Raw genomic sequence first — 55,896 nt, 5'->3', positions numbered from 1 at the left:
CTAATAGCGTCTAGTGATGATAGCGAAGAGGTCACACCCGTTCCCATGCCGAACACGGAAGTTAAGCTCTTCAGCGCCGATGGTAGTTGGGGGTCTCCCCCTGTGAGAGTAGGACGTCGCTAGGCACTAAAAAAAAGAACCGTTCCCCTGTGGAGCGGTTCTTTTTATGCATTAATACTTAAACAAAATCCTTTGGTTCCAAGCGTGTGAGGATTTCGAGAATGATAAGGTCGAGGACGGGAGGGAACAAATGAGCGAAGCCGACGCAGAGATTCGAAGCGGATCGGAAGCCAGAGCCCAGCGCCGATGGTAATTGGAAATTCTTCTGTGAGAGTACGCTTGGCCAGTAAAGAACCGTTCCTTGTGGGGAATGTTTTTCTTTTCTTCTGTACTAGTTCTTTTATTCTTTATTAAACCAACAACCTTGGGCTGATTCATTTCCATTTGGATTAACGATTAACCACTAAAAGTTCGAACACATAGGTTCATTGGAGCGGAAGGCGGGGACTCCTGCGGGATGCAGCGTGACAGGTGAGACCCCGCAGAGCTGAAAGCTCGAGGAGGCTCACCGCACGCCCCGCGGAAAGCCTCCGCCTGCAGCGGAAATGAACCGGCCCCCTCTTTTGTGCAATTTTTCACTGCTCTTCAGTAAATACACTAGCCTAAAAGGCTTACACCCCTGTATTTTCAGCTATGTAAAAATTATGCCATTAAAGATTTGTCAGGAAGATAAAATACTAGGCACATTATTATGGTCCGCGAATATTATATATAGGATTAGATTCATATTTTCGTGTCCATACTTGATGATATAACACATCGAGAAGTGGAGGAGTGGAGTGGAATGAGAGTGTGCAAAGCTTGCCGCAGGCGTTATAAAAGAGGAATTCAATTACAAAACAAATTAATTTGTTCCTGGTGTGAACAGTCCTTAATTACAATGAAAACAGACGATCGGGCATATGATCGCTGGATTTATATTTTAAGAAGAGATTCTGCGGATTAATATACAAAGTTAAAAGAGAAATAACCAAGTAGATTGTGTGCTTGGTTATTTTTTATGCCATGCGCACATTTCTTAATAGCAGGCGAGATGGTACAATCAAGTGTAAGTAAAGATAGGTGACTGATGATGAATCAAAAACGCATGCCTTTAGTAGAGGCTTTAACTAAATTTGCTGAAAGTGACCCCGTGTCCTTTCATGTACCTGGCCATAAACATGGAGCTCTTGATGGTTCGGGTCTTCTCCAGAATCTGGGCCGATATGATGCAACGGAACTGACCTCTTTGGACGATCTTCATTCGCCTGAAGGTCCGATAAAAGAATCGATGGAGCTGCTAAAAAGCCATTATCAATCAAGATCCAGCTATTTTTTGGTAAATGGGACGACAGTTGGGAACATTACTATGCTGCTTGGAACTTGTGATCCGGGTGATATCGTTTTAATAGCAAGCAACAGTCATAAATCAATTATAAATGCCTGCGCATTAAGCCGGGTTCGTCCTGTTTTTTTACAGCCGGAAATTCATCCGGCCACACATACTCCTGCTGGAATTTCCTCTGATGTACTTGAAAAAGCTGTTAAGCAATACTCGAATGTAAAAGCTTTGGTGATCACGTATCCGACATACTATGGTCATACGTATCCCATTGATGCACTTATTGAAACAGCCCATAAGAAAGGCATACTCGTGCTGGTCGATGAAGCCCACGGGGCACACTTAACACTTGGTCGTCCTTTTCCTCCATCTGCTCTTCGCCTGGGGGCTGACATGGTCGTTCAATCAGCACATAAAACGCTGCCGGCTATGACAATGGGCTCTTATTTGCACATTGGTTCAGACAGGGTTGACCAAAGGAAAGTAGAAAGCATTCTGAGCATGCTGCAATCAAGCAGTCCGTCGTATCCAATTATGGCTTCACTGGATAGTGCAAGAGCTTATTTGGCTGCTTTTTCACAAGAGGATATAAACAGCTTTATAAGCAAACGCAACAGCTTTGTAAATAAATTAAGAAAGCTCCCAACAGTAACGGTTATCGAGCCAGAGGACCCGTTAAAATTGGTTCTGAGAGTTAATGGGTATACTGGGTATGAACTGCAGAAATTACTGGAGCGGTACAGTATCTATATCGAATTGGCTGATTTGCTTCAAGTACTGATGATCCTCCCGCTTTTACAAGAGAATGTGTCCTATGACGATTCTTTTAGTCGGATGATCATGGCGATGGATCAAATTACGGATCAGACTCCTGTTGCCGGAGATATATTCCCAGATTATATTACTCTTCAGGAACAAGAATCGATTACAGAGCTTGACCTTGAGCTCAACAGAGCAGAAAATGCCCCATCGCACTGGATAAATATCAAAAAAGCAGCTGGTAGAATTGCTGCTGAATCCATTGTGCCTTATCCCCCTGGTATACCATTTGTCATTGCTGGTGAAAGATTATCTGAGAATAAAATAAATCAGCTGGCTGCATGGAAAGGAAAAGGGATACGGATCCAAGGAGAAAATCGAATCGACTCTGGCGAAATAAAGGTCGTACAAGTTATGGAGGAAAGCAATGATTAAAGGAAAGTTCATTACAGTTGAAGGGCCTGAAGGTGCCGGGAAAACAACTGTAATCAAAAATATTGAAATGGATTTATTAAGGCTGGGGTATGATGTATTGCTTACGCGCGAACCCGGTGGGATTGATATTGCCGAAAAAATACGTCATATTATTTTAAACCCGTCCCATACTACAATGGACAGCCGAACCGAAGCACTATTGTATGCTGCAGCACGCCGCCAGCATTTAATTGAAAAGGTACTCCCTGCTTTAGAAGATAACAAGGTGGTTATTTGTGACCGGTTTATCGACAGTTCACTTGCCTATCAGGGATACGCAAGAGGTCTGGGGATTGATGAGGTATGGAGTATTAACCAGTTTGCTATTGGCGACATGATGCCTGATTGTACCCTGTTCTTCGATATTAATCCTGCAGCAGGTCTTATGCGAATCGCTCAAAATGAAGGTCGGGAAGTAAACCGGCTTGATCTTGAGGGAAACTCTTTTCATGAAAGGGTTTATGAGGGGTACCAGCAGTTAATACAACGTTTTCCTGAACGAATAAAAGTAATTGATGCAAGCAGGTCAATACAAGATGTAGAAAAACAAGTTCTTGCTGTGATCACGGGAATTATAAACGACGCATAGGCTGTTATAAGTAATTTAGAATGATTTACTAAAGCTTTACCATTCTTGTTATAATAGAAATAAGAAAAAGAAACCAATTAGTAAAGAGAGAGGGTGGATTTAATGAAACTTGTTGTCGCTGTAGTACAAGATCAAGATAGCAGCCGGCTGTCCACTGCACTTATGAAAAACAATTTCCGTGCCACAAAGCTTGCAAGCACAGGCGGATTTTTAAAATCCGGAAATACCACATTTATGATTGGTACTGAAGATACGCGTGTTGATAAAGCACTTCAGGTTATAAACGAAAGCTGCCGATCTCGTGAACAGATGGTAGCGCCTGTTTCTCCAATGGGGGGAAATGCAGATTCTTACATTCCTTATCCAGTAGAAGTCGAGGTTGGCGGAGCGACAGTCTTCGTATTACCGATTGAGCAATTCCATCAATTTTAATGCCGGAGTGAGTGGCAGTTATGAAAATTAACCATGATCTTCGTATGAACGTTGATCTGCAGGCCAAGGGCCAGCAACCATTAGTAAATGACCAGAACCTGTTCGGTGATCTGGTAAGCCGTCAGGGTCAAAAATTGCAAAGTGAGCAGCTTGCCCGGCTGATGGATGAGATCGCACTAGCAGGCAGCCGGGTAGACCGTTCACGTAATCTTAGAGATCTAACTAAGTTTAAATCTCTTGTCAGAAGATTTATTAAAGAATCGGCAGACTATGGCATGAATTTAAAACAGTCTAAATCGTGGAATCAGTATGGAGAAGGAAAAACGCTGCAAACTGTTGAAACGATTGATCAAAAACTGATGGAATTAACAAATGCACTTATGGATAATGAAAATAAGTCAATCCAAATTTTAAAAAAAATTGGTGAAATTAAAGGTTTGCTAATTAATTTATATATGTAGAAGAGGGATTGTAATGCCTGCAACCTGGGATGAGTTAAAGCAATGGCAGCCGCTCGCTGCCCAAACATTGGTAAACAGCATGGTGAAAAACCGTGTCGCGCATGCCTATTTATTTGAGGGGGCCCGCGGCACAGGTAAAAAAGAAATGGCTTTGTTTTTGGCTCAAGGGCTTTTTTGCCGAAAGCCCGTCGAAGGAATTCGCTGCGGTGAATGTGACCAGTGTCAGCGTATTGCGAATGGGAATCATCCCGACGTTCATCTGGTGGAGCCGGATGGGCTGTCAATAAAAAAAGACCAGGTAAAATCTTTACAGGAAGAGTTCAGCAAATCAGGGGTTGAATCCAAAAGAAAAGCTTATATTATTAATTTTGCTGATAAAATGACGGTTCAGGCTGCAAACTCATTATTAAAATTTTTAGAGGAGCCGCATCCCTCGACAACCGCCATTTTGATTACAGAACAAATGCATCAAATGCTGCCAACGATCTTATCAAGATGTCAGCATGTGGCATTTCAATCACTCGCGCCTATTCTTTTCAAAGAACGGTTAATAAAAGAAGGGGTCCATCCTACGATGGCAGCTCTTTTATCCAAACTTACGAACGAGCAGGAAGAAGCAATTCGATTAAGTTCGGATGAGTGGTTTGTACAAGCGCGAAAAATCATGTTAAAATTGTATGAAGTGCAAAAGGATCATCCCTTTGAAGCAATGACGCGTCTTCAAAGCGATTTTCTGACGCATTTTAAAGAAAAAGAACAAATAGAACAATCATTAGACTTGTTTCTTCATATATATAAAGATCTCCTTTACATCCAGACGGACAAGCTCAACCATCTTTCTTATCCTGATCAGCTTGAAGACTTTCAAAAAGATGCGCTTCACACATCGACAGCACAGTTGTCGGAACAATTGAACACGATTTTAGAAGCCAAAAGAAAGTTGCACCAAAATATGAACACACAGCTGCTAATGGAGCAGCTGATGCTTAAATTGCAGGGGGGATCTGCACTTGTATGATGTAGTTGGCGTTCGCTTTAAAAAAGCGGGCAAAATATATTATTTCGATCCTAACCAGCTTCAGCTAATGAAGGACGATTATGTCATAGTTGAAACTGTGCGTGGAGTGGAATACGGGAAAGTTGTTGTAGACGTCAAAAAGGTTGATGAAAATGACGTTGTCCTGCCATTGAAGAAGGTCGTACGGGTAGCTGATCAAAAAGACCGTTTATCTGTACAGGAAAATAAAGAAGAAGCAATACATGCCTACGAAGTTTGCTCAAGCAAAATTAGTGAGCATGATTTAGATATGAAGCTTGTCGATGTGGAGTATACATTCGATCGTAATAAAGTAATTTTTTATTTTACAGCTGACGGACGAGTTGACTTCCGAAACCTTGTAAAAGATTTAGCCTCTGTATTCAGAACCCGTATTGAATTGAGACAGATTGGTGTTCGGGATGAAGCCAAAATGTTAGGCGGAATCGGTCCATGCGGACGCATGCTGTGCTGCTCAACTTTTTTAGGAGATTTTGAACCGGTGTCAATCAAAATGGCCAAAGACCAGAATCTTTCCTTAAACCCCGCTAAAATCTCCGGATTATGCGGCCGCCTGATGTGCTGCTTAAAGTATGAAAATGATGAATACGAAGCAGCAAAAGAGGAAATGCCTGATCTTGGGCAGTTTGTCCAAACACCTGAAGGCAAAGGGAAAGTGATCGGCTTGAACATGCTTGAACGCGTTCTCCAAATTGAGATGAAGGGGCAGGACCGGACCTTAGAATATACGCTGGAAGAAATTATGAATAACGATATCGCATCAATTCAAGCCACAGAGTAATGAGGTGGAGTTCGTGGATAAGAAGGAGTTCTTTGATTCTGTCACCAATATGGAGCAGCAAATAGGTCATTTATATCAGCAGCTGGGTGAGTTAAAGCAGCATCTTGCTGAGATGATGGAAGAAAACCATTCCCTGCAGATTGAAAACGATCATTTGCGACGGCGTTTGGAGCAACTGGAAAGCTCCAGAAGCAAACGCAGTTCTAAAAACGGCGGGAATAAAAAAGATCTTGTGGAACAGGTCTCGGATATTGGAGAAGGATACGACAATCTGGCCAGACTGTATCAGGAAGGCTTCCATATTTGTAATATTCATTTTGGAAGCCCTCGCAAAGACGAAGATTGCTTATTCTGTCTGTCATTTTTAAATAAAAAATAAACATTTAGTAATTGGGGGCTGGCGTATTGTTACCATGTCAATTTCTTATGTACAAACGTGCATCAGGAAATTCTGGGAACAGGCGTTGGGCTCTTTTTTATGGAGTAAGATGGAGGTGTACATATGCAGTTAATAGGAGACGAACGTTTGGATTATTTATTGGCAGAGGATTTGTCTATTATCCAAAGTCCTTCTGTTTTTGCTTTTTCTCTGGATGCAGTGCTGCTTGCCCGTTTTGTGTATGTACCTATACAAAAGGGAAGCTTGATTGATTTATGTTCAGGAAATGGAGTCATTCCATTATTATTGAGCACACGGACAAAGGGAAAGATAACAGGAGTTGAGATTCAGCAAAGGCTGTATGATATGGCTGTCCGCAGCATCGAACATAATGGACTGAGCCACCAGCTGGGTATGCTCCACGAAGATCTGAAGGTGGCAGCCCCTATACTGGGTTATGCAAAGCACGATGTTGTTACATGTAATCCTCCGTATTTTTTAACTCCTTCTGACGAAGAAAAAAATATAAATGAACACTTTGCCATTGCCCGGCATGAAATCATGTGTACACTCGAGGATACGGTCAAAGCTAGCAGTGATTTGCTAAAGCAGGGAGGAAAAGCTGCTTTTGTACACCGTCCCGGCCGTCTTCTAGATTTAATTACGTTAATGAGAAAGTACCGGATAGAACCAAAGCGCATTCAGTTTGTCTATCCGAAAATGGGCAAGGAAGCAAACACTATATTAATAGAAGGAATTAAGCATGGAAAAGCAGATGTGAAAATTCTGCCGCCCCTTTATGTCTATGAAGAAAATGGCGAATATACAAAAGAGTTAAAGGAGATCTTATATGGAGACCGCGCATAAACACTATTTTTATGTACTGCTTTGTGCAGACGGATCCTATTACGCAGGATATACCATTGATCTTTCAAGGCGTTTGCTCCAGCATAATGAAGGAAAAGCCTCAAAATATACACGCACCCGGCTGCCGGCATCACTTCTCCATTCAGAGCTGTTTGAAACAAAACGGGCCGCTATGCAGGCTGAATATGCGTTTAAGCAATTTTCCAGAACAAAAAAAGAAAACTATCTTCTTGAAAAGGGGAGCCTCCATGATTCAAACACAGCAAAGCTTTAAAGATGTACAGGAAGGACGGTTGTACTTAGTGCCGACCCCAATTGGTAATTTAGAGGATATGACATTCAGGGCGATTCGTCTTTTAAAAGATGCTGATATAATCGCTGCCGAGGATACTCGCAATACAAAGAAGCTATGTAATTATTTTGAAATAACAACCCATGTGGTCAGCTACCATGAACATAATAAGGAAACGAGCGGAAAAAAACTAATTGATAGGCTTCTTAGCGGGGAACAAGTGGCATTGGTAAGTGATGCGGGAATGCCCTGCATTTCTGACCCGGGATATGAATTAGTGCAAGAAGCCCTGAAGGAAAGTATAAATGTTGTTCCTTTACCTGGCGCAAACGCTGCTCTCACTTCACTTATCGCCTCAGGCCTGGTGCCGCAGCCATTTTATTACTATGGTTTTTTATCTCGAGGAAAAAAAGAAAAAAGAGAAGAGCTTGCTTTTTTATCAACGATGCCAGCCACATTTATTTTGTACGAATCCCCTCACCGTTTAAAAGAGACACTAAAAGAAATGGTGACTGCCCTTGGAGCAAACAGACGTATTGTTATATCGAGAGAACTAACAAAGAAGTTTGAAGAATTTGTTCGCGGCACAGTAGAAGAGGGATTAGAATGGGCAGAGGCGACAGAACTCCGTGGAGAATTCTGTCTAATAATAGAGGGTGCAGCAAAAGAGGTTTGGCAAAAAGATGCCAGCGAGAACAGCTGGTGGGAGACATTAACAGTTGTCGAGCATGTAAATCATTATATTAATCAACGGGAGTTTTCATCGAAGGAAGCGATCAAAGAAGCAGCAAAAGACCGCGGTGTAGCAAAGCGGGATATTTATCAATCCTATCATGTGGAATAGCCTTCGCTGAAGATAAAAAGAAGCCTGTTTGAGTATTAACTCAAACAGGCTTATATTGTTGGTATGAATAATAGCAGATTCTTATGCGTCTTGAAGATTGTTTTGAATTTCTTTAATAAGTAATTCTGCACCTTCACGGCTAAGAACTAGTTTTCCACCAGCAAGTTTAAGGTTATCATCAGATACCTCACCAGTGATTTGACAAGTCATGCTAGGTTTATATTTTTTTAGGATGATTTTTTCATCATCTACATAGATTTCCAAAGCGTCTTTCTCTGCAATTCCCAATGTACGGCGAAGCTCGATTGGAATTACCACACGACCTAATTCATCTACCTTACGAACGATTCCTGTTGATTTCATATTAAATATCCCCTCTCAAGTGGTTTATTATAATCTTCCCTTTTTCGTCAATATTCGACAAATTTCTCTCTGTGCTAACATCATACCAACGTTTCCCATATACGTCAATAAATAAATTAAAGTAGTTCTTATAAATATTTCAGTATTGAAAATCCTTGTCATTGCAAGCTTTAAATTCGATTAACAATTATTTACTTCTACATAATTCACTATATCATGAAATATATGTAAGTGTAAATGAAATAGTTTTAATTCAAACTATTGTCCTGTTCGACAAATTACTCATTTATCTTCACTGAGTTCGACAAATTGGTACATCGTGGATATTACTACAATCCATACACGTATATACAGGTTTGGAAAAGTAGTTATATAGTATGGATTTGTAAAAAATATAGAGCTGGGCTTAATTTGTACTATAGTTATATTTCTGCACATTCGGTTTTCTCCTCCCCAAAAGGCAAAAAGCGCCTTTCAGTGCAGTGCGTCTTACGTCTGTCGGAGCTTAACGCCCGCTTCCGCTTTTCTATTGTCCAGCTGCAGGCGCTAGCCCCTCGAGGTCATAAGCCACGCTGACCAAGTGGACATAGGGCGTCCACTGGGACAGCGCGTCTTATGCTTGTCGGGGCTGGACGAGCGCCTTCCGCTTTCAATTTGTCCAGCTGCAGCGGGCAGGGGCTCGAGGTCACAAGCCAAAAACAGACGGAAGGCAAAGGGCGCCTTCTGTCCGCTTTCGTCTTGTGCTTGTCGCCCCTCAACGCCCGCTTCCGCTTTCAATTTGTCCAGCTGCAGCGGGCAGCTCCTCGGATCGTAAGTCACACTGCCCAAAAGGCAAAAAGCGCCTTTCTGTGCAGTGCGCCTTACGTCTGTCGGAGCTCAACGCCCGCTTCCGCTTTCATTTATCCAGCTCCAGGCGCTAGCCCCTCGAGGTCATAAGCCACGCTGACCAAGTGGACATAGGGCGTCCACTGGGACAGCGCGTCTTATGCTTGTCGGGGCTGGACGAGCGCCTTCCGCTTTCATTGGTTGCATTAGTGTTGTTTTTCGGGTATATTTTTTAGCATATGAATGCGTGTCAGAAGTGGTTTTCTGACTGTAAATGCGAAGTGATGTGAGGAGGATTTTCGGTGAGTCAGTCTAAAAAAACGTTTTATATTACGACTCCAATTTATTACCCGAGTGGCAAGTTACATATTGGCCATGCCTATACAACAGTGGCAGGCGATGCGATGGCCCGGTACAAACGTTTGCGTGGATTTGATGTCATGTATCTGACTGGAACGGACGAGCATGGCCAGAAAATCCAGGAGAAAGCAAATGAAAAAGGGGTTTCTCCACAGCAATATGTAGATGAAATTGTAGAGGGAATTCAAGATCTTTGGAAGACAATGGAGATCTCATATGATGATTTTATTCGCACAACCGAAAAGCGTCATAAGGACGTTGTCGAAAAAATCTTTAAAAAGTTAGTAGACCAAGGTGATATTTATTTAGGGGAATATGAAGGCTGGTATTCAATCCCTGATGAAACTTTTTATACAGAGACACAACTCGAAGACAAAGAGCTGGATGCTGATGGAAATGTCTTAGGCGGCAAGAGTCCCGACAGCGGCCATCCTGTTCAAAAAGTGCGTGAAGAATCCTATTTCTTCCGTATGAGTAAATACGCAGACCGGTTAATGAAATATTACGAGCAAAATCCTGAATTCATTCAGCCAGAGTCACGAAAAAATGAAATGATTAACAATTTTATTAAACCCGGTCTTGAAGATCTGGCGGTATCGCGCACTACCTTTGACTGGGGCGTGAAAGTGCCTGGAGATCCGAAGCATGTAGTCTATGTATGGATTGATGCTTTATCTAACTATATTACTGCGTTAGGATATGGCTCGGAAAATGAAGAGCGCTTTAAGCAGTTTTGGCCGGCAAATGTACATTTAATGAGTAAAGAAATTGTTCGCTTCCATACAATTTATTGGCCGATTATGTTGATGGCCCTTGACCTTCCTTTGCCAAAGAAGGTATTTGCACACGGCTGGCTGCTAATGAAGGATGGAAAAATGTCGAAATCCAAAGGGAATGTGGTAGACCCTGTAACGTTAATTGACCGTTACGGACTGGATGCCCTTCGCTATTATCTGCTTCGTGAAGTTCCGTTTGGTTCAGATGGCATCTTTACACCTGAAGGATTTGTAGAACGCATTAATTTTGATCTCGCAAATGATTTGGGCAACTTGCTAAATCGGACAGTAGCTATGATTAACAAATATTTTGATGGTGAAATTCCTGTGTACAAAGAATCAAACGGCCAGTTCGACCGACAGCTGCTCGCTTTAAACGAGTCGACAGTGGAGAACTACCAGGATTCAATGGAAAAAATGGAGTTCTCAGTTGCCCTGTCTACAATCTGGCAGCTGATTAGCCGCACAAATAAATACATTGATGAAACTCAGCCCTGGATACTGGCTAAGGACGAAAGCAAAAAAGATGAGCTTGGAAATGTTATGAACCATCTTGCAGAAACGCTTCGCCGGATTGCTGTTTTGCTCCAGCCTTTCCTGACTCAGACTCCAGCGTTTATTTTACAACAGCTGCAGCTGCATGATGAGAAATACTTGTCGTGGGAAAGCTTAGATCAATTTGGAGCCATTCCAGCTGGTGTTAAGGTAGTCGCCAAGGGGGAACCAATCTTTCCACGACTGGAAGTTGAGGATGAGGTTGCTTATATTCAAGGAAAAATGACCGGTCCAGCTCAATCAGAAGAGCCAAAGGAAGAAATAATTGAATTAGAAGAAGAAATCGCAATAGATGATTTCATGAAGGTAGATTTGCGTGTTGCCACTGTAACAGACGCAGAGCCGGTTAAAAAAACAGATAAACTGTTAAAACTGCAATTAGATTTAGGGTTTGAAAAGCGCCAGGTTGTCTCTGGAATCGCAAAATTTTATCAGCCTAAAGATCTTATTGGGAAAAAAGTGATCTGCGTAACAAACTTGAAACCGGTGAAATTAAGAGGGGAACTTTCTCAAGGAATGATTTTGGCGGGAGAAAAAGATGGTGTCCTAGCACTGGCACAAGTAGCTGAATCACTGCAAAACGGAGCCAGAGTAAAATAAAACTTAATGTAAAAACGAAGGAACTTGGCATTACGTCAAGTTCCTTCATTTCATTTTTAGAGGTGCGAATTTAATGTTACATCTTTGTAATAATTTCGTAATCTGAATAGAATGTATGATTTTACACCTATAAAACAACACTATTTTTACGTAAAAGTGGTACTGTCGACTTATGAAAGCTTCATTTTAATTTATTTATAGCAGAATAACATTTTTAAGCGAATATTTATTTTATAAGCTGTTATAAAGGCGTTTAAACCGTTTGATTACTATATTAAATCTATTTTTACTCAAAGTTGAAACGTAAATATTTTGTCATATGATTAACATTGTGAATCATTCACATTAATATTGTGACTGATTTGTTATGAGATTGTTACATAACTGTGATGTAAGTCATGAAGTTTTCTACTAAACTAAATTTGCTGCTAAAGGAGCGACTATTTATGTTATTTGACACACATGTACATTTGAATGCCGATCAGTTTGAGGATGATGTTGTTGAAGTGATCAACCGGGCAAAAGAAAATGGTATCGAGTGGATGACTGTTGTTGGTTTTGATCGGCCGACAATTAAGAAGGCGATGGAGCTGGCAGAGACCTATGAATTTATCTACGCTTCGGTCGGCTGGCACCCGGTAGATGCCATTGATATGACAGATGAGGATTTGTCCTGGATTGAAGAGCTTGCAAGCCACCCTAAGGTAGTAGCAATTGGCGAGACGGGGCTGGATTATTACTGGGATAAATCACCGAAAGCGGTGCAGAAAGAAGTATTCAAAAAGCAGATTCAATTAGCTAAACGGGTTGACCTGCCAATTGTGATACATAATCGTGATGCTACCCAGGATGTTGTTGATATTTTACGGGAAGAGAATGCTTCAGATGTCGGCGGCATTATGCATTGTTACGGAGGCAGCGTTGAGATAGCTAAAGAGTGCATCGACATGAACTTTATGATTTCTTTGGGCGGACCTGTAACATTTAAAAATGCGAAAAAACCGAAGGAAGTAGCAGCAGAAATCCCTTTGGAACATTTGCTGATTGAAACAGATGCTCCTTTCCTGGCGCCACATCCGTATCGCGGGAAACGAAATGAGCCGTCTTATGTTAAATTGGTCGCGGAACAGATTGCTGAATTAAAAGGAATTACTGTTGAAGAAGTAGGAAATCAAACGACAAAAAATGCTAAAAAGATATTTAAAATATAAAAAGCAGTGAAACGAAGACAGGATTGGTTTTTCTTCTGCGTATTGTGATCGTTTGTGCGACATAATGCCTAAAAATTCACCATTTCACTTTTATGCCTTGTCGAATAAAAACTCTTTTCACGTTATATCTAGCTGTGCATAATGGGACATAGTTCACTGCACAGTGAAAAAACGAAGATTAAGAGAGTGACAGGGCATTAAAAAGTCTTTGGATCACTCGGGTAAAGGGGGAGTTTTTCATGCAATCGAATAACATGAAAAACCTGTTTCCAAAGTCAAACAAAAAAAATTGGGTCTACAGTTTGGTGAGCATTGCGGTATTTGTTCTAGTCATCAGTTTTTTATTCCAGGAAGGAATGAAAAAAACTGTTGCCCTGTCTTTGAATGGTGAAGAGCAATTGGTACGCACAAACGCCTCTACCGTAGAAGATATTTTTGCAGAATTAGAGATTGATCTGCAGGATCAGGACTATTTATATCCAGAAGGAAATTCCGATGTCTATCATGATATGAAAATCCGATGGAAACCGGCAAAACAGGTATCATTTAACGCTGGCGGTGAAACCCGTCAATTATTTACTACAGCAGATAATGTTGGAGAGTTTTTACGTAAAGAAAAAATCGATGTTGGGGAGCTTGATGAGCTTTCGCATGATTTGGATGCAGAAATAAAAGAATCGATGAAAATTACGCTTGAAGAGGCTTTTGCCTGGACGTTTGTTGACGGCACTAAAAAACATAAGGAGTGGTCCACTTCGATCACTGTCGCTGACTTTTTAAAGCAGCAGGATATTAAGCTGAATAAAGACGATCGCATTACTCCATCTGAGGATACTGTATTAACAGAAGGAGCTAAGGTAAAGATTGTCCGAGTTGAAAAAGTCACCGATGTGCTGGAAGAGCCACAGGACTTCGCGATTGAAACAAAAAAAGATGAGGATCTTGCGTCGGGAACAGAAGAAGTTGTTCAAAAGGGCAAAAAAGGCCTTGTGGAAAAAACGTACGAAGTCGTGAAGGAAAATGGAAAAGAAAAGTCACGTAAGCTTAAAAAAGAAAAAGTGGTTAGAGAAAGTGTAAATCAAATTGTTTCAGTTGGAACGAAAGTATTAGTTGCAGATGTTTCACGCGGAGCACAGCCAGATAAAAAGGCAGAAGCTGCTCCATCAAGCAACACTGTCAAAGCAACAAAAACGTCTGCAAAACCTGCTCAAACAACTGCTGCTAAAACCGCTGCTGCAAGTAAGGCTGATGCATCATCGAGTGAAGGGAAAGAGATGTATGTATCCTCCACTGCTTATACAGCTTCCTGCAATGGCTGTTCAGGAATAACTGCTACAGGAATAAATTTAAAGGCCAATCCTGATTTAAAAGTAATTGCCGTGGATCCGTCTGTTATTCCGCTTGGCACTAAAGTGCATGTAGAAGGATATGGATATGCTGTTGCCGGCGATACAGGGGGAGCAATAAAAGGGAATAAAATAGATGTCTTTGTTTCTTCTCAGGAAGAAGCTCTCCAATGGGGAAACAGACAAGTGAAAATCAAAATTCTTCAGTAAATGAACCGATACTATAATTTATATTCTCTGAAACAGGGTGAGCAATCTCCCTGTTTTTTGTGTGTTTTTCAGCGATTTGTTTTATACTAAGAAGATATCCATAAAAATAATGATGAAATGATCACTTTTAATAATAGAAGAAACATGAATAGGCTGGAGGAAAGAATGAAGATTAAAGAAATTATTGTTGTAGAAGGAAGAGATGACACGACTGCAGTGAAACGGGCAGTGGATGCTGATACGATCGAAACAAATGGTTCCGCTGTGCCTGACAGCGTTCTGGAAAGCATCCAGCACGCCCAGCTAAAACGCGGGGTTATTATTTTAACAGATCCTGATTATCCCGGGCAGAGAATACGGCAGATTGTGCAGGATTACGTGCCTGGCTGTAAGCATGCTTTCATAGACCGGCAAGATGCTTTGCGCAAAAAAGGCCGCGGGCTTGGAGTGGAGCATGCCTCGCCCGGCATCATCAGAGAAGCCTTAAAACACGCCCATACGATGGCTGAAGCCCCCCTTGAGCAAATATCAAAGCAGGATCTGATTGAAGCGGGGCTGGTAGGCGGACCAAAAGCAAAAAGCAGACGGGAAGCATTAGGTATCCGGTTAAATATTGGATATGCTAATGGAAAGCAGCTATATAACCGCTTGCTGATGTTTCAAATCTCACAAGATGAGTTCATCCGTGAAATGTCACGTATACTACAGGAGGAACAAGATGTCTAAAGATATTGCAACACCAATACGTACAAAAGAAATAATGAAGAAATACGGTTTCTCCTTTAAAAAAAGCCTGGGACAAAACTTTTTGATTGACCCTAATATCCTTGAAAATATTGTTGAACATGCAGGTTTAACAAAAGACCATGGGGCCATTGAGGTTGGACCGGGCATCGGCGCTTTGACCGAACATCTTGCCCGCGCATCCAAAAAAGTGGTTTCCTTTGAAATTGACCAGCGATTATTGCCAATTCTTGAGGATACCCTGTCTCCCTACGACAATGTAAAGATTCTTCATTCAGATATTTTAAAGGCGGATGTTGAAGCTGTCATGAAAGAGGAATTTGAGGGGACAGACGATGTAATGGTGGTGGCGAATCTTCCTTATTACGTAACAACCCCTATTATATTGAAACTTTTAACCGAAAACCTGCCAATTAAAGGGTTGGTTGTTATGCTGCAAAAAGAAGTGGCTGAACGAATTGCCGCCCGGCCAGGGTCGAAAAGCTACGGTTCTCTTTCCATCGCCATACAGTACTATACAGAAGCTTCTACTGTGATGATTGTACCTAAAACTGTTTTTATGCCTCAGCCAAATGTGGATTCTGCCGTCATAAAATTAGTAAAGCGTGAGAAGCCTGCAGTAGAGGTAATAGATGAAAACTTCTTCTTTACTGTTACACGTTCATCATTTGCACAGAGGAGAAAAACGATTCTCAACAATTTAACAAGTCAATTACCAGAGGGGAAAGCGAAAAAGGAACAAATTTTGTCAGCACTGGAATCAGCAGGTATTGAGCCGGCCAGACGCGGAGAAAGCTTGTCGATTCCGGAATTTGGAGCTCTTTCAGATGCTTTGTATCCTCATTTTAAAAATTAACCAAAATTCCCCCTTTTTCACACGAAAGGTTTAAGCGAAATAAACTTACTTTTCCTGAATGCCATGCTGCATTCAGGTTTTTTGTGATTTTCTAACACCATGGACTAGGCTTGAGCATACAGTAAAGAGAGGTCAGATGACAGGAGGCCATGGGATGGAGTGGGTTGACCAATTAGTTGGACGAAAATCATACGGCTGTGATGTGTTATTTCGTGTGGTGAATGTGGTGGAAAAAGATGGAGAAGAAATTGCTATTTTATTTGGATCAGATATCCGTTTAGTGGCAGATGCACCAGTTAAAGACCTTATGCTTATGTCTGACAAAGAAATAGAACGAATTGAAGAAGAATGGAGAAACCAGGAGGAGGAATCTTTTCATTCCTTTTCAAACGATGCTCAAAAGGATCAGCGTAAAAATAATTCTTCCTCTGGTTTGTCTTTTCATTTACCTGGGCGGGTTCTCCATATGGATGGAGACCCAAATTATTTAAAAAAATGCATTGATGCGTATACTTCATTGAGTGTGCCGGTTGTAGGGATCCATTGTCAGGAGTCTGAAATGCCAGAAAAAATTTCGTCATTAATCGATCGATTTCAACCCCACATCCTGGTTTTAACAGGGCATGATGCCTACCTCCCTTCACGCGGGAAAAAAAATGATGTGAAGTCATACCGCAACTCTGCCTCATTTGTTAAAGCAGTGCAGGAAGCGCGAAAAAAAATGCCGAGTTTAGATCAGCTGGTCATTTTTGCGGGCGCCTGCCAATCGCATTTTGAATCTCTTATCCATGCTGGAGCAAACTTTGCAAGTTCACCTATGCGGGTAAACATTCATGCGCTGGATCCTGTCTATACAGTGGGGAAAGTAAGTTACACATCTTTTAAAGAATCAGTTTTGGTAGAAGATATTCTGCGTCATACATTAGCTGATGAAAATGGAATTGGCGGGGTCGAGACCAAGGGGGTACTGCGTACTGGTACCCCGTACAAAGCTGAAATGTATGCCGAATAATTTATAATAGTGAGTGCATATGCGAAAAACTGCGCATTTTGCAAAATAAAAAACATTGACATAGTTAATGAAATATTGATAAAATGATTATTTTGTTTGACCTCGCAGCACTAATGTGTTACACTAATAGCAGTGAGGTGGAAGCGGAATGCCAAAAACTTTAGCCGACATTAAAAAGGCACTTGATTTAAATCTTGGAAAACGTCTAATGTTAAAAGCCAATGGTGGAAGACGCAAGACAATCGAGCGTTCAGGAGTTCTCACTGAAACGTATCCTTCCATTTTTATCGTGGAATTGGATCAAGATGAGCACGCTTTTGAGCGGGTATCGTATAGCTACACCGATGTATTAACTGAATCAGTGGAACTAACCTTCATGGATGAAGGTTCGGAAGCCATTACCGTAAGCTAGCAGTGGACTGTTGTTTACTGCTTTTTTATTTTTGCCGCGCAGCGAATATGCTGGGCGGTTTTGTACATAGTAAAGATGGCGGTACCGACGGAGGGGGACAACTGACATGAGTAGAAGAAGAAGCATGATGTCTGATCAACTCAAAGAAGAAATCGCCAGAGAGCTCGGTTTTTATGACACGGTTCAGCAAGAAGGCTGGGGCGGAATTAAATCACGAGACGCCGGTAATATGGTGAAACGAGCCATCGAAATGGCTGAGACTCAGTTAGCGAAAAGACAGTGACTGCGGTAATACTGGCGTAGAAGCCTACCGTTAACTTCTGCCAGGGGTGTGTGTAGATTCATCAAATGTAAATAGTGGTACCAGCCAATCAACCAACAGAGGTTTTCTCTGTTGGTTTTCTTTATGTCAGAGCTACGCCCGCTTTCACTTTTTGTGATCCAGTTGCAGCAGGCAGCTCCTCGGATCGTAAGCCGCTCCCCCATGCAGGCAAAAAGCGCCTGCTTGGTGGATCGTCTTACGTCTGTCGGAGCTAAACGCCTGCTTTCACTTTTCGTCATTTATGCTACAATAGCTTCATTAGAATTGTTTGATGATTGAGGTGAGTAGGTTGAAGATGATGGTGAAGGCGCCTGCGAAGATTAATTTGTCTTTGGATGTGCTTAGTAAGAGGCCTGATGGTTTTCATGAGGTTGAAATGGTAATGACTACAGTTGATTTAGCTGATCGAATTGAGCTTGAGCTTGTGGATAGTGGATCCATCCATATTCTGTCTCTTGATCGGTTTGTTCCGGGAGATCATCGCAACTTGGCGTATAAAGCGGCAGATCTTTTGAAGCGCCGCTATAAGGTCAAGCAGGGTGTAGCAATTACGATTCAAAAACAAATTCCAGTGGCAGCAGGGTTAGCTGGCGGAAGCAGCGATGCGGCTGCTACCTTACGCGGGCTGAACAAGCTCTGGAATCTGAATATACCGGTTGATGAACTTGCTGAACTTGGCGCAGAAATTGGCTCGGATGTATCATTTTGCATTTATGGCGGAACGGCCCTTGCTACGGGAAGAGGAGAGGTCATTCAGGAGCTCCCGGCTCCGCCAAACTGCTGGGTGATTCTGGCAAAGCCATCAATCGGCGTTTCAACAGCAGATGTTTATCGAAGTTTGAAAGTCGACCGGATTACCCATCCAAATACAGAAGCTATGGTCGAAGCGATTCGTTCCCAGGACTATAAAGGGATGTGTAATCATTTAGGAAATGCGCTTGAAACAGTAACATTGAGGATGCATCCTGAGGTGGCGCATATAAAACAACAGATGGAACGGTTTGGTGCGGATGCTGTTCTGATGAGCGGAAGCGGCCCGACTGTGTTTGGACTTGTCGAGTATGAATCAAAAGTGCAGCGGGTCTATAATGGCCTTCGCGGCTTCTGTGATCAGGTATTCGCTGTACGTATGCTCGGAGACCGGAATGCCCTTGATTAAATCCGTATATTAATGATATAGTAACTTTACATTATTCGGGTTTTGGGAGGTATAAAACGGCAATGAAGGTCAAACGCAGTGAACGGCTTATCGATATGACTCATTATTTAATGGAACATCCCAGAGAATTGGTGTCACTAACTTTTTTTGCTGAACGATTTCAATCAGCTAAATCATCAATAAGTGAAGATTTAGTTATTGTAAAGGAAACGTTTGAAGCTCGGGGAGTTGGAACGCTTCAAACTGTTCCTGGCGCTGCTGGCGGTGTGAAATATATCCCTGGGATTAAACGCCAGCAGGCTGAGGAGCTAATTGAATCGTTGCGTACTCATGTTTCTCACTCGGATCGCTTACTGCCAGGCGGATATCTATATATGACAGATATTCTGGGGGATATTCATCTAATGAATCATGTCGGCAAACTTTTTGCAGCGGCATTTGCAGACCAGGATATTGATGTCATTATGACCGTAGCCACCAAAGGTATTGGCATTGCCCATGCAGTGGCGAGATATTTAGGTGTCCCGGTAGTCGTTGTCCGCCGTGATAGTAAAGTGACAGAAGGCTCTACAGTAAGCATTAATTACGTTTCCGGTTCATCCAAGAGGATTCAAACCATGCTGTTATCCAAACGCAGTTTAGCACAAGGCTCGAGGGTGCTTATTGTGGATGACTTTATGCGGGCTGGCGGAACGGCTGCAGGAATGAAGAACCTGTTGGAGGAATTTTCAGCTACAGTAGCTGGTGTAGGAATTTTTATTGAATCAGAGTATGGAGAAGAACGTTTAATTGAGAATTACACTTCCCTCCTAAACCTGACCGGAGTAGATGAAAAGGGTAAGATGATCCGCGTAAAAACAGGAAATTATTTTGATCAGGTTCAAACGTTTTTAGGTGATCCAAAGTAAATTGTGTAGGAGGAATTTGAAATGAAATTTGTTCAAACAAGTCAGGCTCCAGCTGCAATCGGCCCATACTCTCAAGGGGTTGTAGTTAATAATTTATTTTACAGCTCAGGTCAAATTCCTTTGACTTCAGAAGGTGTGTTAGTAGAAGGTCCAATTCAGGATCAGACCCATCAGGTATTTAAAAATCTACAGGCAGTTCTTGAAGAAGCGGGTGCCTCCCTTACTTCTGTTGTTAAGGTGACGGTATTCTTAAGCGATTTAGCTAATTTTGACGAGGTTAATGAAATATACGGCAGTTACTTTGGCGACCATCGTCCTGCACGTTCATGTGTTGAGGTATCAAAATTACCTAAAAATGTCGGCATTGAAATTGAAGTAATCGCACTGGTTAAATAATTATTTAAAGAAAAATCCTTTTCCAAGGGTTTTTCTTTTTTTTATGTTCTGTTTGCTCTGTTGTTTAATAAAGCCCCTTTTTTATCCAAATGTAATAGGTATTCGTGATATTATTTATCTGAATAATAAAATAATTTCTACTATTTTCTTTTTTAAGTAGGAAAATACCATCTGGACGCCGAATTGGTAAGTGAAGCAATTTTTAGTGTGAAAGGTGGTGGAACTAGATGGAAGTTACTGATGTGAGACTGCGTCGCGTAAGCACCGATGGCCGAATGAGAGCGATCGCTTCCATAACCTTGGACAATGAATTTGTTGTCCATGACATTCGTGTAATTGATGGCAATAATGGATTGTTTGTCGCGATGCCAAGCAAGCGGACGCCAGATGGAGAATTTCGTGATATTGCCCACCCAATAAATTCCAGTACCAGGGAAATGATTCAGGCAATCGTGCTTGAGGAATATGAGCGGGTTGGAGAGGCACAAGAAGTAGGACAGCTGGAGGAAGCCGGCGCTTGATTGATCAATAAAAATAAACGGGAAACCTGGCAAAATAAATGCTGGGTTTTTTTCTGTTCCAATGAGTCGTTAATGGAAGGAGATGCCTCTGCAAAGCCTCCTCTATCAACATACTGCCCCTCCAATAAAAAAGCAAAAACATGACAATTGAATGACAGATTGTTCTGAAATCACGAGATTCCTTGAAATGAAAGGATTTTTAATATATATTCGAAGTGGAAAAATGTTGACTGGAGGACAGACAATGTCGAATCGATACGCCATAATTTTAGCAGCGGGTCAAGGAACACGCATGAAGTCTAAGTTATATAAAGTATTACATCCTGTATGTGGTAAGCCGATGGTAGAACATGTACTGGAACAAGTTAAACATGTAAACATGAGTGAGGTTGTAACCGTTGTTGGTCATGGTGCTGAACTCGTTCAAGCGCAGCTTGGCGAACGTTCAGAGTTTGTTTTGCAGGCAGAGCAATTGGGAACTGCACATGCTGTCATGCAGGCAAAAGATCGTTTACAAAATAAAGATGGAATCACATTAGTCGTTTGCGGAGACACGCCGTTGATTACTGCTGAAACCATGTCTTCTCTTATTCAGCATCATGAGGAGCAACAGGCGAAGGCGACAATTTTAACAGCTCACCAGGAAAACCCGGCTGGATATGGCCGAATCATTCGTGACGAAGCAGGGCTAGTAAAGCGCATTGTTGAGCACAAGGATGCTAATGATGAAGAGCTGGCTGTTCAGGAAGTTAACACAGGAACATATTGTTTTGATAATCGTGCGCTTTTTGAAGCGCTTGATAAAGTAAATAATGATAATGTACAAGGTGAGTACTATTTGCCTGACGTTATTGAAATCCTCCAATCGGAAGGTGAAACAATCGGTGCTTTCCAAACGCCGCTTGGAAGTGAAACACTTGGTGTCAACGACCGGGTCGCTTTATCGCAGGCTGAAAGATTAATGAAAGCACGAATCAATGAACAGCATATGCGCAATGGAGTATCATTGATCGATCCGGAAAATACCTATATCAGCAGTGAAGCTGTTATTGGCCGGGATACTGTCATCTATCCGGGCACTGTTATTTTAGGCAAAACAACGATTGGTGAAGATTGCATCATTGGACCAAATAGTGAAGTTAAAGACAGTAAAATTGTTGATCGCACAACGGTTAAACAATCGGTTGTCCATGACAGCGATGTAGGTTCTGATGTTAATATTGGACCATTTGCTCATATTCGTCCTCAATCTGCTATTGCAGATGAAGTGAAAATTGGAAATTTTGTAGAAATCAAAAAAGCCAATTTTGGAAAAGGAAGCAAGGCTTCTCATTTGAGCTATATCGGGGATGCTGAAGTAGGAGCGAATGTAAATATTGGGTGTGGTTCTATCACAGTTAATTATGATGGCAAAAATAAGCACCTGACGACAATTGAGGATAATGTTTTTATTGGCTGTAATTCTAACCTTGTGGCTCCTGTAACTGTCGGAAAAGGCGCTTATGTAGCTGCGGGTTCAACAATTACAAAAAATGTACCAGGCGAGGCTTTGTCAATTGCAAGAGCACGCCAGGAGAATAAAGAAGGCTACGCAAGTAAGCTTAATAAATAAAAACCAATTGGAGGCCATCATGTCAAGAGAATATGCCAATTCGAAATTGAAAATCTTTTCCCTCAACTCAAATCACGAGTTAGCCAAGGATATAGCAGCTGCAGTAGGAACAAAGTTAGGTAAATGCTCAGTAACAAGCTTTAGCGACGGAGAAATCCAGATAAATATTGAAGAAAGTATTCGTGGTTGTGACGTTTTTGTTGTTCAATCAACTTCAACTCCGGTAAACGAAAATCTTATGGAGCTTTTAATCATGGTTGATGCATTAAAACGTGCTTCGGCAAAAACCATTAATATTGTGATGCCTTACTACGGATACGCACGTCAAGATCGCAAAGCCCGTGCGCGTGAGCCGATCACAGCGAAGCTTATAGCTAACCTTCTGGAAACAGCGGGTGCAACACGTGTCATCACATTAGATTTGCATGCACCTCAAATTCAAGGGTTTTTTGATATCCTGATTGACCATCTTCGCGGAGTTCCGATTATTGCAGAATACTTTATCCAAAAGAACTTCAATCCTGAAGAAATTGTCATTGTTTCTCCAGACCATGGTGGCGTTACACGTACCCGTAAATTGGCTGAACGCTTAAAAGCACCTATTGCGATAATTGATAAACGTCGTCCAAAACCAAACGTTGCAGAAATAATGAATATTGTTGGAAGTGTAGAAGGTAAAACGGCTATTCTAATTGATGACATCATCGATACAGCCGGAACCATCACTCTTGCTGCCAATGCACTGATGGAAAGTGGAGCCAGAGAAGTGTATGCGAGCTGCACTCATCCGGTGCTTTCAGGTCCTGCGATGGAACGGATTAATAATTCTCCGATAAAAGAGCTTGTAGTGACAAACTCCATCGCCTTGAGTGAAGAGAAAAAGGGCGGTAAAATAGTTGAATTGTCAGTGGCAAGTCTTTTAGCTGAAGCCATCATCCGAGTGTATGAACAGCAATCTGTAAGTATGTTATTTGATTAATAAATCTAATGTCTCATTTCCTGGTATTGCATCCATTGCAGGGGTTATGCCTCATTGGGTGCTTAAGCAGGATAAGGTAAAACATAAGACGTTCTTCCCAAAACGAAAAAACCGACTTCTTTCATGAAGTCGGTTTTTTGAATTTAATGGCAGTTTATAGTCGGATTATATAACATAAATCACCACAATTAATCGGTTATTGTCGAATTTCTTATAAAAGTCTTTGGTTCTTTATAAGGTTTTAGGTTTAAGGCTTAAGTTGCAGGGGTAAATTGTATTTATAACATATAAAATTCTAAATTAACTTTGGAAGGTGATTAATTATGAGTTCAGTTCTTAAAGCAACAAAACGTGATGGATTTAAAAAATCAGATCTAACCGAATTACGTACTGCGGGTAAACTTCCTGCCGTTGTATACGGATATAAAGTTGAAAACACTTCAATTTCTGTAGATGAAATTGATCTAGTCAAAACAATCCGCGAAGTAGGCCGTAACGGCATTATCGAATTGGAAATTGAAGGTAAGAAGCAAAATGTAGTCCTCAGTGATTATCAGTCAGACTTCTTGAAAGATGAAATTATTCATGCTGACTTCCTTGCAGTTAACATGTCTTCAGAGCTTGATGTGGATGTAACAGTAAATCTTACGGGTGAAGCGGCTGGCACTAAAGAAGGCGGAGTTGTTCAAACAACCCTTCACGAATTGTCTATTACGGCAAAACCAAAAGATATTCCTGAATCCATTGAAGTAGATATAAGCAATCTTGAAATTGGAGATGCTATTTCAGTCGGTGACATTCGTGACTCGTATAAAGTAACAATTAACCACGAAGACGACGAAGCGATTGCATCTGTTTTAGCTCCTCGTGTAGAAGAAGAGCCTGAAGAGTCTGATGAAGAAACGGAATCAGAAGAGCAGGCTGATGAACAACAAGAAGGCCAGGCAGTCGAATAATAGGTATTTTGGGCGTAACCTTTTTGGAGGTTACGCCCAAAATGGTTTATGATGTAGTAGAGGGGTTCTGTGCCCCTGATTGAAATAATGAGGAGTAATAGAAATGAAACTGATTGTTGGTTTAGGAAATCCAGGAAAAACTTATGAAAAAACAAAACATAATATTGGCTTCGAAGTAATTGATGAACTTGCCTCCCGCTGGAATGCCCCTCTTCTGCAGAGTAAATTTAAAGGCGCCTTTAGTACAGTACATCGTAATGGTGAAAAAGTAATTTTATTAAAACCTCTAACATACATGAATCTTTCCGGGGAAAGTATACGTCCTCTAATGGACTACTACGATATTTCGATCGAAGACCTGGTAGTTATTTATGACGATTTGGATCTTCCGTTGGGCGCTTTGCGTTTACGCCAGAAAGGAAGTGCTGGAGGCCATAATGGAATCAAAAGCACGATTGCTCATACAGGCACGAAAAACTTCAACCGAATTCGCATTGGCATCAGCCGGCCGCCCCAAGGCATGAAGGTGCCGGATTATGTATTAAGCCGTTTTTCCGCTGAGGAATGGACCGATATGCAGGATGTAGTGAAAAAAAGCGCAGATGCCTGTGAAAAATGGCTTGAAAAACCATTTATCGAGGTGATGAATGAATTTAATGGCAGTTGAATGAATAACTCCTTCTTATGTGGCTTATACTAAGTTATCAAGTTGCATGAAGGGAGCTGTTCACAAATGGCTATTCATTATCAGTGCCGTCATTGTGGGAACTCAGTAGGTAAGATTGATACTCATTCTGTCAATACAGAGAGGCTGGGCATCCACTTGCTATCCAACGAAGAACGACAAAACATGGTATCCTATACAAAGGACGGGCATGTAGAAATTCAAACGATTTGTGAGGATTGTCAGGAATCACTTGAACGAAATCCGGATTATCATGAATTAGATCAATTCATACAGTAAGAGGCTTTGGGTGCGCACATCCAAGGCATTTTTACGTATATAGAAACTAAAAACGCTTTTATGGCAGACAAGCTGATAACCAGCTTCAGGCGCTAGCTGCTCGAGTCATAAGTCACGTGGGCAAAGTGAACAAAGAACGTCCGCTTAGCCCCCGCGCCTTATGCTAGTCGCAGCTGGACGAGCGCCTTATGCTTTTAATGTTATCCAGCTTCAGGCGGCAGCTCCTCGGATCGTAAGCCGCTCCACCATTCAGGCAAAAATCGCCTGCTTGGTGGATCGTCTTACGTCTGTCGGAGCTAAACACCGCCTTACGCTTTTAATGTTATCCAGCTCCAGGCGCTAGCTGCTCGAGTCATAAGTCACGTGGGCAAAGTGAACAAAGAACGTCCACTTAGCCCCCGCGCCTTATGCTAGTCGCAGCTGGACGAGCGGCTTATGCTTTAAATGTTATCCAGCTCCAGGCGCTAGCTGCTCGAGTCATAAGTCACGGGGGCAAAGTGAACAAAGAACGTCCACTTAGCCCCCGCGCCTTATGCTAGTCGCAGCTGGACGAGCGGCTTATGCTTTAAATGTTATCCAGCTTCAGGCGGCAGCTCCTCGGATCGTAAGCCGCTCCACCATTCAGGCAAAAAGCGCCTGCTTGGTGGATCGTCTTACGTCTGTCGGAGCTAAACACCGCCTTACGCTTTAAATGTTATCCAGCTCCAGCGGCTAGCTCCTCGAGTCATAAGCCGCTCCTCCCAATAGGCAAAAAGCGCCTATCAGGAGGATCGTCTTATGCTTGTCGGAGCTGAACGAGCCGCTTACGCTTTTAAGAATAGGAGGAGAGGCTTTGAATTCTTTATTGGATGGTTTGTTGAATGACTCGCAGATTGAGTCGGTGATAGAAGATTTACAGATAGGTGCTAATGAACAGCTGATCTCTGGTTTGTCGGGATCGGCTCGAAGTTCGTTTATGGCCGGTGTTTATAAAAAATTAAATCGCCCTATGATGGTGGTTACACATAATTTGCTGCAGGCGCAAAGGCTTTTTGATGATTTGCTGCAATTTGTAAGCGAAGAGGATTTGTTTTTATATCCAGCCAATGAATTGATTGCGGCTGAAATGAGTATTTCCAGTCCTGAGCTGTTATCTCAGCGCCTTGATACAATGAATCATCTGGCTACGAATGGCAAAGGCCTGTATATTGTCCCAATGGCCGGGCTGCGAAAAATTGTACCGCCAAAAAACAAGTGGAAGGTTAGTCAGTTTAAGCTGAAGCTTGGGGATGATTTAGATATTCAGGGGACTCTATCATCCTTGCTGAAAATGGGTTATCACCGGGCAGAAATGGTCAGCAGTCCTGGTGAGTTTAGTGTGCGCGGAGGAATTATGGATATCTATCCGCTGACCTCACTCCACCCTGTCCGAATTGAGTTATTTGACACAGAAGTGGATTCAATTCGTACCTTCTCAGCAGAGGATCAGCGGTCAATTGATGCACTTGAACAGGTGTTAATTGGACCTGCCAGTGAAGTGATTATGGAAAACGAAGATCTTCAGCGTGTAGCTGCAGAGCTTTCCAAACGGCTGAAAAGCAGCTTGAAAAAAGTAAAAAAGGCATCCATTAAAGAAGCCATGGCTGAGCAGGCCGAATATGAAATAAGCCTGTTGAAAAATGGACAAAAGCCTGATCAACTATTTAAATATCAATCTTTAGCCTATGAGGAAGAAACAAGCTTAGTAGAGTATCTGCCGGATAATGGACTTTTGCTTTTTGATGAAATGAGCCGCATTCATGAAATGGATGAAACCCTGGAAAAAGAAGAGATGGACTGGTATGTATCTCTTTTGGAGGAAGGAAAGATTATTCATGATGTACCGGTTTCCCACGGTTTACATCAGATTCTTTCGTTAGGAAAGCAGCAAAAAGTTTATTTTTCTTTGTTCACAAGACAAATCCCCCACACTAATCCAAAGAAGGTTCATACATTTTCTTGTAAACCAATGCAAAGCTTTCATGGACAGATGCATGTGTTAAAAGCAGAGCTTGACCGCTGGAAGAACAGCAAATATACGGTGGTGCTGCTTGCACCGGACGGACAGCGTCTGCAGAAGTTTGAGCGTGTATTGGCTGATTATGATATCGACGTGGCAATTGTGCAGGACGGGCAGCCGTTAATCCCTAACGCGGTTCAGATCGTCAATGGAGGTTTGCAGTCAGGCTTTGAGCTTCCGATGCATAAGCTTGCTGTCATGACCGAAGAAGAATTATTCCGTCAGAAGACCCGCAAGAAAAAACGCCATCAGAAACTATCAAACGCTGAAAGAATTAAAAGTTACTCAGAATTAAAAGTGGGTGACTACGTCGTTCATGTCAATCATGGAATAGGAAAGTACCTGGGCATCGAAACACTTGAAATTAACGGCCTTCATAAGGATTATTTAAATGTAAGATACCAGGGAAATGATCAGCTTTATGTGCCTGTCGATCAAATCGAGCTTGTTCAAAAATATGTAGGTTCAGAAGGCAAAGAGCCAAAGCTGTACAAGCTTGGCGGAACAGACTGGAAACGGGTTAAGAGCAAGGTGCAATCTTCTGTTGCTGATATTGCAGACGATTTAATCAAACTTTATGCAGACAGGGAAGCAGCAAAAGGGTTTGCATTTACGGAAGATACCAATGAGCAGCAGGAATTCGAAGCTTCCTTTCCTTATCAGGAAACAGATGATCAACTGCGCTCAATTGAAGAAATTAAAAAGGATATGGAACGTGACAGGCCGATGGACCGTTTATTATGCGGAGATGTAGGATATGGAAAAACGGAAGTGGCGATCCGGGCTGCATTCAAGGCGATTATGGATGGCAAGCAAGTAGCGATCCTGGTGCCTACAACCATTTTGGCTCAGCAGCATTATGAAACAATGATGGAACGAATGCAGGATTTCCCCATTAATATCGGGCTGCTTAGCCGGTTTAGAACAAGAAAGCAGCAGCAGGAAACGATGAAGGGGCTGGCAGCGGGTACGATTGATGTAGTAGTCGGAACTCACCGCCTGCTGTCCAAGGATATAAAATACCGTGATATTGGCTTGTTAATAATTGATGAAGAGCAGCGCTTCGGTGTAACCCATAAAGAGAAAATCAAGCAGTTGAAAACAAATATTGATGTTCTGACGCTTACCGCTACGCCGATCCCGAGAACTTTGCATATGTCGATGCTTGGTGTGCGGGATTTGTCTGTCATTGAAACACCGCCGGAAAACCGCTTTCCTGTTCAGACCTATGTGATGGAATACAACGGGGCGCTCATTCGTGAAGCAATCGAGCGGGAACTTGCAAGGGATGGACAAGTATACTTTCTTTATAACCGGGTAGAAGATATAACCAAAAAAGCTGATGAAATTGCCACCCTTGTGCCTGACGCCAGAGTCGCTGTGGCTCACGGCCAAATGACAGAAACCGAACTGGAATCTGTTATTCTCCAGTTTTTAGAAGGGGAATATGATGTCCTGGTAACCACAACGATTATTGAAACGGGTGTCGATATACCAAATGTTAATACCCTTATTGTATTTGATGCTGATCGCATGGGTCTATCACAGCTTTATCAGCTAAGGGGCCGTGTAGGACGTTCAAACCGGGTCGCCTACTCGTATTTTACCTACCGTAAGGACAAGGTATTGACGGAAATCGCAGAAAAGCGTTTGCAATCGATAAAAGAATTTACTGAACTGGGATCCGGCTTTAAGATCGCGATGCGGGATCTGACAATCCGCGGAGCAGGTAATTTGCTTGGTTCGCAACAGCATGGCTTTATTGATTCTGTTGGATTTGATCTGTACTCTCAAATGCTGAAGGAAGCCATTGAAGAACGGAAAGACCAGCTTCCAGCTTCAGCACAGCAGAAGCAAACGTCAAAATCGGTTGTCGAAATTGATCTGGATGTTAAACAGGATGCTTATATTCCTGAAAGCTATATTCCGGATGGTCACCAGAAAATTGAGATGTATAAGAAATTCCGAGGGATAACAGCAGTGGATGAAGTGACAGAACTGAAAGATGAGATGATCGACCGCTTTGGGGATTATCCAAAAGAAGTTCACACTTTATTTCAAATTGCTGAAATTAAAGCATACGGAAATCTGGTGGGCTTAGAGGCAATTCATCAGTCGAAGGATTCCATAAAATTAGAAGTAAGCGAAGACGGCACGAAACGCATAGATGGAGCAAAAGCATTTGAAATCAGTAATCGCCACGGACGGGATGTCGGTCTTGGAATGGACAATAATAAACTGAAAATCAGTATTCAAATTCGCAATAAAAAGCCGGATCAGTGGTTTGATATTGTGCATGACGTAATTTGCCGCCTGCCTGAAGCTCTTAAAGAAACAGCATAGTCTGCTGTAAACAATTTTCTGCAATGGGCTCTCTGTTTAAGCATGAAAAAAGAAATTTAATTTTCATGTTTAAAATCCTGGTACAAATAGGAACACTAAATACAGCTGCTAGAATTTTTTCCCTTAAAAACAAAGAAAAGTTAACTTTTTTAACTTATTTTAGACTTTTTTTGGAGAAATTGTGTGGAATCGGTATAATTTTTCTCGTTTATTCAATACTAACCACAAGTAGCACGCTGTGTGAAAGACAGGAAAATCCGTCATAGGAAAGAGAGGCCAGCAGAATGAAAGCAACCGGTATAGTACGACGTATTGATGATTTAGGTCGAGTTGTCATTCCAAAAGAAATAAGAAGAACCTTACGAATTAGAGAAGGAGATCCTCTGGAGATCTTTGTTGATCGGGAAGGCGAAGTCATTTTAAAGAAATATTCTCCTATTAATGAACTGGGGAGCTTTGCCAAGGAATATGCAGAAGCGATTCATGACAGTCTTGGACATCCAGTACTAATTTGTGACCGTGACAATGTTGTTGCCATTTCCGGTGTTTCTAAAAAGGAATACTTGAACCGCAGAATCGGCACTGGGATTGAAGAAATCATGGCAGCACGCAAAAGCGTATTATCTGAAAAACAAACGAAGTTATCTGTCATTGAACATCAGGATGAAGAGCAGGCTGCTTATGCGATTGCTCCTATCGTAGCATCAGGAGATCCAATCGGTGCTGTCATCATCTTCTCAAAGGATTCGACACTCGGTGAACTTGAGAAAAAATCCTGTGAAACTGCTGCCAGCTTCCTTGGCCGCCAAATGGAGCATTAAACCGGAACGGATCTGAATCGGCAAAATCCAGCCCTGCAAAACGATGGTTTTGATTGTAAAAAGGGGGGGTTACATGCTTACGGTGCCATCCGATATTGTTAAACAAACTCCAACAAAGAACACAGCTTGAGGGGAACATTTTCTGTCAGTATGACGCAGAAAATGTCTTCTGTGCTGTGTTTTTTTGATGTGCCAATTTGAAATAGGAGGCTAAGTCGACTCAATAAGACATCAAGTCGTCATTTTGGTATAATATAGCCTATACTCATGTATGGTTAGAATGAAAGGCGAGTGGCATTGGACATGGATCGATCCTCAAAAGAGATGATGAAAGGTGCCGCCATTTTAACACTGGCCGCCATTTTCTCAAAAATTCTTAGCGCTATGTACCGTGTCCCTTTTCAAAACATTGTCGGTGATACTGGTTTTTATATATACCAGCAGGTTTATCCTTTATATGGCATACTGCTGGCGCTTTGTACATATGCCTTTCCCGTCATGGTTTCCAAAATAGTGGCGGAAAGAAAGCAAGTTGAGTCAAAAGAAGAAATAGAGCGAATTCTTCAGATTTCAAGCATTTATTTAACAATCGTTGGACTGGTCTGGTTTTTATTCCTGAAGCTTGGTGCTGGCGCTGTGGCAGACTGGATGGGAGATCCTTTACTTGCTCCATTGATTGAATTAATGGCGTATCCATTTTTATTGCTTCCGGTCCTATCCGTATCAAAAGGCTGGTTTCAGGCGAATTACAATATGATCCCTTCAGCCTTTTCGCAAAGTGCCGAGCAGGTCGTGCGGGTGTTGGTTATTATCATCGCATCCATTGTGCTTATGTCGATGGAGGCTTCCCTTTATGATGTAGGAAAAGGCGCAGTTATGGGTTCACTGGCTGGATCCATAACAGGGGTCATCATTCTTTTATTATTTCTTCGGAAACAGGGATTATCGTTCCGTATGCTTCGGTCTTTTTCCTTTAAAAAAGGGGACTGGACTATCCTTCGCCAGTTAACTGTGACGGGCACGGCAATGGGGATGGGCAGTATGATGCTCGTTTTATACCAGCTGATGGATTCATTAAATGTGTACTCATTGCTTGTAACCGGCGGAACCAATGGAGATGCCGCCAAAATTCTTAAAGGAATATACGACCGCGGACAGCCATTAGTCCAAATGGGCGTCGTGGTAGCGACATCATTATCATTGGCTGTCGTTCCCATTATTGCTTCTGCATTTGAAGATAAAAAAAGTGACATTGTGAAACAGCAGGCAAGGCTGGCAGTGAAAGCAGGCGTGTTATTTGGGGCAGCAGCTGCTGTCGGACTAATTAATATAATGGAACCTCTTAATATTATGCTATTTCAGGATTCGGCAGGCTCCGGCGTACTGGCTGTTTTCGCAGCAGCCGTTCTTTTGGCCTCTGTTATTTTAACCATCAATGCAGTCCTGCAGGGAATGGGTGATTATCATTTAGCCGCATGGTCGATTGTGGCGAGCCTTTTTATAAAATACGGTCTAAACCTCTTATTGATTCCGCATTTGCAAACAATGGGGGCAGCAATTGCCACGGTTATTGCTTTACTGTTTGTTATGGTTATGGTCATATGGAAATTAAGGCAACGCGTCGGATTTTTACTTTCCCGTATTTTCTATCTTAGACTGCTCTCGGGGCTGGCGGGGATGACCATCGTTGTCCAAGCCTTTTTGCATCTCCCCATCATCGCAGTGGACAGCAGGCTGGTATCGAGCGTACTGACACTTACTGCTGTTATGGCTGGTGCATGGGTGTTTTTCAAGATCAGCTGGCGCAAAGGGCTGTTCTCACCTGCTGAAGTACGGCAAATTCCGCTTGGGAAAAAGATCGAACGAATTTTTGGTGAAATGACATAATTTTAAACTCGGGGAGGCGAAATGATGACACACAAAATAGAAATTATTGGACTTGGCGCAGGCGATCTGGACCAGCTGCCTCTGGGAGTCTACAAAAAATTAACTCAAGCCTTATCCCTGACGGCGCGCACCTTGTCGCATCCGGTGATTGATGAGCTAAAAGCCGAGGGAGTAAAGTTTGCGTCGTTCGACAATATATACGAAGCACATGATCGCTTTGAAGATGTATACAAGGAAATCGTTGATACCCTGGTGAAACAGGCAAAAGAAAACCACGTAACATATGTGGTCCCGGGGCATCCTCTTGTTGCAGAACAAACGGTTCAAATGCTGCTGGAACTGCAGCGGGAAGGCCAGGCTGATGTCTCCATTATTGGAGGGCAAAGCTTTTTGGATGATTTATTTACGGCTGTTGAAATCGATCCAATTGAAGGTTTTCAGTTAGTGGATGGCACGAATCTGCATCAGGATGAACTTCAGCTTACTCAGCATGTCATTATTGGACAGGTCTATGATTCGTTCATAGCCTCAGAAGTGAAGCTGACCCTTATGGAGAGATATCCAGACGAATATCCTGTCACGATTGTCACTGCCGCGGGAAGCAGCCGGCAGCAAATTAAAACGGTGCCGCTTTTTGAACTTGATCATGAACTGGAGCTCAGCAATTTAACCAGTCTATATGTGCCGCCGATAAAAGAGGAAAATCAGTTATACGGAGAGTTTTTCAAGCTGCGCCAAATCATCGCCAAACTCAGAAGTCCTGAAGGTTGTCCATGGGATCGCGAGCAAACGCATGACTCATTAAAAAGATATTTAATTGAAGAGGTTTACGAGCTTCTTGAAGCCATTGACAATGATGACATTGACCATATGACAGAAGAGCTTGGGGATGTGCTGCTGCAGGTAATGCTGCACTCGCAAATTGGAGAAGACAGCGGCTATTTTACCATCCAGGATGTCATATATCGTATTACTGAAAAAATGGTACGCAGACATCCTCATGTATTTAGTGATGTTACGGCTGATTCACCAGAAGAAGTAGTCAATAACTGGCAGGCTATTAAACAGCAGGAAAAAGGACAAACCAGTGAAGAAAGTTCCATACTAAGTAATATCGGCAAGGGGCAACCCGCACTCATTCAGGCGCTGGAGATCCAGAAGAAAGCCGCAAAAGTTGGCTTTGACTGGGATGATCGATCCGGGGCTTGGGACAAACTAGAAGAAGAGTGGCAGGAATTTCAGGACGAAGTAGCAAATGGAGATAAAGAGGCAAGCCTTAAAGAGTTCGGTGACATATTATTTGCTTTAGTAAACGTTTCTCGTTTTCACGACATTTTTCCTGAGGAAGCACTGATTATGGCGAATCAAAAATTCATGAAGCGATTTTCATATATAGAGAAAAAAGTAAAGGAATCCGGTCAATCATTCGAAGCATTCAAGCTGACAGAGCTGGATCAATTTTGGAATGAAGCAAAAAAACAGGGCTTGTAGAAAGCGGGGATTAATATGAGATTAGATAAATTTTTAAAAGTGTCACGATTAATTAAGCGCAGAACACTGGCCAAAGAAGTGGCAGATCAAGGCCGTATTTTAGTCAACGGTCAACAGGCAAAAGCGAGTTCTACGGTAAAGCTTGGAGACGAACTGATTATTCGTTTCGGTCAGCGCATTGTGACGCTTTCAGTTGACCGTCTTCAGGAGACGACACGTAAAGAAGAAGCGGCTATGATGTATACGATTCTGAAAGAAGAACGTCCAGAGGCTGAAGAAGAAAGATAACATTTATAATCCATCATTGGGTCATACATCCCGCATTTCGTGCATACAATGTGCTAAGTAACAGTTTTGAACTAAAAGCGGGGTGGATGGAATGCCTTATTCGATTGAGCCAAAAACGACGGACAAACCAGAGCATGAAATCATTATGAGTAAAAGATCAACCCTCTCAATAACCGGTGTAAGACAGGTAGAAAGTTTTGACAATGAAGAATTCTTACTCGAAACCGTTCAGGGTTATTTATCAATTAAAGGAAAACAGCTTCAAATGGTGAATCTTGATGTAGATAAAGGCCATGTTTCACTAAAAGGAAAAATTGATGATTTGCTTTACATTGATGAACCAGGCCCGCAAGAAACGAAAGGTCTGTTCAGTAAGCTGTTTCGATGATTCTTGACCTTCAGCTTCAAGTGATGGCAACGATGATGGGAGCCGGCTTATTGATAGGGTTCAACCTGACCCTTTACGACCGGTACATTTTACGGTCGGAAAGACGTGGTTGGAACTGGGTGACAGATGGCCTTTTTTGGTGTGTACAAGCTTTCTTGATTTTTATTCTTTTGTTTAGTGTTAATGGCGGGGAATGGCGTTTGTATGTGCTGCTCTCCATCATCTGCGGATTTGCCGGATATGAAGCGCTGATGAAAAAAAGCTTTGTGGCACTTCTTACGTACATTGATCAAATCATTAAATGGATCGTGCGTACATGTACAGTCATTCTAACTGCGATGCTGATTACCCCTCTTATGTGGATATGGAAATTAATACTGGGGGCTGTTCTGCTGATCGGTTCCGTGCTTTGTCGAATTTTGCTTATGATTGGCCGGCTTTTATGGAGTCCATTTAAACCTTTTTTCCAATTTTTCAGTAAAAAGGGAAGTTATTTTGCAAAAAAGATAAAAAAGTGGCTTAATCTGTTATATAATAGGGAATAAACAAACAGCATCCGTAGCTTTGCTTGCGAGATAGTAGAAGGGGGAAAGCAATCGCATATGGTAAATCCACGAAAAAAAGTAACGACACTTGATAACCAGTATACGGTTAACCAAAATCAATCAGAAGAACGTAAAGCACGGCACAAGAAAAAATTGGTTCGAAGATTATCATTCTTTATTATTTTTGCAGTGGTCATTGGCGGACTGTTGATCTCTTCGATGGTCACAAGAGCGAATGTGCTGGAGGAAAAGAAAGCCGAAAAATCACAGCTTGAAGAGCAGATTGTTCAGCTTGAAACAGAAGAAAAAAAGCTTAACAAAGAAATTGAAAAGTTAAATGATGATGAGTACATAGCCAAATTAGCCAGACGGGATTATTTTTTATCGGATGATGGAGAAATAATTTTTAATATTCCTGAAGAGTAAAAGAAACCGCGTCAAGCCTGGGTAGTTGGGCAAGGAATGATTCATTTGAATAAAATAATCCACAATATAGGAGTGTCGGTATGTTGACACTCTTTTTTTAAATTAGCTATAATGATAAGTAAGGTCTATTTTTTATTTTTCTAAGGAGGATCATTTTTTTTATGTCAATCGAAGTAGGCAGCAAGGTACAAGGTAAAGTTACAGGCATCACTCATTTCGGGGCATTCGTTGAATTACCAGGTGGATCAACAGGACTTGTGCATATCAGTGAAGTTGCGGATAACTATGTCAAGGACATCAACGAACATCTAAAAGTAGGCGACGAAGTGGAAGTGAAGATCTTAAATGTTGAAAAGGATGGCAAAATTGGTTTGTCTATTCGTAAAGCAAAAGATCAACCGCCGCAACAAACTCAACAACGTCCAAGACCTAACCGTGGGAATGATCAACGTGGAGGCGGCCGTGGCAATAACAGCGGCGGCGCACCTGTAGGAAGAGAAACGTTTGAGCAAAAAATGGCTCGCTTCCTTAAAGATAGTGAGGATCGCCTGACATCTCTGAAACGCCATACAGAGTCTAAACGAGGTGGCAGCGGCAGAGGTGCGAAAAAAGGATAATAAGCTGTCCATTCGTATTTAAAGATGGCATCAACAATTGTGATCTGTTAATACAAAGTAATATAGGAAAAAGAAGCTTGGCGCTGAGCCGGCTTCTTTTTTTCGTGTTTTTGCATACGTATGGAAAATAATGATGAATCTTTTTATTCCTGTCTGCCGTATATACATTTAAAGATAAAATATGGAAACTAAAATAGCGCTTCAAAATAAATACGAGTGTAGTATACTGAAAATAATGACAATTAACGGACAAGGAGGAGAAGTGCAGATGGATTTTTTTATGATTATAGGCATAGTGGCGATTACCGGCATTATTACAGATCATCTGCAGACTCAAACAAAAAACAAACGAAAAATTATACAAGAAGAAGTTGAGCTGGAAAAATTAAAGCATGAGAATTATCTTCTTGAAACAGAAAGGCTTCGCCTGGAACTGGACCGGCGCAACGAGGATCAGAGGGGTGAAAACAAGAGGCTGCTGTGAGTAAGCCTTCTGAAATGATATAGACGAATGGAGATGAGCAAGTTGAATCGAGAACAATGGATCCAGCATAGTGTAGATTACCGCTACTGGTTAGAAACGTTAAAGAAAATGGATAATAACGTATTTTTTGCTCCCATAGAGAAAGGAAAATGGTCAATTGCGGCTATTATTTCACATATTCAGGCATGGGATCGTTTTACCAATGAAGAGCGGCTGCCTTATATAGAAAAAGGGGCAAAGCTTGATCGTTTCCCGGAATTTGAGACCTTTAACGAAAAAGCAGAAGAAAAAGCACATAACGGAGCTACTAAGGAAGACATTCTGGATGAGGCCATTCTTGAGCGATCGAATCTGACAGATCATATACGACATAAAACGGAGCAGGAGCTGGATGCTGAATTTATGATAGGAGAGCATGTCTTAACGATCAAATCCTACTTGAAGGATTTTACATGGCATGATGATCACCACAGGGAGCAGATTGATAAAAAACTGGCACAGGATAATGAAGTCTGAGGCATGGAGCGGCTAAGGAGAAAAGATAAAGGGGGGAGTCCGTATGGAAGGAATTATCGCAATCGTCATGGTATTTTCTATCCCGATTATTGCCATCATTACTGTTCATCTTCAAAAGCAGTCGCAATATAAGCAATCGATCATTAAAGATGAACTGGAGCTTGAAAGGCTTAAGCAGGAGAACTTTCTTCTTGAAACTGAAAAGCTCAGAGTTGAATTGAACCACCGAATGGCTGAACCGTCTGATTATAAAAAGATACAATCATAAAAAAACACATCAGCTGATTTAGCTGATGTGTTTTTTATTATGACCCGTACGGGATTCGAACCCGTGTTACCGCCGTGAAAGGGCGGTGTCTTAACCGCTTGACCAACGGGCCGTTATGGTGGCGGCAGAGGGGATCGAACCCCCGACCTCACGGGTATGAACCGTACGCTCTAGCCAGCTGAGCTACGCCGCCATATTAGTCTCATGTAACTTTTCAGATCACCGCAGTGAAATGAAGCACAAGTTATATAATACATAGCAGCCGAAAAAGTGTCAATCTTTTTTTGAAAGATTTTAAGATGGAAGATCTGTCTTTCAAGCCCAAATGAGCAGCGAAAGAAATTAAAATCAGATCATTTTAGTGCAATGCGCATTGTAATCCCTGTCATACCAAGCGTCTTTCTATCGCGCTGAGTCTTATAAGTTTATCATTTCCGGCTCAATAAACTCCTGCTAAAACGGGCAACTTTCAGTATACTCACCGATTTGCTCCGTTAACCCCTTTGTAAACATTTTTTCGTTCCTCGGTTTCCGAGAAAAAATGGGCGTGTTCGACTTGATGATTAAAAATAGAAAGGCGAATGGAAGAAATGATTAACGAAAACGAGCTTATTTCAAAAAAAAGTCGAAATATTTAATGAAAACCGGTCTTCATTTTGACAAACTCTTCTCCCTTCACCCTTCTATAATTACACTCACAACAAACCATTAGGGAGTGGAGTAAATGGCGAATGTGCAAGAGGTTAATTTAGAAATGACAAATTCAATTTCATTGAGTCAAGCAAAGAAGAAAATTCCTCGATGGAAAAACCGTCTTAGTTTGCTCTTTGTAAATTGGATGATTCATAAAGGCGTTCTTCATATTTGTATTAGCGTGCTTTTGGGACGAGCTTTATTTCTATCACAGTTTACTCCGTTTGCCCTGCCGATGTTTGCCGTCATGTTTATGGCAAGCCGCGATAAATCTTTGGTTGTTATGATTGGACTCGTTGCAGGTGCTTCTACTCTGGGCATCTGGCAAGGGGTATACACACTCGGATCCATTGCATTATTTTATCTGGCTGCATTAGCAGTAAAAAATAGGATAAAAACAGATCGTATGATGCTGGCGGGGGTGGTAGGAATTTCCGTCATGATTGCAAGATCGATTTACCTGTCAATCGAACTTCCTGCCAGGTTCAGCTGGGTTGACGGTTTAATGGTTGCGTTTGAAGCGCTGATGGCAGCCATTTTAACGCTTGTATTCCTCCAAGGGATGCAGCTCATAACAAAAGCGAGAAAAAGGACTTATGCACCTGAGGAAATGGTGGCGATTGCCATCGTGGTAGCTTCAATTGCAACCGGTCTGATTGGCTTTACAATTGGAGGTCTCGCACTGGATCATGTCATTACCAGGTATGTGGTGGTGGTCGCAGCTCTTGCAGCAGGGGCAATGGTAGGCTCCACTGTTGGGATTGTTACCGGGCTTATCTTTTGTCTGGCCTCCGTGGCTCATTTGCCAGAGGTCGGGGTACTTGCTGTGGCCGGTCTGATTGGAGGATTGATGAAGAGCGGCAAAACCACCGGTGTCACGATGGGATTAATGATGGCAACGCTTTTAATGGGCCTCTTTATGAACCAGGGGACCTTAATGGAAATGTCATTATATGAATCCGCTTTGGCTGGTGTTGCCTTATTTCTTACGCCTAAGCGCTTTATTTTCGCAATTGCCCGTCATATTCCGGGCTCAGTGGAGCATGATCAGGATCAACAGCAATATGCCAGAAAGGTGCGTGATGTCACTTCTGATAAAGTTCAAAAGTTTTCAGATATGTTTGATACGCTGGCAAAAAGCTTTGAGTCTGCAGAAACGGAGGAAAAAGATGCATATGGATCGCCTGTTTCCCTAGACGAAACCCTGAGCAGAGTCACGGAACAAACCTGCCAAAAATGCTTCAAAAAAGATTATTGCTGGTCGACCCATTTTGATCGAACCTATGACTGGATGAAGGAGCTTGCGACGCCGGAGGACAGCAGGTCGCCTACAGCCTGGGAGAGTTACTGTGTAAAAGCAGAAAATGTTCAGGCCGCTTTTGAAAATGAATACACAGAGCGCGCTGCCCATATTCAGATGAAGAAGCAAATGATGGAGAGCAACCAGTTTGTATCCAATCAGCTCCAGGGGCTGGCGGCTGTCATGAAAGATTTTGCTAATGAGCTTCAGAAAGAAACAGATAAGCATGATAAGCAGGAGGAGGAGATGCTTCAGGCGTTAATTGATTTTGGAATAAATGTTGATAATGTAGACATACACAGTATGGAATACGGGCATATTGATGTAGATATTATGCTTCCGTTTATTGAACAGCATGGAGAATGTGAAAAGCTGATAGCGCCTATGCTGTCATCGATTCTTCAAGAAACAATTGTGGTTCATCAAAAAGTAGAGATACCGTCACCATACGAAGGGATGATGGTCACATTCAGATCTTCAAAAGCATTTAAAGTGGGTATTGGAATCGCTCATGCAGCTCATGGAGGAGGGCTGATCTCTGGGGACAGCTATGCGGCTGTACATTTACATGGGGGGAAATATGCAGTTGCGATTAGTGATGGAATGGGCAATGGAGAAAAAGCGCGGCTTGAAAGCGAAGAGACGATTCAGCTTTTACGCCAGATGCTGCAGGCGGGTATCGAGGAGGAGCTCGCGATCAAATCTGTTAATTCCATTTTGACGGTCAAACGAACCGGTGATATGTATTCGACGGTGGACCTCGCTATGATTGATCTTCAAAATGCAAAAGCGAAGTTTTTAAAGGTTGGCTCGGTGCCTAGTTATATTAAAAGGGGGAGGACGGTAAAAACAATAGAAGCAAGTAATCTGCCAATGGGCTTTTTTAGAGAATTGGATATGGAGGTGCTGGAGGATCAGCTGAAAGCAGGGGATCTGCTCATTATGCTCAGTGACGGAGTGCTGGACGGCCCAAGATTCATAGAAAATCCGGAAATGTGGATTAAACGGCAAATTACAGAACTTAAAACCACAGAACCACAGGAGGTGGCGGATATCTTAATGGAAGCGGCAGTGAGGACATCCGGAGGTGAAATAGAGGATGACATGACCATCATGGCTGTTCAAATTCAGCACGAACTACCGAAATGGGCCGCGATTCCGGCTGTAGTAAGAACGGGATAAAGGACAGGCTGTATAAAATAGTAGGGGGAGCTGCAAAGTATTGATACAATAGAGCCATCATCCCTAAAACCTAGAGGGTTTAGAAAAAGGTGGAGCAGTACATGAAGGAAGTTACCGATAAAATACACGCGTACAGCGATAAGCACAAATTATTTCATAATGGAGAGAAAGTGATCGTTGCGGTTTCAGGGGGACCGGACTCGATGGCTCTTCTCCATTATTTATTACACGAGAAGACCTTGGGGCTGCGAATCGAAGCAGCCCATGTAGACCATATGCTTAGAGGCAAAGAATCTGCTGCAGATCTTGCCTTTGTGAAAAGATACTGTGAAATGTACAAAATTCCCTTCCACGCCGCTTCGATAAATGTAAAAGATAAGATGAGCCATGAGGGCATAGGTTTACAGGAGGCGGCAAGAGAAGTTCGATATACATTCTTTTTACAAACGATGCAACAAACCGGAGCCACAAAACTTGTTCTCGGCCATCATGCCGATGATCAAATTGAAACCGTTCTTTTCCGTTTAACGAGGGGATCAACAATGAAGGGGAGGGCAGGGATTCAACCGAAACGCCCTTTTGGTAAAGGGAATATTGTTCGGCCATTGTTATGCATTTCGAGGAGTGAAATCGAACAATATTGTGAACAACATGGGATTGAAACCCGCACCGACCCGAGTAATTCTAAAGATGATTACACTAGAAATCGATTGCGCCATCATATCATTCCATTATTAAAAAAAGAAAATCCTTCTCTTCATGAGCATATGATCCGCTATACAGAGGAGATGACAGAGGATGAATTATGGCTGGAAAAGGAAGCAACGGGAAAATTAAAGGCATTAACAATTGATAAAAATCATACATTTTTTAAGGTTGACCAAGAAAAATGGCATGCTGAGGCTCCTCCTTTACAAAGAAGAATGATTCATCTAATATTAAATTATCTTTATGCAATAGTACCCACGTCTTTATCTTCTGCCCATACGACGGCGGTCAAAAAGCTGCTGGCTCAAAAGCATCCATCTGGAGAGCTTCATTTGCCGCAGGGTTTACTTGTGACTCGATCGTATTCATCTGTTACTTTCTCCTTTGCCCATTTACATAACAGAAAATTATCCTATAATTTTCAATTGGATATCGGGGAGAAATTAAAACTCCCAAATGGGGGAACGATAACAGTAACAGCGGAGGCTGCAGAAGAACAAAACAGCACTTTTGATTATTGTAAATTCGACGCTGCCGCTGTCCAGTGGCCGTTAACGGTCCGCACAAGGCAGGATGGTGATCGAATTGAACTGTCTGGAATGAATGGTTCAAAGAAAATCAAAAAGCTGTTTATTGACGAAAAGGTGCCTCGTGATCTCAGGGCCTCATGGCCAATTGTCACGGATGCAGCCGGGCGGGTGCTTTGGATTCCGGGCTTACGCATTGCTAAAGGCGTAGAAAAGCCGAAAAACGGAAACCGTGTATTTACGTTAATTTATTATAAGGATCTTTCTAGGGGGACATAGTTCGTGTTGAATCAAGATATTGAAAAGGTATTGTATACCGAAGAGCAGCTTCAGGAAAAAATCAAAGAATTAGGCAGTGAATTAACCGAAGCCTACAAGGACAGCTATCCGCTTGCGATCGGAGTATTAAAAGGGGCACTTCCTTTTATGGCTGACCTGATCAAGCGCATGGATGTTTATTTAGAAATGGATTTCATGGACGTTTCGAGTTATGGAAACTCCACTGTATCTTCAGGCGAAGTGAAAATAATCAAGGATTTAAATACAAAGGTAGAGGGCAGAGATATTCTGATTTTAGAGGATATTATTGATAGCGGCCTGACATTAAGCTATCTGGTCGATCTATTTAAGTATCGAAAAGCAAAATCCATTAAAATCGTAACGCTGCTGGATAAGCCAACTGGCAGAAAAGCAGATATCAAAGCTGATTATGTTGGTTTTATTGTGCCGGATGCTTTTGTTGTCGGTTATGGACTGGATTATGCGGAACGCTACCGAAACCTCCCATATATCGGTATTTTAAAGCCTGAAATTTATTCGGATGCAGAGTGATGAAAAATGCTCACAAAGCATCACTTATAAAGTCTGCAACCATGGGTCTAAATGGTTGTAAAGCTTTATTTCACTGTGATACTATTGTTATTAGTTTCTTTAACCGTGGGAGGAGGTAAGGGATGAACCGCATATTTCGTAATACGATATTTTATTTATTAGTATTCTTGGTAATCATCGGGATTGTTGGTTTGTTTAACAATGGAAACCAGCCAAACCAAGAACTCACATACGGCGAGTTTATTAACTCACTGGAAAATGGGGATGTTACAGAGATTGATATCCAGCCGAACCGCAGTGTATACAACGTTGTGGGCCAATTGGATGGATATAGCGAAGATGAATACTTTGTAACGAACATTCCTTTGGAAAGTTCTGTAATGGAGACCATTGATCAAGTGGCAGCAGAAACAGATACTGCCGTTAATGTATTGGAAGCACCTGAAACGAGCGGATGGGTTACATTTTTAACTACGATCATTCCTTTCGTTATCATTTTCATTTTATTCTTCTTCTTATTGAACCAGGCGCAAGGCGGCGGCGGAGGCCGTGTCATGAACTTTGGGAAAAGTAAAGCTAAGCTTTATACAGAAGAGAAGAAAAAAGTTCGATTTAAAGATGTAGCAGGGGCTGATGAGGAAAAGCAGGAGCTTGTTGAGGTTGTTGACTTCCTTAAAGATCCCCGTAAATTTACAGACGTAGGTGCGCGCATTCCTAAAGGTATCCTTTTAGTAGGACCTCCAGGTACAGGTAAAACATTGCTTGCACGTGCAGCAGCCGGTGAAGCGGGTGTGCCATTCTTCTCCATCTCGGGCTCGGACTTTGTCGAGATGTTTGTTGGTGTCGGTGCATCACGTGTACGTGACCTGTTTGAAAATGCGAAGAAAAACGCCCCATGTATTATCTTTATTGATGAGATCGATGCAGTAGGTCGTCAGCGTGGAGCAGGACTGGGCGGAGGTCACGATGAGCGTGAACAAACCCTGAATCAGCTTCTTGTTGAAATGGATGGTTTTGCAGGGAACGAAGGCATCATTATGATTGCTGCAACAAACCGCCCTGATATTCTTGATCCTGCATTGCTTCGTCCTGGCCGTTTTGACCGCCAGATTACGGTTGACCGTCCGGATGTTACCGGTCGAGAAGCTGTATTAAAAGTGCATGCGAGAAACAAACCTTTAGCGGAAAATATTGATTTAAAAGCGATATCTCAGCGTACACCAGGATTTTCAGGTGCTGACCTTGAAAACCTGTTGAATGAAGCCGCTCTAGTGGCTGCGCGTCGTGATAAAAAAATGATCGACATGAGCGATATCGATGAAGCAACGGATCGTGTTATTGCCGGTCCTGCGAAAAAAAGCCGTGTCATTTCGCAAAAAGAACGAAAAATCGTCGCTTTCCACGAATCTGGGCACACCGTCATTGGTGTTGTTTTAGATGAGGCGGATATGGTTCATAAAGTGACAATCGTTCCAAGGGGCCAGGCTGGCGGTTATGCAGTCATGCTTCCTAAGGAAGATCGTTACTTTATGACGAGACCTGAACTTCTGGACAAAATCACTGGCTTGCTTGGCGGTCGTGTGGCGGAAGATATTATTTTTGGTGAAGCTTCGACAGGCGCCTCAAATGACTTCCAGCGTGCGACAGGAATTGCGCGCCGAATGGTTACGGAGTTTGGTATGAGTGAAAAGCTGGGTACACTTCAATTTGGTCAGTCGCAAGGACAGGTATTCCTTGGTCGTGATTTCAATAGTGAACAAAATTACTCAGACCGTATCGCGTACGAAATCGATATTGAAATTCAATCAATAATTAAAGAGTGTTATGAGCGTGCAAAAACGATTCTTACAGAAAACCGTGACAAGCTTGAGCTAATTGCTGAAACACTGTTGGAAGTAGAAACCCTTGATGCGGCTCAAATTAAGCACTTGGTTGATCACGGAACATTACCGGAACGTGATTATGGTAACGACGATGACACGAAAAAGGATCCTGCGATCATTGACGCTGAGGAATCTGATGTGGTTGAATCGGTTGAAGTAGATTCGACATCAAAATCATCAGAGGAATTGCTGAAGGAATCAAAAGAATCCAAAGAGTCATCGGATGTAAGCAAAGATGAACCGCCTAAGAAATTCGGACCATCGGGAAGCAATAAAAAAGAAGAGTAATTCTGAAAAAAGGCGCCGTCTAACGGCGTCTTTTTCGTTTATTTAACAGCATTCGCATTTGTTTTCCCTCAGCGCCTTCCAAAATCCATCTTTTGTTTCGGTTCTGTGCAATAGATTTTGTAAGAAATTATGTTATGATATTCGCAGTATGAATAATTCTTTAGGAATGGTGAATAACATGATATTTGTTTTGGATGTTGGGAATACAAACACAGTTCTGGGTGTATATGAAAATGATAAGTTGAATTTTCATTGGCGTATTGAAACCAACCGTCATAAGACTGAAGATGAGTACGGTATGCTTGTGAAGAATTTATTTGAACACGTAGGCCTTGCCTTTGATCAATTTGATGGAATCATTATTTCCTCCGTGGTTCCGCCTATTATGTTCCCATTGGAGAGAATGTGCCAGAAATACTTTAATCTAAAGCCGCTCGTTGTCGGACCAGGTATGAAAACGGGGCTGAATATAAAATATGATAATCCTAAAGAAGTCGGTGCTGACCGAATTGTAAATGCAGTGGCGGGGATCCAGGATCACGGCGGATCATTGATCATTGTAGATTTTGGAACAGCGACCACCTATTGTTATATAAATGAACATCGTCAGTATATGGGCGGTGTTATAGCGCCAGGGATAGGCATTTCTACAGAAGCTCTTTACTCCAAAGCAGCAAAGCTTCCCCGTATTGAAATTGCCCGTCCGGAACATGTTATAGGAAAAAGCACTGTAACCGCCATGCAGGCGGGCATTGTCTATGGCTATGTGGGCCAGGTGGAGGGAATTGTTTCCCGAATGAAAAAGGAAGCAAATGAACCTGTAAAGGTTATCGCCACAGGAGGTTTAGCTTCCCTCATTTCCAGGGAGTCAGACATCATTGATTGTGTAGATTCTTTTCTCACCCTGAAAGGACTGCAGCTTATTTATAAACGGAATATGGAAGATCGAAAGGAGAATGCGCAATGAAGGATTATATGGTGCGTGCCCTCGCATACGACGGGCAAATTCGTGCGTATGCAGCCAATACAACGGCAACAGTTCAAGAAGCACAGCGACGCCACTACACCTGGCCGACAGCATCAGCTGCATTAGGCAGAACAATGACTGCAGGCGTAATGATGGGTGCCATGCTAAAAGGGGACAATAACCTGACAGTTAAAGTCGAAGGGAATGGTCCGATTGGATTAATTTTAGTCGACAGCAATGCTAATGGAGAGGTGAGAGGATATGTTACAAACCCTCAAACCCACCTTGATTTAAATGAACAGGGAAAACTTGACGTCAGAGGAGCAGTTGGAACAGAGGGTTCACTCACGATCGTTAAAGATCTTGGCATGCGTGAAAATTTCACAGGACAGGTTCCTCTTGTTTCAGGGGAGCTTGGAGAGGATTTTACGTACTACTTTGCTACTTCTGAGCAAGTGCCGTCTTCTGTAGGAGTGGGAGTACTAGTAAATCCTGATAACAGCATCCTGGCAGCTGGAGGATTTATTATTCAATTAATGCCGGGTGCAGATGATGCTACTATTGAATCGATTGAAAGACGCTTAAAACTGATTCCTCCTATTTCGAAATTGATTCAACAGGGGCTGTCTCCTGAAAAGATTTTGGAAGCGGTGCTGGGAGAAGGAAAAGTGAAGGTTCTGGATTCACTTCCGGTGTCATTTAAATGCAAATGCTCAAAAGAAAGATTTGGAGCAGCAATTATTAGCCTGGGTTCAACTGAAATACAAGAGATGATTGACGAAGACGGTCAAGCGGAAGCGCAATGTCACTTCTGCCATGAAACGTATCACTTTGATCAACAAGAATTGGAAAGCTTTTTGCAAGAGGCCAAGTAAATAAAGATGATAACAGAAAAAAAACGTCTGAAAGCGAAGCCCCTCGTCTATATTATTGGATTTTTACTCATTACTAACCTTTTCACTCTGATTGCCTGGATTGTAAAAGATGGAAATCAGACATCATCGGAAGTCGTAGCAACGGTAGGAGATGAAGACATTTCCCGCCAGGACTGGCTTCATGCAATTGAACTGCGTTATGGCAAGGAAGTGCTGCAGCAGCTGGTCAACCAGAGTGTTATGGAACAATCAGCTGATAAGTATGATATATCAGTCTCTGATCAAGAGCTGGAGCAGGAATTTTCCATGCTGCGTTCTGTGTTAAATGTGTATGATCAAGCCTCTATGCCGAATGAAGAGGTACTAAAGGAACAGCTGAGAACTGAAATTATCCTTGAAAAACTAATTACAAGCGAAGTCGAAATTTCCGAGGAAGAACTTCAAACCTTTTACGAAGAAAACTCCTCACTTTATTCCATTCCTGCTATGTATCGTTTATCCCAAATCGTGGTCTCTACAGAAGCTGAGGCTAATCAGGTAATGGAAGAGCTAGATAACGATTCCTCTTTTGAAGCATTGGCAAGGGAGCGTTCCGTAGATGAAACCACGGCGAGTCAGGGAGGACTGCTTGGATATGTGCCAGAAAACTCCACATCCGTGGATGAACAGGTGGTGGAGGCTGCAAATGGATTAAGTGCTGGAGAGTGGTCAGATCCTATCGCTGTCGAAGATGGGTTTACGATTATATTCCTGCACGAAACAACTGATGGAGTGGAATTCAGCTTTGAAGAAGTGAAAGGACGAATTGAAAGACAGTTGGCTATCGAACAGCTTAATGTGCCGGTTACGGCAGAGTCATTTTGGGAGGAATTCCCTATATCCTGGTTTTATGGAGAAACTGAATAACTGATAGAGACACTGGCGAAAAAGCAACGGTGTCTCTTTTTTATAAATAGGAAAAAAGCCAATAAATTAAATTCAACATTTTAGTGCATAGTAGTTGCTATCTTTCTGTAAAGTTGGTAAATTTGGTACATGACATAAAACCGATAATATCACTAGGGATTGGGAGTGGAAAAATGGTACGTATTGCAAATAACATTTCAGAATTGGTAGGTCAAACACCTATCGTAAAATTGAACAGACTGACAGACGGAGATTCAGCAGAGGTCTATCTAAAGCTTGAGTATATGAATCCGGGCAGCAGTGTTAAAGACCGCATTGCGCTTGCCATGATCGAAGCGGCTGAAGAAAGCGGCTCTCTTAAAGAAGGAGATACTATTATCGAACCGACCAGCGGGAACACTGGAATCGGTCTTGCAATGATTGCAGCTGCAAAAGGGTACCGTTCAGTCCTTGTTATGCCAGAGACGATGAGTATGGAACGACGCAATCTGCTCCGCGCTTATGGTGCTGAACTTGTATTGACCCCTGGTCCTGAAGGAATGAAGGGCGCCATTGCTAAAGCAGAGGAAATTTCAAATGAAAAAGGGTACTTTATGCCTCAGCAGTTTAAAAATGAAGCAAACCCGGAGGTTCACCGACGTACAACAGGAAAAGAAATTGTTGAACAGATGGGTGATCAGCTGGACGCCTTTGTTTCAGGTATTGGAACAGGAGGCACGATTACAGGTGCCGGAGAGGTAATTCGCGAAAAATATAATGATGTAAAAATTTATGCTGTGGAACCAACTGACTCACCTATTTTATCTGGGGGCAAGCCGGGTCCTCACAAGATTCAAGGGATCGGCGCTGGCTTTATTCCTGATATTTTAAATACAAAGATTTATGACGGTGTTATACAGGTTACAAATGAGCAATCCTTTGAAACAGCCCGTAAAGCTGCAAAGGAAGAAGGTATTTTAGGAGGGATTTCTTCCGGTGCCGCGATCTTTGCTGCCTTGAAGGTGGCTAAAGAGCTTGGGAAAGGTAAAAAAGTGCTCGCTGTTATCCCAAGTAACGGAGAACGCTACCTCAGCACCCCGCTTTATCAATTTGAAGACTAAACAAACCGGCAGGCTCTCCAAAAGAGAGCCTGCTTTTTTGCGCTTAAATTATTCCAGATATTTTACCGATGAATCAATCGGATGGTTCGTGTATGATGAAAGATAATAACACTAACCTGGGAGTGACATCACGATGAGCCGCTACACAATATCCTATCGAACCCTTAAAACGACGCATGAAGAATTTTTTCATACGTATACAAAGCTCACAGCGCATGAGAACCGCCATGTTTTTTTAGAGAGCGGCCGGGGCGGTCGTTACAGCATAGCCGGCATTCGCCCATTCGCCTGGGCGACGGGAAAACAAGATACATTAACTGTCCATGAAAATGGAAGTGAACGCACGTTTAAAGGAGACCCGCTGCGTGAACTAATCGAGTGGATGCAGTCCTTTAAAAATGATCCGATCCCTGATCTTCCAGATTTCCAAGGGGGTGCAATCGGCTATATCAGCTATGATTATGTTCGCTCAATTGAAGGACTTGAAACCCTTGCGGAGGACGATCACGGACTTCCCGATATTTGTTTTATGCTATTTGATCAGTGGCTTGTTTTTGACCAGCAGACAGGCCTTCTTTATTTTATGATGCTGCACGATGATGAAATAGGTCGGACGCTGGATAAATGGGTCGAATCGTGGGAGCAATTTCAACAGCACGATGATGATGAAGCCTTATCTTCAGCCAATCCTTTGCATGCGGCGGATGATATGGCATTCTCAATGGATGAGCAGGAATTCAGCCTGGCTGCAGAAGCGATCAGGGCTTATATTGCACAAGGTGATGTGTTCCAGGTGAATCTGTCTGTCCGTCAATCAAATTCGCTTCGAACCAGTCCGCTTTCCATCTATAAGGAGCTGCGTGCATTCAATCCCTCTCCGTATATGTCCTATATGCATTGGCCTGATGCACAGATTGTATCGGCTTCTCCCGAGCTTTTGGTTAAAAAAGCCGGTTCGGAATTAAGTACAAGACCGATTGCCGGGACACGCTCAAGAGGAAAAGATGAAAGTGAAGATCAAATGCTTGCGGATGAATTGATTCACAACGAAAAGGAACGGGCCGAGCATGTCATGCTGGTGGATCTTGAACGAAATGATCTTGGCAGAGTATGTAAATATGGCACAGTAGAAGTAAATGAATTTATGGTAATCGAAAAATATTCCCATGTTATGCATATTGTGTCGAATGTGCGGGGCCAGCTTGACACAGGAAATAATGAAGCGGATGTAATCCGGGCGGTATTTCCGGGCGGAACGATTACGGGAGCACCGAAAGTACGAACGATGGAAATTATTGAAGAGCTGGAACCCGTAAGAAGAGGATTGTATACAGGGTCGATTGGCTGGATAGGCTTTAATGGAGACATGGAATTAAATATCGTTATCCGTACAATGCTGGTACAGGATGGTGTGGGGCATGTGCAGGCGGGCGCAGGAGTAGTTATTGATTCCCACCCTGATCGTGAATATAAAGAATCGCTTAAAAAAGCCAGGGCACTATGGCATGCAAAAGATTTAGCGGAAGGCAGGGAGGCAAGACCATGATCTTGATGATCGATAACTACGATTCCTTTACGTATAATTTAGTTCAGTTTCTTGGTGAATTGGGTGAAGAGCTTGTCGTCCGCCGGAACGATGAAATAACAATTGAAGAAATCGCTCATATGAACCCTAAATACTTAATGATCTCACCGGGACCGTGCAGCCCGAATGAAGCAGGCATCAGTCTTAAAGCTATTAAGGCGTTTGCCGGTGTCATCCCCATTTTTGGGGTTTGTTTAGGACACCAGTCCATTGCTCAGGTGTTTGGCGGAAATGTTGTCCGCGCAAGTCGGTTAATGCACGGGAAAACTTCGCTGATTTACCATGATGGGCAGACGGTTTATGAACAACTGCCAAATCCTTTTACAGCTACACGCTATCACTCACTCATTGTAGAAAAAGAAAGCGTGCCGGAGGAGTTAATGGTTACATCGTGGACAGACCAGGGGGAAATCATGGGCCTAAGACATCGCGAGCTGGCAATAGAAGGAGTGCAATACCATCCTGAATCCATTATGACAGAACAAGGCAAGTTGTTATTGCGCAACTTTCTTGAAACTTATCGATCGTTCAGCCCGGAGGTGGATGTCCGGTGAAAATATGGATAAATGGCTCGATCCTGTCCGCTGAGGAAGCAAAGATTTCTCCCTTCGATCATGGGTATCTCTATGGACTGGGGGTTTTTGAGACCTTTCGGACGTATGGGGGCCACCCTTTCTTACTTGGGGACCATCTGGATCGCCTGAATGAAGCATTAAAAGAAATGGGGATTAACTATTCATTGGGGGAAAGTGAAGCGGCAGGCATCGTTCAAAAATTACAGCAGGCAAACGGGGGTTCGGATGGCTATTACCGTTTAAATGTATCTGCGGGGATACGGGATGTGGGGCTTTTTCCCGAACCGTACGATAATCCTGTTGTTATGCTTATACAAAAAGAACTTCCGCCGCAGAATACTGGCGGCAAAGCCGGTCAATGGCTCTCTATCCCAAGAAATACCCCGGAAACAAAAATACGATTAAAATCCCATCACTACCTTAATAATATAGCGGCAAGACGGGAAGTAACGAAGGCTGCAACGGAAGGTATTTTTTTAACGGCTGATGGGTTTGTAGCCGAAGGAGTCTCTTCCAATATTTTTTGGATAGAGAAGCGTACTCTATACACTCCGGCATTATCCACTGGCATATTACCGGGGGTTACGAGGAAAATGGTGCTCGCCCTTGCCGGGGAATCGGACCTTCATGTGTCGATAGGTAATTTTAAAAAAGAAGCGGTGCTTCAGGCTGAAGAAGTATTTATCACCAACTCGATTCAGGAGATCGTTCCGATTCATTCAATTGAAGATACCCATTTTTCCGGCACCGAAGGAAAGTGGACCAGGCACTTACTGCAAAAATACCAGCAATCAACACGGTCTCTAATGCGTATAGAAGACCGGTAAGATCGATGGATGAAAGAGGGGACAAGCAATGACTATACTGCATTGCGGAAACAAACAGCTAAATTTACATAAAAAAACAATGATTATGGGTATCCTGAATGTAACCCCGGATTCCTTTTCTGATGGCGGTCAGTTTGATCAGAGGGAAAAAGCGGTTGCCAGAGTAAAGGAAATGATCGCCCAAGGAGCTGATATTATTGATATCGGTGGAGAATCGACCAGACCCGGACATCAGCCGGTCTCTGAGGAAGAAGAAATCTCCCGCGTTATCCCCGTTATTGAAGCAATTATGGCGGAGGTTGACGTGCCGATTTCCATTGATACATATAAAGCTTCTACCGCAAAAGCTGCAATAGAGGCAGGGGCGTCCATTATCAATGATGTCTGGGGTGCAAAGCGGGAGCCGGAGATCGCGAAAGTAGCTGCAGAAAAAAACGTACCGATCATTCTGATGCATAACCGGAAAAACCGCCAATACACCTCTTTTATTGAGGAAGCATGGAATGATCTACGGGAGAGCATCGCCATTGCAAAAGAAGCGGGCGTTTCAAACGGCCAAATTATTTTAGATCCGGGCATCGGTTTTGTAAAATCACAAAAGCAAAATATTGAAATGATGAGAAATCTCGACCATCTGGTTAACCTTGGTTATCCTGTATTACTGGCAACTTCACGCAAATCAATGATTGGCAATGTACTCGATCTCCCAGCTTCTGAACGGATGGAGGGTACGGGTGCTACAATATGCTACGGCATCCAAAAAGGCTGTCATATTGTACGGGTCCACGACGTAAAAGAAATGGCCAGAATGGCAAAAATGATGGATGCATTAGTAGGGAAAGGTGAGTCAATTGGATAAAATCAAAGTAAATAACATGGAGTTTTACGGATATCACGGTGTTTTTAAAGAGGAAAACAAGCTTGGGCAGCGATTTCGGGTCAATGCGCTGCTGGAACTTGATTTATCCCAATCAGCTCAATCAGACAATGTGGAGGATTCCATCAATTATGCTGATGTTTACCAGCTGTGCAAAGAAATTGTGGAGGGAGAGCCGTGTAACCTTGTAGAAGCGGTGGCGGAAAAAATTGCTTCCGGGATGCTGGAACAATTCGAAAAGCTTCAGCAATGTACGATTGAAGTTGTGAAACCGGATCCGCCTATTCCGGGTCATTACAATTCTGTAGCAATTGAAATCACCAGAGGCCGTGATTAGATGATGACAACAGCATACTTATCGCTTGGTTCAAATGTAGGCGACTCTTACGACAATTTACAACAGGCAGTCAGGCTTTTGCATGAGCTGGAAGGAACACAAATAACCCGTGTTTCTTCTATCTATGAAACAGACCCGGTAGGTGTTACGGATCAGCCTGCTTTTTTAAATATTGCAGTAGAAGCAGAAACAGCTAAATCTGCAAAGGATTTATTAGCAGCCTGTCTGGATATCGAGGCAGGGTTGGGCCGGAAAAGAGGCATCAGGTGGGGGCCTCGCATCATTGACCTTGACATTTTATTATACGATGATGACATTATGGAATCAGACACGCTCATGATCCCCCATCCCAGAATGCATGAACGTAGCTTTGTTCTGATTCCTCTATTGGAGATAAACCCCGGCCTTCATCACCCATCCCTTGAAATACCATTTTCAGTAATTCAGGAGGAATTAGGTGATCGTGAAGGTGTAAGGTTATGGAAAAAGAACCCGGGACAACAATTGAATAATTTTTTTGACTTATAATTTGCATTATGGCCTATTAATCTATAAGATGCCATGTTCTGAAGGTTGCACTGTGTGGAGCGGGAGCTCACTGGCTGCTTGACCCGGTTGAAATTTGCTAGCTGGTATCTGCCCGTATAGAATCGTTGTATCATAAGAAAGCTGTCGATATTTCCATCGGCAGTTTTTTCATTTGATGCAATACAGCAATCCCCTGTTTAAGGATATTCACGAGCTGAAACAGACTTTAGGGGTGTACCCAATCTTTATATTGTGTAAAATAGACAAGTATAGTTGTGTATCCGGTCTAAGACCTTGATCTATATAAAAATGTAAATGAGGAGTGAACGGCAATGAGTCATGAGGAATTAAATGACCAGTTTCGCGTACGCCGCGAGAAAATGGAATCAATCCGTGAAAAAGGAAATGATCCGTTTGGCAAACGGTTCGACCGCTCGCACGGATCAAGTGATATTAAAGCTCAATTCAGTGAGCATACAAAAGAAGAGCTGGATGAAACACCTGTAACCGTTTCTGCAGCTGGCCGTATTATGACAAAACGCGGCAAAGGGAAAGCTGGATTTGCCCATATACAGGACCTGCAAGGTCAAATTCAGTTATATGTCCGGAAAGATGCGATTGGCGATGAAGCATATGAGCTATTTAACACGTCGGATCTTGGCGATATTGTTGGGGTTAATGGAACTGTTTTCAAAACGAAAGTGGGAGAGTTGTCGATTAAAGTAACCAGCTTTGAGCTGCTTTCAAAATCACTGCGCCCCCTTCCTGAAAAATTCCATGGTTTAAAAGATGTAGAACAGCGTTACCGTCAACGCTACCTGGACTTGATTACAAGTGAAGAAAGCAAAAATACTTTTATCACACGCAGCCGGATCATCCAGGCGATGCGCCGTTACTTAGACGATAATGGCTATTTAGAGGTGGAAACGCCACTTCTTCATTCAATTGCAGGCGGAGCAGCTGCCCGTCCGTTCATTACCCATCATAATACACTTGATATGCAGCTTTATCTTCGCATTGCCATTGAGCTTCACTTGAAGCGATTAATTGTTGGCGGGCTGGAAAAGGTATATGAAATTGGCCGGGTATTCCGTAATGAAGGAATCTCAACACGACATAACCCTGAATTTACAATGATCGAGCTGTATGAAGCCTATGCAGATTACCAGGACATCATGGATCTTACTGAAAACCTGGTGGCCCATGTTGCTAAAGAAGTTCTTGGTACGACCGTGGTTCCTTATGGAGGACATGAAGTAGATCTTACTCCTAAGTGGGCACGTGTCCATATGGTGGATGCTATCAAAGAAGTAACTGGTGTAGATTTCTGGAAAGAAATGTCGAATGAGGAAGCTCATGCTTTAGCAAAAGAACACGGCATCGAGGTAAAAGATTCTATGGAGTATGGCCATATTGTCAATGAGTTCTTTGAGCAAAAGGTAGAAGAAACGCTTGTTCAGCCAACATTCATATACGGGCATCCGGTGGATATTTCACCACTTGCGAAGAAAAATCCTGAAGACCAGCGCTTTACGGATCGCTTTGAGCTATTCATTGTCGGCAGGGAGTATGCAAATGCATTTACTGAATTGAATGACCCGATTGATCAGCGAGAGCGGTTTGAATCTCAGCTTGCTGAGAAAGCAGCCGGCAATGATGAAGCGCACGAAATGGACGATGACTTTGTTGAAGCCCTGGAATATGGAATGCCGCCTACAGGTGGATTAGGAATTGGAGTGGATCGCCTTGTGATGCTGCTTACGAATTCTCCATCCATTCGCGATGTTCTGCTGTTTCCGCTGATGCGCCACCGCGACTAGTATATTAAGCTGTTGTCTTTTATTACTTGATGTGGCGAAAGTCATGCTTATAGTAGTTGAGCTGCCTTGAATAAAGGCAGCTCTTTCTATTATTTAAGCTCTGTTAAAACTGGTTATAGATATTTGCGCGCCTTTTTGCAGAAATCAACAGCCACAATTAACAAAACTATTATTAAAAATGAAAATGTGTAAAAAAGATTAATAGTAACAGTTAAAGACCGGACTAATAAGGAAAGAAAACATAACTTAAGAACCCCTGACTTTAAAGGAATTAACGGAATGTAATCATGGGTTTAATGGGTTTGTTAAATTAAATCAATTTATTTTAAAGAAAACTATTGTCACAGGGTTTATAGCGTGTTATATTATTATTCGTTGCTAAGGAAAACAACGCGCACGAAAAACAATTTAAAAAAAGTTGTTGACATCAACATTTAAAAAATGTTATGATGATCTAGTCGCTTGAGAGAGCAACACACAAACGAAACACCTTGAACCTTGAAAACTAAACAACCAAAAACGTCAACGTTAATACAAGTTTTAAATGAAACAAATGAGCTTTATCAAACACT

At 42.4% G+C, this 55,896-nt stretch carries 57 protein-coding genes, 2 tRNA genes and 1 rRNA gene; 57 read left to right on the top strand and 3 right to left on the bottom strand.

The window, feature by feature from the left end; translation table 11 throughout:
- Positions 1–9: 9 nt before the first annotated feature.
- From rrf to rsmI, 12 genes are all read left to right on the top strand, one after another.
- Positions 10–125 (top strand): 5S ribosomal RNA (rrf, locus tag E2R51_RS18760).
- Positions 126–844: 719 nt separating this feature from the next.
- Complete coding sequence (locus tag E2R51_RS18755; protein ID WP_133378609.1) at positions 845–1,006, top strand: sigma factor G inhibitor Gin; 162 nt, start codon at positions 845–847, stop codon at positions 1,004–1,006.
- 126 nt (positions 1,007–1,132) lie between these two features.
- Positions 1,133–2,575, top strand: a complete 1,443-nt coding sequence (locus E2R51_RS18750; RefSeq protein ID WP_165967276.1) for an aminotransferase class I/II-fold pyridoxal phosphate-dependent enzyme — start codon at positions 1,133–1,135, stop codon at positions 2,573–2,575.
- On the top strand, positions 2,571–3,203 hold the full coding sequence (gene tmk, locus E2R51_RS18745; RefSeq protein ID WP_205703349.1) for a dTMP kinase: 633 nt from the start codon (positions 2,571–2,573) through the stop codon (positions 3,201–3,203). The genes E2R51_RS18750 and tmk overlap by 5 nt, the downstream gene beginning before the upstream one ends.
- A 102-nt stretch (positions 3,204–3,305) precedes the next feature.
- On the top strand, positions 3,306–3,635 hold the full coding sequence (locus E2R51_RS18740) for a cyclic-di-AMP receptor (protein ID WP_133378606.1): 330 nt from the start codon (positions 3,306–3,308) through the stop codon (positions 3,633–3,635).
- 20 nt (positions 3,636–3,655) lie between these two features.
- Positions 3,656–4,096, top strand: coding sequence for a YaaR family protein (locus E2R51_RS18735; RefSeq protein WP_133378605.1), 441 nt, complete (start codon positions 3,656–3,658; stop codon positions 4,094–4,096).
- Between the two features lie 13 nt (positions 4,097–4,109).
- Complete coding sequence (holB, locus tag E2R51_RS18730; RefSeq protein ID WP_133378604.1) at positions 4,110–5,114, top strand: DNA polymerase III subunit delta'; 1,005 nt, start codon at positions 4,110–4,112, stop codon at positions 5,112–5,114.
- Positions 5,107–5,934, top strand: a complete 828-nt coding sequence (locus tag E2R51_RS18725) for a PSP1 domain-containing protein (protein WP_133378603.1) — start codon at positions 5,107–5,109, stop codon at positions 5,932–5,934. The genes holB and E2R51_RS18725 overlap by 8 nt, the downstream gene beginning before the upstream one ends.
- A gap of 13 nt (positions 5,935–5,947) precedes the next feature.
- Positions 5,948–6,313 (top strand): DNA replication initiation control protein YabA, encoded by a 366-nt coding sequence (gene yabA / locus E2R51_RS18720; RefSeq protein WP_133378602.1) that lies wholly within the window; start codon positions 5,948–5,950, stop codon positions 6,311–6,313.
- Between the two features lie 123 nt (positions 6,314–6,436).
- Positions 6,437–7,180: a tRNA1(Val) (adenine(37)-N6)-methyltransferase gene (locus tag E2R51_RS18715; protein ID WP_133378601.1), complete on the top strand. Its 744-nt coding sequence runs from the start codon at positions 6,437–6,439 to the stop codon at positions 7,178–7,180.
- Complete coding sequence (locus E2R51_RS18710; RefSeq protein WP_133378600.1) at positions 7,164–7,454, top strand: GIY-YIG nuclease family protein; 291 nt, start codon at positions 7,164–7,166, stop codon at positions 7,452–7,454. Before E2R51_RS18715 ends, E2R51_RS18710 begins: the two co-directional genes overlap by 17 nt.
- A complete protein-coding gene (gene rsmI, locus E2R51_RS18705) occupies positions 7,432–8,316 on the top strand; it encodes a 16S rRNA (cytidine(1402)-2'-O)-methyltransferase (RefSeq protein ID WP_133378613.1) in 885 nt (294 codons plus the stop codon). The genes E2R51_RS18710 and rsmI overlap by 23 nt, the downstream gene beginning before the upstream one ends.
- 81 nt (positions 8,317–8,397) lie before the next feature.
- Here rsmI and E2R51_RS18700 read toward each other — a convergent pair whose 3' ends face one another.
- On the bottom strand, positions 8,398–8,679 hold the full coding sequence (locus E2R51_RS18700) for a transition state genes transcriptional regulator AbrB (RefSeq protein WP_041054547.1): 282 nt from the start codon (positions 8,677–8,679) through the stop codon (positions 8,398–8,400).
- Between the two features lie 1,127 nt (positions 8,680–9,806).
- Here E2R51_RS18700 and metG point away from each other — a divergent pair.
- The 30 genes from metG to E2R51_RS18550 all read left to right on the top strand — a co-directional run bounded on the left by metG (position 9,807) and on the right by E2R51_RS18550 (position 37,515).
- Entirely contained in the window at positions 9,807–11,795 is a 1,989-nt protein-coding gene (gene metG, locus E2R51_RS18695; protein ID WP_133378599.1) for a methionine--tRNA ligase, read from the top strand.
- 446 nt (positions 11,796–12,241) lie between these two features.
- Complete coding sequence (locus E2R51_RS18690; RefSeq protein ID WP_133378598.1) at positions 12,242–13,006, top strand: TatD family hydrolase; 765 nt, start codon at positions 12,242–12,244, stop codon at positions 13,004–13,006.
- A gap of 239 nt (positions 13,007–13,245) precedes the next feature.
- Positions 13,246–14,562 carry a G5 and 3D domain-containing protein gene (locus E2R51_RS18685; RefSeq protein WP_133378597.1) on the top strand — a complete coding sequence of 439 codons (1,317 nt, stop codon included), beginning with the start codon at positions 13,246–13,248 and terminating at the stop codon, positions 14,560–14,562.
- 165 nt (positions 14,563–14,727) lie between these two features.
- Complete coding sequence (gene rnmV / locus E2R51_RS18680) at positions 14,728–15,288, top strand: ribonuclease M5 (protein ID WP_133378596.1); 561 nt, start codon at positions 14,728–14,730, stop codon at positions 15,286–15,288.
- The gene (rsmA, locus tag E2R51_RS18675) at positions 15,281–16,162 is read left to right on the top strand and encodes a 16S rRNA (adenine(1518)-N(6)/adenine(1519)-N(6))-dimethyltransferase RsmA (RefSeq protein ID WP_133378595.1); all 882 of its coding nucleotides are present in this window, start codon (positions 15,281–15,283) and stop codon (positions 16,160–16,162) included. The genes rnmV and rsmA overlap by 8 nt, the downstream gene beginning before the upstream one ends.
- 154 nt (positions 16,163–16,316) lie before the next feature.
- Positions 16,317–17,174, top strand: coding sequence for a sporulation peptidase YabG (gene yabG, locus E2R51_RS18670; RefSeq protein ID WP_133378594.1), 858 nt, complete (start codon positions 16,317–16,319; stop codon positions 17,172–17,174).
- 148 nt (positions 17,175–17,322) lie between these two features.
- Positions 17,323–17,586: a biofilm formation stimulator Veg gene (gene veg / locus E2R51_RS18665; RefSeq protein ID WP_133378593.1), complete on the top strand. Its 264-nt coding sequence runs from the start codon at positions 17,323–17,325 to the stop codon at positions 17,584–17,586.
- A 106-nt stretch (positions 17,587–17,692) separates the two neighbouring features.
- Positions 17,693–17,869: a small, acid-soluble spore protein, alpha/beta type gene (locus E2R51_RS18660; protein WP_133378592.1), complete on the top strand. Its 177-nt coding sequence runs from the start codon at positions 17,693–17,695 to the stop codon at positions 17,867–17,869.
- A 123-nt stretch (positions 17,870–17,992) separates the two neighbouring features.
- Positions 17,993–18,187, top strand: a complete 195-nt coding sequence (locus tag E2R51_RS18655; RefSeq protein WP_133378591.1) for a hypothetical protein — start codon at positions 17,993–17,995, stop codon at positions 18,185–18,187.
- A 10-nt stretch (positions 18,188–18,197) separates the two neighbouring features.
- Positions 18,198–19,067 carry a 4-(cytidine 5'-diphospho)-2-C-methyl-D-erythritol kinase gene (gene ispE / locus E2R51_RS18650; RefSeq protein WP_133378590.1) on the top strand — a complete coding sequence of 290 codons (870 nt, stop codon included), beginning with the start codon at positions 18,198–18,200 and terminating at the stop codon, positions 19,065–19,067.
- 62 nt (positions 19,068–19,129) lie between these two features.
- Positions 19,130–19,975: a pur operon repressor gene (purR, locus tag E2R51_RS18645; RefSeq protein ID WP_133378589.1), complete on the top strand. Its 846-nt coding sequence runs from the start codon at positions 19,130–19,132 to the stop codon at positions 19,973–19,975.
- 21 nt (positions 19,976–19,996) lie between these two features.
- A complete protein-coding gene (locus E2R51_RS18640) occupies positions 19,997–20,371 on the top strand; it encodes a RidA family protein (protein WP_133378588.1) in 375 nt (124 codons plus the stop codon).
- Between the two features lie 227 nt (positions 20,372–20,598).
- Positions 20,599–20,892 (top strand): septation regulator SpoVG, encoded by a 294-nt coding sequence (spoVG, locus tag E2R51_RS18635; RefSeq protein ID WP_133378587.1) that lies wholly within the window; start codon positions 20,599–20,601, stop codon positions 20,890–20,892.
- 244 nt (positions 20,893–21,136) lie between these two features.
- A complete protein-coding gene (gene glmU / locus E2R51_RS18630; protein WP_133378586.1) occupies positions 21,137–22,504 on the top strand; it encodes a bifunctional UDP-N-acetylglucosamine diphosphorylase/glucosamine-1-phosphate N-acetyltransferase GlmU in 1,368 nt (455 codons plus the stop codon).
- A 19-nt stretch (positions 22,505–22,523) separates the two neighbouring features.
- Positions 22,524–23,483 carry a ribose-phosphate diphosphokinase gene (locus E2R51_RS18625; RefSeq protein ID WP_133378585.1) on the top strand — a complete coding sequence of 320 codons (960 nt, stop codon included), beginning with the start codon at positions 22,524–22,526 and terminating at the stop codon, positions 23,481–23,483.
- Positions 23,484–23,806: 323 nt separating this feature from the next.
- Complete coding sequence (locus E2R51_RS18620; RefSeq protein WP_133378584.1) at positions 23,807–24,439, top strand: 50S ribosomal protein L25/general stress protein Ctc; 633 nt, start codon at positions 23,807–23,809, stop codon at positions 24,437–24,439.
- Between the two features lie 103 nt (positions 24,440–24,542).
- Positions 24,543–25,106, top strand: a complete 564-nt coding sequence (pth, locus tag E2R51_RS18615; protein ID WP_133378583.1) for an aminoacyl-tRNA hydrolase — start codon at positions 24,543–24,545, stop codon at positions 25,104–25,106.
- 66 nt (positions 25,107–25,172) lie between these two features.
- Positions 25,173–25,403: an anti-sigma-F factor Fin gene (gene fin, locus E2R51_RS18610; protein WP_133378582.1), complete on the top strand. Its 231-nt coding sequence runs from the start codon at positions 25,173–25,175 to the stop codon at positions 25,401–25,403.
- An 832-nt stretch (positions 25,404–26,235) separates the two neighbouring features.
- Positions 26,236–29,784, top strand: coding sequence for a transcription-repair coupling factor (gene mfd / locus E2R51_RS18605; RefSeq protein ID WP_240733139.1), 3,549 nt, complete (start codon positions 26,236–26,238; stop codon positions 29,782–29,784).
- Between the two features lie 284 nt (positions 29,785–30,068).
- Positions 30,069–30,605: a stage V sporulation protein T gene (spoVT, locus tag E2R51_RS18600; protein ID WP_133378581.1), complete on the top strand. Its 537-nt coding sequence runs from the start codon at positions 30,069–30,071 to the stop codon at positions 30,603–30,605.
- 303 nt (positions 30,606–30,908) lie between these two features.
- Positions 30,909–32,492: a putative polysaccharide biosynthesis protein gene (locus E2R51_RS18595; protein WP_133378580.1), complete on the top strand. Its 1,584-nt coding sequence runs from the start codon at positions 30,909–30,911 to the stop codon at positions 32,490–32,492.
- A 24-nt stretch (positions 32,493–32,516) separates the two neighbouring features.
- Positions 32,517–33,983, top strand: coding sequence for a bifunctional methyltransferase/pyrophosphohydrolase YabN (gene yabN / locus E2R51_RS18590; protein ID WP_133378579.1), 1,467 nt, complete (start codon positions 32,517–32,519; stop codon positions 33,981–33,983).
- A gap of 15 nt (positions 33,984–33,998) precedes the next feature.
- The gene (locus tag E2R51_RS18585; RefSeq protein WP_133378578.1) at positions 33,999–34,271 is read left to right on the top strand and encodes an RNA-binding S4 domain-containing protein; all 273 of its coding nucleotides are present in this window, start codon (positions 33,999–34,001) and stop codon (positions 34,269–34,271) included.
- 91 nt (positions 34,272–34,362) lie between these two features.
- Positions 34,363–34,659, top strand: a complete 297-nt coding sequence (gene yabP, locus E2R51_RS18580) for a sporulation protein YabP (protein WP_133378577.1) — start codon at positions 34,363–34,365, stop codon at positions 34,657–34,659.
- Positions 34,656–35,204, top strand: a complete 549-nt coding sequence (gene yabQ / locus E2R51_RS18575; protein WP_133378576.1) for a spore cortex biosynthesis protein YabQ — start codon at positions 34,656–34,658, stop codon at positions 35,202–35,204. Before yabP ends, yabQ begins: the two co-directional genes overlap by 4 nt.
- Positions 35,205–35,261: 57 nt before the next feature.
- Positions 35,262–35,630: an FtsB family cell division protein gene (locus E2R51_RS18570; protein ID WP_133378575.1), complete on the top strand. Its 369-nt coding sequence runs from the start codon at positions 35,262–35,264 to the stop codon at positions 35,628–35,630.
- Positions 35,631–35,791: 161 nt separating this feature from the next.
- Positions 35,792–36,247 carry a S1 domain-containing RNA-binding protein gene (locus E2R51_RS18565; RefSeq protein WP_133378574.1) on the top strand — a complete coding sequence of 152 codons (456 nt, stop codon included), beginning with the start codon at positions 35,792–35,794 and terminating at the stop codon, positions 36,245–36,247.
- A 268-nt stretch (positions 36,248–36,515) separates the two neighbouring features.
- On the top strand, positions 36,516–36,731 hold the full coding sequence (locus tag E2R51_RS18560) for a hypothetical protein (protein WP_133378573.1): 216 nt from the start codon (positions 36,516–36,518) through the stop codon (positions 36,729–36,731).
- A 42-nt stretch (positions 36,732–36,773) separates the two neighbouring features.
- Positions 36,774–37,247 carry a DinB family protein gene (locus tag E2R51_RS18555; RefSeq protein WP_165967275.1) on the top strand — a complete coding sequence of 158 codons (474 nt, stop codon included), beginning with the start codon at positions 36,774–36,776 and terminating at the stop codon, positions 37,245–37,247.
- Between the two features lie 43 nt (positions 37,248–37,290).
- Positions 37,291–37,515: a hypothetical protein gene (locus tag E2R51_RS18550; protein WP_133378571.1), complete on the top strand. Its 225-nt coding sequence runs from the start codon at positions 37,291–37,293 to the stop codon at positions 37,513–37,515.
- A gap of 40 nt (positions 37,516–37,555) precedes the next feature.
- Here the strand turns inward: E2R51_RS18550 and E2R51_RS18545 are convergent.
- Positions 37,556–37,627, bottom strand: a tRNA-Glu gene (locus E2R51_RS18545).
- Between the two features lie 4 nt (positions 37,628–37,631).
- Positions 37,632–37,708, bottom strand: a tRNA-Met gene (locus E2R51_RS18540).
- Positions 37,709–38,239: 531 nt separating this feature from the next.
- On the opposite strand from E2R51_RS18540, the gene spoIIE reads away from it, so the two are divergent.
- From spoIIE to lysS, 15 genes are all read left to right on the top strand, one after another.
- On the top strand, positions 38,240–40,690 hold the full coding sequence (gene spoIIE, locus E2R51_RS18535; protein WP_133378570.1) for a stage II sporulation protein E: 2,451 nt from the start codon (positions 38,240–38,242) through the stop codon (positions 40,688–40,690).
- Between the two features lie 101 nt (positions 40,691–40,791).
- Positions 40,792–42,204 (top strand): tRNA lysidine(34) synthetase TilS, encoded by a 1,413-nt coding sequence (gene tilS, locus E2R51_RS18530; protein WP_133378569.1) that lies wholly within the window; start codon positions 40,792–40,794, stop codon positions 42,202–42,204.
- A gap of 6 nt (positions 42,205–42,210) precedes the next feature.
- Positions 42,211–42,756, top strand: a complete 546-nt coding sequence (gene hpt, locus E2R51_RS18525) for a hypoxanthine phosphoribosyltransferase (protein WP_133378611.1) — start codon at positions 42,211–42,213, stop codon at positions 42,754–42,756.
- 122 nt (positions 42,757–42,878) lie between these two features.
- Positions 42,879–44,927, top strand: coding sequence for an ATP-dependent zinc metalloprotease FtsH (gene ftsH, locus E2R51_RS18520; protein WP_133378568.1), 2,049 nt, complete (start codon positions 42,879–42,881; stop codon positions 44,925–44,927).
- Positions 44,928–45,105: 178 nt separating this feature from the next.
- Positions 45,106–45,894, top strand: coding sequence for a type III pantothenate kinase (locus E2R51_RS18515; RefSeq protein WP_133378610.1), 789 nt, complete (start codon positions 45,106–45,108; stop codon positions 45,892–45,894).
- Complete coding sequence (gene hslO, locus E2R51_RS18510; protein ID WP_133378567.1) at positions 45,891–46,769, top strand: Hsp33 family molecular chaperone HslO; 879 nt, start codon at positions 45,891–45,893, stop codon at positions 46,767–46,769. The genes E2R51_RS18515 and hslO overlap by 4 nt, the downstream gene beginning before the upstream one ends.
- Positions 46,770–46,775: 6 nt before the next feature.
- The gene (locus E2R51_RS18505; protein ID WP_133378566.1) at positions 46,776–47,675 is read left to right on the top strand and encodes a peptidyl-prolyl cis-trans isomerase; all 900 of its coding nucleotides are present in this window, start codon (positions 46,776–46,778) and stop codon (positions 47,673–47,675) included.
- A gap of 173 nt (positions 47,676–47,848) precedes the next feature.
- On the top strand, positions 47,849–48,775 hold the full coding sequence (cysK, locus tag E2R51_RS18500; protein WP_133378565.1) for a cysteine synthase A: 927 nt from the start codon (positions 47,849–47,851) through the stop codon (positions 48,773–48,775).
- Positions 48,776–48,908: 133 nt separating this feature from the next.
- Positions 48,909–50,321, top strand: coding sequence for an anthranilate synthase component I family protein (locus E2R51_RS18495; RefSeq protein WP_133378564.1), 1,413 nt, complete (start codon positions 48,909–48,911; stop codon positions 50,319–50,321).
- On the top strand, positions 50,318–50,914 hold the full coding sequence (pabA, locus tag E2R51_RS18490) for an aminodeoxychorismate/anthranilate synthase component II (protein WP_133378563.1): 597 nt from the start codon (positions 50,318–50,320) through the stop codon (positions 50,912–50,914). Before E2R51_RS18495 ends, pabA begins: the two co-directional genes overlap by 4 nt.
- Complete coding sequence (gene pabC, locus E2R51_RS18485; protein ID WP_133378562.1) at positions 50,911–51,762, top strand: aminodeoxychorismate lyase; 852 nt, start codon at positions 50,911–50,913, stop codon at positions 51,760–51,762. The genes pabA and pabC overlap by 4 nt, the downstream gene beginning before the upstream one ends.
- Positions 51,763–51,790: 28 nt before the next feature.
- Entirely contained in the window at positions 51,791–52,621 is an 831-nt protein-coding gene (folP, locus tag E2R51_RS18480; RefSeq protein ID WP_133378561.1) for a dihydropteroate synthase, read from the top strand.
- On the top strand, positions 52,614–52,976 hold the full coding sequence (folB, locus tag E2R51_RS18475; protein ID WP_133378560.1) for a dihydroneopterin aldolase: 363 nt from the start codon (positions 52,614–52,616) through the stop codon (positions 52,974–52,976). Before folP ends, folB begins: the two co-directional genes overlap by 8 nt.
- Complete coding sequence (folK, locus tag E2R51_RS18470; protein WP_133378559.1) at positions 52,977–53,504, top strand: 2-amino-4-hydroxy-6-hydroxymethyldihydropteridine diphosphokinase; 528 nt, start codon at positions 52,977–52,979, stop codon at positions 53,502–53,504.
- Positions 53,505–53,836: 332 nt separating this feature from the next.
- Positions 53,837–55,324: a lysine--tRNA ligase gene (gene lysS, locus E2R51_RS18465; protein ID WP_133378558.1), complete on the top strand. Its 1,488-nt coding sequence runs from the start codon at positions 53,837–53,839 to the stop codon at positions 55,322–55,324.
- Positions 55,325–55,896 lie beyond the last annotated feature (572 nt).

The sequence above is a fragment of the Jeotgalibacillus sp. S-D1 genome (assembly GCF_004358665.1).
GTDB lineage: Bacteria > Bacillota > Bacilli > Bacillales > Jeotgalibacillaceae > Jeotgalibacillus.
The sequence above is the reverse complement of the archived record's forward strand: the minus strand, read 5'-3'. Positions and strand labels throughout refer to the sequence as shown.

Bases quoted from the DNA above. Each gene is read 5' to 3' on its own strand.
- fin (WP_133378582.1), top strand. From the start codon at position 25,173: ATGGCTATTCATTATCAGTGCCGTCATTGTGGGAACTCAGTAGGTAAG.
- E2R51_RS18570 (WP_133378575.1), top strand. From the start codon at position 35,262: ATGGTAAATCCACGAAAAAAAGTAACGACACTTGATAACCAGTATACG.
- E2R51_RS18710 (WP_133378600.1), top strand. From the start codon at position 7,164: ATGGAGACCGCGCATAAACACTATTTTTATGTACTGCTTTGTGCAGAC.
- holB (WP_133378604.1), top strand. From the start codon at position 4,110: ATGCCTGCAACCTGGGATGAGTTAAAGCAATGGCAGCCGCTCGCTGCC.
- E2R51_RS18515 (WP_133378610.1), top strand. From the start codon at position 45,106: ATGATATTTGTTTTGGATGTTGGGAATACAAACACAGTTCTGGGTGTA.
- ftsH (WP_133378568.1), top strand. From the start codon at position 42,879: ATGAACCGCATATTTCGTAATACGATATTTTATTTATTAGTATTCTTG.
- E2R51_RS18750 (WP_165967276.1), top strand. From the start codon at position 1,133: ATGAATCAAAAACGCATGCCTTTAGTAGAGGCTTTAACTAAATTTGCT.
- E2R51_RS18495 (WP_133378564.1), top strand. From the start codon at position 48,909: ATGAGCCGCTACACAATATCCTATCGAACCCTTAAAACGACGCATGAA.
- E2R51_RS18740 (WP_133378606.1), top strand. From the start codon at position 3,306: ATGAAACTTGTTGTCGCTGTAGTACAAGATCAAGATAGCAGCCGGCTG.
- rsmA (WP_133378595.1), top strand. From the start codon at position 15,281: ATGTCTAAAGATATTGCAACACCAATACGTACAAAAGAAATAATGAAG.
- E2R51_RS18700 (WP_041054547.1), bottom strand. From the start codon at position 8,679: ATGAAATCAACAGGAATCGTTCGTAAGGTAGATGAATTAGGTCGTGTG.
- E2R51_RS18585 (WP_133378578.1), top strand. From the start codon at position 33,999: ATGAGATTAGATAAATTTTTAAAAGTGTCACGATTAATTAAGCGCAGA.
- folK (WP_133378559.1), top strand. From the start codon at position 52,977: ATGATGACAACAGCATACTTATCGCTTGGTTCAAATGTAGGCGACTCT.
- E2R51_RS18640 (WP_133378588.1), top strand. From the start codon at position 19,997: ATGAAATTTGTTCAAACAAGTCAGGCTCCAGCTGCAATCGGCCCATAC.
- yabN (WP_133378579.1), top strand. From the start codon at position 32,517: ATGACACACAAAATAGAAATTATTGGACTTGGCGCAGGCGATCTGGAC.
- spoIIE (WP_133378570.1), top strand. From the start codon at position 38,240: ATGGCGAATGTGCAAGAGGTTAATTTAGAAATGACAAATTCAATTTCA.
- yabQ (WP_133378576.1), top strand. From the start codon at position 34,656: ATGATTCTTGACCTTCAGCTTCAAGTGATGGCAACGATGATGGGAGCC.
- E2R51_RS18560 (WP_133378573.1), top strand. From the start codon at position 36,516: ATGGATTTTTTTATGATTATAGGCATAGTGGCGATTACCGGCATTATT.
- E2R51_RS18735 (WP_133378605.1), top strand. From the start codon at position 3,656: ATGAAAATTAACCATGATCTTCGTATGAACGTTGATCTGCAGGCCAAG.
- yabG (WP_133378594.1), top strand. From the start codon at position 16,317: ATGGAGTGGGTTGACCAATTAGTTGGACGAAAATCATACGGCTGTGAT.
- cysK (WP_133378565.1), top strand. From the start codon at position 47,849: ATGGTACGTATTGCAAATAACATTTCAGAATTGGTAGGTCAAACACCT.
- E2R51_RS18715 (WP_133378601.1), top strand. From the start codon at position 6,437: ATGCAGTTAATAGGAGACGAACGTTTGGATTATTTATTGGCAGAGGAT.
- pth (WP_133378583.1), top strand. From the start codon at position 24,543: ATGAAACTGATTGTTGGTTTAGGAAATCCAGGAAAAACTTATGAAAAA.
- E2R51_RS18690 (WP_133378598.1), top strand. From the start codon at position 12,242: ATGTTATTTGACACACATGTACATTTGAATGCCGATCAGTTTGAGGAT.
- glmU (WP_133378586.1), top strand. From the start codon at position 21,137: ATGTCGAATCGATACGCCATAATTTTAGCAGCGGGTCAAGGAACACGC.
- E2R51_RS18755 (WP_133378609.1), top strand. From the start codon at position 845: ATGAGAGTGTGCAAAGCTTGCCGCAGGCGTTATAAAAGAGGAATTCAA.
- lysS (WP_133378558.1), top strand. From the start codon at position 53,837: ATGAGTCATGAGGAATTAAATGACCAGTTTCGCGTACGCCGCGAGAAA.
- folP (WP_133378561.1), top strand. From the start codon at position 51,791: ATGACTATACTGCATTGCGGAAACAAACAGCTAAATTTACATAAAAAA.
- purR (WP_133378589.1), top strand. From the start codon at position 19,130: ATGAAGGTCAAACGCAGTGAACGGCTTATCGATATGACTCATTATTTA.
- E2R51_RS18620 (WP_133378584.1), top strand. From the start codon at position 23,807: ATGAGTTCAGTTCTTAAAGCAACAAAACGTGATGGATTTAAAAAATCA.
- E2R51_RS18625 (WP_133378585.1), top strand. From the start codon at position 22,524: ATGTCAAGAGAATATGCCAATTCGAAATTGAAAATCTTTTCCCTCAAC.
- E2R51_RS18655 (WP_133378591.1), top strand. From the start codon at position 17,993: ATGTCAGAGCTACGCCCGCTTTCACTTTTTGTGATCCAGTTGCAGCAG.
- rnmV (WP_133378596.1), top strand. From the start codon at position 14,728: ATGAAGATTAAAGAAATTATTGTTGTAGAAGGAAGAGATGACACGACT.
- hslO (WP_133378567.1), top strand. From the start codon at position 45,891: ATGAAGGATTATATGGTGCGTGCCCTCGCATACGACGGGCAAATTCGT.
- E2R51_RS18565 (WP_133378574.1), top strand. From the start codon at position 35,792: ATGTCAATCGAAGTAGGCAGCAAGGTACAAGGTAAAGTTACAGGCATC.
- E2R51_RS18505 (WP_133378566.1), top strand. From the start codon at position 46,776: ATGATAACAGAAAAAAAACGTCTGAAAGCGAAGCCCCTCGTCTATATT.
- pabA (WP_133378563.1), top strand. From the start codon at position 50,318: ATGATCTTGATGATCGATAACTACGATTCCTTTACGTATAATTTAGTT.
- E2R51_RS18660 (WP_133378592.1), top strand. From the start codon at position 17,693: ATGAGTAGAAGAAGAAGCATGATGTCTGATCAACTCAAAGAAGAAATC.
- spoVT (WP_133378581.1), top strand. From the start codon at position 30,069: ATGAAAGCAACCGGTATAGTACGACGTATTGATGATTTAGGTCGAGTT.
- veg (WP_133378593.1), top strand. From the start codon at position 17,323: ATGCCAAAAACTTTAGCCGACATTAAAAAGGCACTTGATTTAAATCTT.
- E2R51_RS18595 (WP_133378580.1), top strand. From the start codon at position 30,909: ATGGATCGATCCTCAAAAGAGATGATGAAAGGTGCCGCCATTTTAACA.
- tilS (WP_133378569.1), top strand. From the start codon at position 40,792: ATGAAGGAAGTTACCGATAAAATACACGCGTACAGCGATAAGCACAAA.
- spoVG (WP_133378587.1), top strand. From the start codon at position 20,599: ATGGAAGTTACTGATGTGAGACTGCGTCGCGTAAGCACCGATGGCCGA.
- yabP (WP_133378577.1), top strand. From the start codon at position 34,363: ATGCCTTATTCGATTGAGCCAAAAACGACGGACAAACCAGAGCATGAA.
- E2R51_RS18550 (WP_133378571.1), top strand. From the start codon at position 37,291: ATGGAAGGAATTATCGCAATCGTCATGGTATTTTCTATCCCGATTATT.
- E2R51_RS18685 (WP_133378597.1), top strand. From the start codon at position 13,246: ATGCAATCGAATAACATGAAAAACCTGTTTCCAAAGTCAAACAAAAAA.